This is a genomic window from Marinomonas aquimarina (genome assembly GCF_900089755.1).
GTDB lineage: Bacteria > Pseudomonadota > Gammaproteobacteria > Pseudomonadales > Marinomonadaceae > Marinomonas > Marinomonas aquimarina.
Genome location: NZ_FLOC01000024.1, coordinates 1 through 40,547, shown reverse-complemented (window position 1 = coordinate 40,547; position 40,547 = coordinate 1). Strand labels below are relative to the sequence as shown.

Annotated in this window: 38 protein-coding genes and 1 riboswitch; of the genes, 14 read left to right on the top strand and 24 right to left on the bottom strand. The window is 50.1% G+C overall.

All coding sequences use genetic code 11. The annotated features are described in order from the left end of the window. Positions 1-1,300, top strand: a 1,300-nt coding sequence (locus MAQ5080_RS16260; RefSeq protein WP_156731487.1) for a DUF3427 domain-containing protein, incomplete at its 5' end; no start/stop codon positions are given. Here the strand turns inward: MAQ5080_RS16260 and hepT are convergent. Together hepT and MAQ5080_RS17735 are read right to left on the bottom strand one after the other, a co-directional pair. Beyond that, positions 1,297-1,704, bottom strand: coding sequence for a type VII toxin-antitoxin system HepT family RNase toxin (gene hepT, locus MAQ5080_RS16255; protein WP_067205980.1), 408 nt, complete (start codon positions 1,702-1,704; stop codon positions 1,297-1,299). The genes MAQ5080_RS16260 and hepT overlap by 4 nt on opposite strands. Before the next feature lie 29 nt (positions 1,705-1,733). Then, complete coding sequence (locus MAQ5080_RS17735; RefSeq protein ID WP_368730405.1) at positions 1,734-1,871, bottom strand: nucleotidyltransferase domain-containing protein; 138 nt, start codon at positions 1,869-1,871, stop codon at positions 1,734-1,736. Between the two features lie 260 nt (positions 1,872-2,131). On the opposite strand from MAQ5080_RS17735, the gene MAQ5080_RS16250 reads away from it, so the two are divergent. From MAQ5080_RS16250 to MAQ5080_RS17635, 3 genes are read left to right on the top strand one after another with little or no spacing between them, the layout of a single operon-like run. After that, the gene (locus MAQ5080_RS16250; RefSeq protein ID WP_438501677.1) at positions 2,132-2,425 is read left to right on the top strand and encodes a helix-turn-helix domain-containing protein; all 294 of its coding nucleotides are present in this window, start codon (positions 2,132-2,134) and stop codon (positions 2,423-2,425) included. Further along, positions 2,415-3,764, top strand: coding sequence for a type II toxin-antitoxin system HipA family toxin (locus tag MAQ5080_RS16245; RefSeq protein ID WP_067205986.1), 1,350 nt, complete (start codon positions 2,415-2,417; stop codon positions 3,762-3,764). Before MAQ5080_RS16250 ends, MAQ5080_RS16245 begins: the two co-directional genes overlap by 11 nt. A gap of 18 nt (positions 3,765-3,782) precedes the next feature. Next, the gene (locus tag MAQ5080_RS17635; protein ID WP_067205989.1) at positions 3,783-4,787 is read left to right on the top strand and encodes a YecA family protein; all 1,005 of its coding nucleotides are present in this window, start codon (positions 3,783-3,785) and stop codon (positions 4,785-4,787) included. A 54-nt stretch (positions 4,788-4,841) separates the two neighbouring features. Here MAQ5080_RS17635 and MAQ5080_RS16235 read toward each other — a convergent pair whose 3' ends face one another. Beyond that, positions 4,842-5,708 carry a YicC/YloC family endoribonuclease gene (locus tag MAQ5080_RS16235; RefSeq protein ID WP_067205992.1) on the bottom strand — a complete coding sequence of 289 codons (867 nt, stop codon included), beginning with the start codon at positions 5,706-5,708 and terminating at the stop codon, positions 4,842-4,844. A 133-nt stretch (positions 5,709-5,841) separates the two neighbouring features. On the opposite strand from MAQ5080_RS16235, the gene rph reads away from it, so the two are divergent. Beyond that, complete coding sequence (gene rph / locus MAQ5080_RS16230; protein ID WP_067205996.1) at positions 5,842-6,564, top strand: ribonuclease PH; 723 nt, start codon at positions 5,842-5,844, stop codon at positions 6,562-6,564. Between the two features lie 67 nt (positions 6,565-6,631). On the opposite strand, the gene MAQ5080_RS16225 is transcribed toward rph, so the two are convergent. The 6 genes from MAQ5080_RS16225 to MAQ5080_RS16200 form a co-directional block, all read right to left on the bottom strand. Continuing rightward, the gene (locus tag MAQ5080_RS16225; RefSeq protein WP_067205999.1) at positions 6,632-6,823 is read right to left on the bottom strand and encodes a YgaP family membrane protein; all 192 of its coding nucleotides are present in this window, start codon (positions 6,821-6,823) and stop codon (positions 6,632-6,634) included. A 148-nt stretch (positions 6,824-6,971) separates the two neighbouring features. After that, positions 6,972-8,591, bottom strand: a complete 1,620-nt coding sequence (gene ushA, locus MAQ5080_RS16220; RefSeq protein WP_067206002.1) for a bifunctional UDP-sugar hydrolase/5'-nucleotidase UshA — start codon at positions 8,589-8,591, stop codon at positions 6,972-6,974. Between the two features lie 204 nt (positions 8,592-8,795). Next, entirely contained in the window at positions 8,796-9,905 is a 1,110-nt protein-coding gene (locus tag MAQ5080_RS16215) for an ABC transporter ATP-binding protein (RefSeq protein ID WP_067206006.1), read from the bottom strand. Between the two features lie 78 nt (positions 9,906-9,983). Beyond that, on the bottom strand, positions 9,984-10,865 hold the full coding sequence (locus MAQ5080_RS16210) for a carbohydrate ABC transporter permease (protein ID WP_067206009.1): 882 nt from the start codon (positions 10,863-10,865) through the stop codon (positions 9,984-9,986). Further along, positions 10,858-11,787 (bottom strand): carbohydrate ABC transporter permease, encoded by a 930-nt coding sequence (locus tag MAQ5080_RS16205; RefSeq protein WP_067206011.1) that lies wholly within the window; start codon positions 11,785-11,787, stop codon positions 10,858-10,860. Before MAQ5080_RS16205 ends, MAQ5080_RS16210 begins: the two co-directional genes overlap by 8 nt. Positions 11,788-11,856: 69 nt before the next feature. Further along, positions 11,857-13,104 carry an ABC transporter substrate-binding protein gene (locus MAQ5080_RS16200; protein ID WP_067206013.1) on the bottom strand — a complete coding sequence of 416 codons (1,248 nt, stop codon included), beginning with the start codon at positions 13,102-13,104 and terminating at the stop codon, positions 11,857-11,859. Between the two features lie 291 nt (positions 13,105-13,395). On the opposite strand from MAQ5080_RS16200, the gene MAQ5080_RS16195 reads away from it, so the two are divergent. The 3 genes from MAQ5080_RS16195 to MAQ5080_RS16185 are packed head-to-tail and all read left to right on the top strand — an operon-like array spanning position 13,396 to position 16,918. Then, complete coding sequence (locus MAQ5080_RS16195) at positions 13,396-14,781, top strand: sensor histidine kinase (RefSeq protein WP_082861011.1); 1,386 nt, start codon at positions 13,396-13,398, stop codon at positions 14,779-14,781. Then, the gene (locus tag MAQ5080_RS16190) at positions 14,768-15,199 is read left to right on the top strand and encodes a response regulator (protein ID WP_067206016.1); all 432 of its coding nucleotides are present in this window, start codon (positions 14,768-14,770) and stop codon (positions 15,197-15,199) included. The genes MAQ5080_RS16195 and MAQ5080_RS16190 overlap by 14 nt, the downstream gene beginning before the upstream one ends. 6 nt (positions 15,200-15,205) lie before the next feature. Then, positions 15,206-16,918, top strand: a complete 1,713-nt coding sequence (locus MAQ5080_RS16185; RefSeq protein WP_067206020.1) for a GGDEF domain-containing response regulator — start codon at positions 15,206-15,208, stop codon at positions 16,916-16,918. Here the strand turns inward: MAQ5080_RS16185 and MAQ5080_RS16180 are convergent. Together MAQ5080_RS16180 and MAQ5080_RS16175 are read right to left on the bottom strand one after the other, a co-directional pair. Continuing rightward, positions 16,904-18,352: an ATP-binding protein gene (locus MAQ5080_RS16180; RefSeq protein WP_067206160.1), complete on the bottom strand. Its 1,449-nt coding sequence runs from the start codon at positions 18,350-18,352 to the stop codon at positions 16,904-16,906. The genes MAQ5080_RS16185 and MAQ5080_RS16180 overlap by 15 nt on opposite strands. Then, the gene (locus MAQ5080_RS16175; RefSeq protein WP_067206023.1) at positions 18,336-19,091 is read right to left on the bottom strand and encodes a response regulator; all 756 of its coding nucleotides are present in this window, start codon (positions 19,089-19,091) and stop codon (positions 18,336-18,338) included. Before MAQ5080_RS16175 ends, MAQ5080_RS16180 begins: the two co-directional genes overlap by 17 nt. A 198-nt stretch (positions 19,092-19,289) precedes the next feature. Here MAQ5080_RS16175 and MAQ5080_RS16170 point away from each other — a divergent pair, with 198 nt between their 5' ends. Beyond that, positions 19,290-20,258, top strand: a complete 969-nt coding sequence (locus MAQ5080_RS16170; RefSeq protein WP_082861012.1) for a carbohydrate kinase family protein — start codon at positions 19,290-19,292, stop codon at positions 20,256-20,258. Positions 20,259-20,308: 50 nt separating this feature from the next. After that, positions 20,309-21,922 carry an alpha-glucosidase family protein gene (locus MAQ5080_RS16165; RefSeq protein WP_067206027.1) on the top strand — a complete coding sequence of 538 codons (1,614 nt, stop codon included), beginning with the start codon at positions 20,309-20,311 and terminating at the stop codon, positions 21,920-21,922. Between the two features lie 15 nt (positions 21,923-21,937). On the opposite strand, the gene MAQ5080_RS16160 is transcribed toward MAQ5080_RS16165, so the two are convergent. From MAQ5080_RS16160 to MAQ5080_RS16105, 12 genes are all read right to left on the bottom strand, one after another. Then, positions 21,938-22,633: a 3'-5' exonuclease gene (locus MAQ5080_RS16160; protein WP_067206167.1), complete on the bottom strand. Its 696-nt coding sequence runs from the start codon at positions 22,631-22,633 to the stop codon at positions 21,938-21,940. A 9-nt stretch (positions 22,634-22,642) separates the two neighbouring features. Continuing rightward, positions 22,643-24,496 carry a DUF294 nucleotidyltransferase-like domain-containing protein gene (locus MAQ5080_RS16155; protein ID WP_067206030.1) on the bottom strand — a complete coding sequence of 618 codons (1,854 nt, stop codon included), beginning with the start codon at positions 24,494-24,496 and terminating at the stop codon, positions 22,643-22,645. Between the two features lie 12 nt (positions 24,497-24,508). Continuing rightward, a complete protein-coding gene (locus MAQ5080_RS16150) occupies positions 24,509-25,072 on the bottom strand; it encodes a TMEM165/GDT1 family protein (RefSeq protein WP_067206033.1) in 564 nt (187 codons plus the stop codon). Between the two features lie 6 nt (positions 25,073-25,078). Continuing rightward, a riboswitch (yybP-ykoY riboswitch) is annotated at positions 25,079-25,253 on the bottom strand. Positions 25,254-25,342: 89 nt separating this feature from the next. Further along, positions 25,343-26,926 carry a BCCT family transporter gene (locus MAQ5080_RS16145; RefSeq protein ID WP_067206037.1) on the bottom strand — a complete coding sequence of 528 codons (1,584 nt, stop codon included), beginning with the start codon at positions 26,924-26,926 and terminating at the stop codon, positions 25,343-25,345. Between the two features lie 278 nt (positions 26,927-27,204). Next, positions 27,205-28,374 (bottom strand): radical SAM family heme chaperone HemW, encoded by a 1,170-nt coding sequence (gene hemW / locus MAQ5080_RS16140; RefSeq protein WP_067206040.1) that lies wholly within the window; start codon positions 28,372-28,374, stop codon positions 27,205-27,207. Continuing rightward, positions 28,371-28,976 (bottom strand): RdgB/HAM1 family non-canonical purine NTP pyrophosphatase, encoded by a 606-nt coding sequence (gene rdgB, locus MAQ5080_RS16135; protein WP_197464554.1) that lies wholly within the window; start codon positions 28,974-28,976, stop codon positions 28,371-28,373. The genes hemW and rdgB overlap by 4 nt, the downstream gene beginning before the upstream one ends. A 10-nt stretch (positions 28,977-28,986) precedes the next feature. Next, the gene (locus MAQ5080_RS16130; RefSeq protein WP_067206047.1) at positions 28,987-29,418 is read right to left on the bottom strand and encodes a DUF4426 domain-containing protein; all 432 of its coding nucleotides are present in this window, start codon (positions 29,416-29,418) and stop codon (positions 28,987-28,989) included. A gap of 15 nt (positions 29,419-29,433) precedes the next feature. Beyond that, positions 29,434-30,024, bottom strand: coding sequence for a methionine biosynthesis protein MetW (metW, locus tag MAQ5080_RS16125; protein ID WP_067206050.1), 591 nt, complete (start codon positions 30,022-30,024; stop codon positions 29,434-29,436). Next, positions 30,025-31,182 (bottom strand): homoserine O-succinyltransferase MetX, encoded by a 1,158-nt coding sequence (gene metX / locus MAQ5080_RS16120; protein ID WP_067206054.1) that lies wholly within the window; start codon positions 31,180-31,182, stop codon positions 30,025-30,027. Positions 31,183-31,344: 162 nt separating this feature from the next. Then, complete coding sequence (locus MAQ5080_RS16115) at positions 31,345-33,231, bottom strand: methyl-accepting chemotaxis protein (protein ID WP_067206057.1); 1,887 nt, start codon at positions 33,229-33,231, stop codon at positions 31,345-31,347. Between the two features lie 82 nt (positions 33,232-33,313). Next, positions 33,314-33,919 (bottom strand): 16S rRNA (guanine(966)-N(2))-methyltransferase RsmD, encoded by a 606-nt coding sequence (rsmD, locus tag MAQ5080_RS16110; RefSeq protein WP_067206058.1) that lies wholly within the window; start codon positions 33,917-33,919, stop codon positions 33,314-33,316. Then, the gene (locus MAQ5080_RS16105) at positions 33,916-35,193 is read right to left on the bottom strand and encodes a hypothetical protein (RefSeq protein ID WP_067206061.1); all 1,278 of its coding nucleotides are present in this window, start codon (positions 35,191-35,193) and stop codon (positions 33,916-33,918) included. Before MAQ5080_RS16105 ends, rsmD begins: the two co-directional genes overlap by 4 nt. Before the next feature lie 179 nt (positions 35,194-35,372). Here MAQ5080_RS16105 and ftsY point away from each other — a divergent pair, with 179 nt between their 5' ends. The 4 genes from ftsY to rpoH all read left to right on the top strand — a co-directional run bounded on the left by ftsY (position 35,373) and on the right by rpoH (position 39,412). Next, positions 35,373-36,680: a signal recognition particle-docking protein FtsY gene (ftsY, locus tag MAQ5080_RS16100; protein ID WP_082861013.1), complete on the top strand. Its 1,308-nt coding sequence runs from the start codon at positions 35,373-35,375 to the stop codon at positions 36,678-36,680. A gap of 38 nt (positions 36,681-36,718) precedes the next feature. Continuing rightward, positions 36,719-37,390 carry a cell division ATP-binding protein FtsE gene (gene ftsE / locus MAQ5080_RS16095; RefSeq protein ID WP_067206064.1) on the top strand — a complete coding sequence of 224 codons (672 nt, stop codon included), beginning with the start codon at positions 36,719-36,721 and terminating at the stop codon, positions 37,388-37,390. Further along, positions 37,391-38,416, top strand: a complete 1,026-nt coding sequence (ftsX, locus tag MAQ5080_RS16090; RefSeq protein WP_067206067.1) for a permease-like cell division protein FtsX — start codon at positions 37,391-37,393, stop codon at positions 38,414-38,416. Between the two features lie 129 nt (positions 38,417-38,545). Further along, positions 38,546-39,412: an RNA polymerase sigma factor RpoH gene (gene rpoH / locus MAQ5080_RS16085; RefSeq protein WP_067206070.1), complete on the top strand. Its 867-nt coding sequence runs from the start codon at positions 38,546-38,548 to the stop codon at positions 39,410-39,412. A 177-nt stretch (positions 39,413-39,589) separates the two neighbouring features. Here rpoH and MAQ5080_RS16080 read toward each other — a convergent pair whose 3' ends face one another. After that, positions 39,590-40,453 (bottom strand): energy transducer TonB, encoded by an 864-nt coding sequence (locus tag MAQ5080_RS16080; protein WP_067206074.1) that lies wholly within the window; start codon positions 40,451-40,453, stop codon positions 39,590-39,592. Between the last annotated feature and the right edge of the window lie 94 nt (positions 40,454-40,547).

The window sequence follows — 40,547 nt, the reverse complement described above, 5'->3', positions numbered from 1 at the left end:
CGATATCTTTAATGAAGGCGTCGATATCCCAGAGGTCGATACCTTGCTGTTTTTACGACCTACAGAAAGTCTCACGATCTTCTTGCAGCAACTCGGTCGAGGCCTACGCTTGGCGGAAGGTAAAGAGTGCTGTACGGTGTTGGATTTTGTTGGTAATTCCAAGCCAGAGTACGATTTTGCTAATAAATTCAGAGCATTAGTGGGGCGAAGCCCGAAAGCGATCAGCGATGAAATCAAGCAAGGTTTTCCTCATGCGCCACTTGGCTGTCGTATTGAGCTGACCAAACGTACCCAGGACATGGTGCTCAGTAATATTCGCCAAGCAACGCTTACTAAAAGCCGCCTGACGGCCATGATCCGTCAATTCCCACAGCATTCCACGCAGCCTTTGACGCTGGCGAACTTTATCGCACAGCATCCACACATCGACTTAAACGAACTGTACAAACGCGGCAGTTGGGCTGAGTTGGTGGCGAACGCCAAAGATGAAATCAAAGAAGATTCGCGAATAGGGGGCGCCTTTAAAATAGTGCGTAAAGCGATTCATAACCGCATCCTTACCTGTGACGATCATGGCTATTTAAACTTTCTTGGGCAGCTATGTGAGGCTGACTTCACTGATGTTCGCGTCGACGATCGCCGCGCGGTGATGTGCCATTATGACTTCTGGCAAAAGTCGGGTCCCGACGCAGGTTTTGTGTCGTTAGCGCAGAGTATTAAACAGCTCAGTCACCTAGATTTATCACAGGAGCTTGCCGATGTGATTCGCTGGCAAATTGCGCAGATCAAACACGAATTACTGGATATGATCGATCTGCCACACGTACCGCTTAAAGTGCATGCTCACTATGCCAGAGATCAGATATTGGCGGCATTTGGTGCAACAACGTTTGAGCTACAACCTCCAGCGCGAGAGGGTGTGTTTGTCATCAAAGAACAAAATATCGAGCTGCTGTTTGTTACCTTAGATAAGAACGAAAAGCAGTTTTCACCGACGACTATGTATCACGACTACGCCATCAACGAGCAGTTGTTCCACTGGCAATCACAGAATAGCGCACGACCAGACCGAGGACGGGGAAAGGACTACATACATCATCGAGAAATCGGCAAACGCCTGTTTCTATTTGTCCGAGAGCAAACCAAAGATGAATACGGCCGCACTATGGGCTTCGTGAATTATGGGGAAGTGGAATACGTCTCGCACACTGGCTCACAACCGATGAGCATCACATGGCAGTTGAACACGCCGATACCAAACTTTATGTGGCAACAAGCAGCGAAGTTGGCAGTGGGTTAAGCTTCTAATTCCTTTACAGAAGCAATGAAGTCTTCAAAATCAGACAGTTTATTTTCTACCACATGCTTCACTATTTCTAAGTTAAGCGTTTGATAGTCATGGACTGCGACATTGCGAAGGCCGACCATTTTCTGCAGATTTAGAGCAAGTGGGGAAGAGATTAGCCCTGCTTTTTTGAGTAGTTCAAAGCTGTCACGGCTACTTTGCGGAATACCTGTGTTGTGCTGCTTGTTAAGTATATTGACGGCATCTATGCTGGCTTCGCAGGCACGCTGAAGATTGAGAATAATCGAATCTTGGCTGGTGTAATCGGTATCGAACTGTTCTTTTGCGAGGTCGTAAACTTCTCGAATACGTTTCAAACAGCGATCAATGGTCGCGAGCTTATTAAGAAACCGAGTCATTCATTTCAAATGTATTCTGCCTGTTCTCACTACTGAAAGCGTGCTACTGGATCTAATTTCCTCTCCAGTAGCACGGCAACATCAATGTCGCTTGAAGGCGTAGCACTGCCATCTGCTTGAGAGCCAAACAGATAAATTAAACGAACATCTGGCATCAGGTGCTGGATTGATTGGATTAGACTCTATCGAAAAGAAACCGCTCAACATGCCTGTTTGCCCACCACTTGCCTATGGCTTTTACTAATTCTTAGTGGTTAGCAATGGAAAAACAGTGCCGTTTTTATGCCGCTGTGAGGACTCGAAAATAGCAGTTTTGAAGGGCTTTATCGAGTAATTTTTCAATACCTCATTCGTCGTTGGATACAATAGTGTCCGTTTTCTGTTTTATTTCGCTATAATAGATACAACTGTGTCCAATAGGCTGTTGATGATGAACTTTACCTTACTTGATGATACCGATGTGAGCCAAGCCTATGCGGCGTACTTACGTGAGTTACGCCAACAAGCAAAGCTGTCACGAGCCGCACTGGCAGAGCGCAGCTGCGTACCTGCGGCCACTATTAAGAAGTTTGAGTTGACTGGGCAAATTTCATTCCGCCAGTTGTTGTTGCTTTGGCAGACACTTGATTCACTAGATAGGCTCTATCAACTTACACAACCCAGCAAAGAGCATGCTGCTATGCCTACTAGCATTGATGAGGTGATAAAAGATGAGTTTTAAACCGATTCAGAAGCTTAATGTCACTCGTACGTTAAGCTCAGGTGAGCAGGTTGCTGTAGGTGTCTTGGCGCAGAATCGGCAAGGCGTTTTTTTCCAGTATGCAGACAGCTATTTGCAGCAGTTTGGCAATTTATCACCTTTTACCTTGCAAGCGAACACGCAAGTTCAAGCCGCACCTAAAGAGCCGCACCAGGGTGTACATGGCATATTTGGAGATTGTTTACCTGATGGCTGGGGTATGTTGTTACAAGATCGTATTTTCCGTCAAAAGGGAATTTTGCCAAATCAAGTAACGGCGATGGATAGATTGGCTTTTGTGGGTGATAAAGGCATGGGAGCATTGTCTTTTTCTCCGGTGTCTGGGTTTTCAGCCACGACACACGCGGATATTGAATTAGCCACCTTGGGTTTAGAGGCGCAAACGCTGTTCGATTCTTCAATGTCAGATTATATAGACGACAACCTCGATGAGTTAGATGGGCATACGCAACAGGTGTTGGCCGCATTAGTCGCTGGGGGGAGTTCGGGTGGAGCAAGACCCAAGGCGCAGATTTATATGCCTGCTGGGGAAACTCAGCATTGTCGAACCTTGGCACAACCCAACGATGAAGCGTGGCTGATTAAGTTTACCTCGAAAAATCTCGCGCTCGGGCATGAAGAAGGTTTGTGCGAGGCGGTTTATTTGCAAATGGCTGAGCAAGCGAAGTGTCAACCACCAGTCTGGCAACTCATTGAAGCACCGCATACCAGCGGTGCGCCTGCCTGGTTGGCGCTCAAGCGTTTTGATTATGTCACTGAACAGACCGATTTAGGCTGTCAGCGTAGTGCGGGTCGCTTGCATATGCACAGCGCTTGCGGGCTACTGGATGCAGACTTTCGAACGCCAAGTTTAGATTACATTGACTTGATCAAAGCCAGCCGTCAGTTGTGTAAATCGCCAGCTGCTGGACAACTGCAATTTCGCCGCGTCATTTTTAACCTGCTGTCGTCCAATCAAGACGACCACAGTAAAAACTGGGCGTTTTTGCAAGCGGATGACGGCCAATGGAATCCTGCACCTTTTTACGATGTTACCTACAGCCCACATCCATTCAACGAACACGCCACTGCGTTCGGAGGTTATGGCAAAGCGCCACCGCTTAAGGTGATGCAAAAACTAGCAACTAGTGCCGGCTATGGGAGTTGGCATGAGGCAAAGCAAGTCATTGAAGAAGTCGCAGAAGCCATCAGCCAATTTACGTATCTTACTCAGCAACAAGGGATCAGTAAAACAACAGTGGCTGCGATTGCTAAGACATTGGATCAGCGCAAACAGGAAAATGCGGCGCTTTTTCTATAACAATAAGAAGGGACAACAATGAAGCTCGGTCGTAACGATCCTTGCCATTGTGGCAGTGGTAAAAAATTTAAACGTTGTTGTATGAGTAGCGTTTCCAAGCAACATGCCCAAGTTTTCGATGATGTTGAAGCTATGTTGGCAATGAACCCAAATTTGAGCCTTGATGAAATCAACGCAGTCTTGCAGCATAAAGTGCAAGATCGCAATAATCAACCTCATCCCGACTTTTGTGGCGTGACGCCAACGCAAATGGCCAATTGGCTTTATGCGCCTTTTGATGAATTACAGTGGGTGACAATCAGCACCCCCGACTCTCTTTCTGCAAGCCCTGTGATGCGCTATTTAGCCCTCATTCTTGATGAAGCTATGGCGCAAGAAGGCTCCCTCAAAGCCACAAGTAAAGGCAACTTACCGACTAAACTAGTCAAACACGCCAGTGAGTTATTGCCTGAGTTTGCCGTTGCTCAATTCGAACGTGATATCAGCATCAGCGAGTTTACGGGCAGTAATGAAGACAAGTTTAATGCCTTGCACTACACCCGAGTGCTTGCCGAAATTAGCGGCATTATTTATCGGCACAGTGGTCGCTACCATGTTAAAAAATCAGCGCAAAAACGGTATCGGGCGTTAGGTATACAAGCATTTTTTAAACCTATGTTAGAAGCCGCCATCAGCAAATATAACTGGGGCTATTTGGACGGTTTTGAGTTTGATGTCGACTTGCGAACCTTTTGGCTGTTTATGTTGTGGCGCATTCAAAGCCACAACGGCATGGAGCAGCTTATTAAAGAGGTGATGACAGCTTTCCCAGATTTATTGCTGGTATTCCCTACGGATGATTACTTCTCGCCAGAAAGAAACTTAAGCATGCTCATCGAATCTCGATTTATTGAGCGATTTTTGCAGTTTTGGGGATTTGTGACCATTGACCCAAGACGTTATATAAACGCTGAACCCGTCGTCAGAGTAGTGCAGGTGCAGCCTTTGTTAAAGCAAACCTTCCAATTCACCATTAGCACATAGAAAGTGATGATTGCGGGTAAGTGGATAGCATCGCTACCCACTTACCAATCGAAACTATTCGATGTTTTGAATCTGCTCGCGCATTTGCTCAATCAAGACTTTCAATTCCACCGCGCTATTGGTCGTCTCAACCACAATCGATTTAGAAGATAGCGTATTCGCTTCGCGGTTGAGCTCTTGCATTAGAAAGTCTAGGCGGCGGCCGATGGGGCCTTTTTCTTTGAGCTGACGGCGCACTTCTTTGGTGTGTGTCGCTAGGCGATCCACTTCTTCGGCGACGTCGGCTTTTTGTGCCAGAATGACGATTTCCGCTTCGACGCGCATTGGGTCGAGGTCAACTTTGGCGGCTTCTAGCTTATCTTGTAGGTTTTGTTTTTGGGCAGCGATGATGGTCGGTAGCTTGTCTTTCACATCGGCGACGATGGCATCAATGCTATCAAGACGATCTTCGATGATGGCGTTAAGCTGCTCGCCCTCACGCTGACGTAGGCTGATCATGTCGTCTAAGGCTTTGTTAAACAAAGCAATCACGGCTTTTTTCATTTCGTCTGCATCGGCGCTTTCATCGCTTAGGATGCCAGGCCATTGTAGGATTTGCAGTGGTGACGGTGTTTTGATGCCATCAAACCAAGTGCCCAGCTCTTTCACCGCGTTGGCCAGTGCTTGGGCGTTTTCTGCATTGATATTGAGGCCTTTCGCGGCCGTGTCTTCTGCGTAGAAACGTAGCTGGCATTCTACTTTACCGCGGTTGAGCTTTTTACGTAGGCTGTCGCGGAAGCCGAATTCCAACTCACGGAATTGCTCCGGCAGGCGGAAGTGTGGCTCTAGGTAACGTTGGTTTACTGAGCGGATTTCCCAGCTGATGGTGCCCCAGTCGTATACGGCTTCTTGGCGCGAAAAAGCGGTCATGCTTGCAGTCATATCAATTCCTAGCAGCTAAATAAAAGATGCAGCTAGTGTAACCTAAGTCTGACTTTCCCGTCAGGATGGGCAGTCATTTTTGCTAAGGTTCGTTATAATCCCCCCTTTAGAAACGAATAACAGTGAGACTTTTATGCGTCCAAGCGGTAGAGCAGCAGATCAATTACGTTCAATGAAGTTTACGCGTAACTTTACAAAGCACGCGGAAGGTTCCGTATTAGTGGAATGCGGTGATACCAAGGTGATTTGTACCGCAACGGTTGTGCAAGGCGTACCACGTTTCTTGAAAGGTAAAGGCCAAGGTTGGATCACTGCAGAATACGGCATGTTACCACGTTCGACTCACAGCCGAGTGGACCGTGAAGCGGCACGTGGTAAGCAAACGGGTCGTACCGTGGAAATCCAACGTCTGATCGGCCGTTCACTGCGTGCTGCGGTAGACCTAAGCAAGCTGGGTGAGTACACCATCACGATTGACTGTGATGTGATTCAAGCGGACGGCGGCACCCGTACGGCGTCGATTTCTGGTGGTTTTGTGGCGCTAGCGGATGCGATGAAAACACTGGTCGCGAACAAAAAAGTCAAAGAAAACCCAATTGTATCGCAAATCGCGGCGATCTCTGTGGGCGTTTACCAAGGTACACCCGTATTGGATTTGGATTACCCAGAAGACTCTAGCGCGGAAACCGATATGAACGTGATCATGAACGATAAAGGCGGCTTTATCGAGATCCAAGGCACCGCTGAAGGCGAAGCGTTCAGTGATGAGCACATGATGGGAATGCTAGCCGTGGCACGCAAAGGCATCAACGAAATCATGGAAATGCAGCGCGAAGCCTTGTTCCAAGACGCTTAATCTATCACTCGGTAGAGACTAAAAAGGGAGCGAACGTCGCTCCCTTTTTATGCACTGGTGCTTATTGCTACTTTTTCATTTTGCAGGTATTGATGCCAAGTAGGGCGTACAAGCCACAGAAATTAAACACCCCAGTCGCCAACGGCACGATGCCGATGTAACCCCATGCGCCAATGACGCCAAAGAGTGCCAGAGCGATTAGCAGCACACCGATGACAATTCGTAAGATCTTATCTATCCCGCCTACATTTGCTTTCATAACGCCATCCTCATACAAGCTTGTTTGATAGGCTTAGTATAGAAAGGTTTTTAACATTAGAAAGTGCTAAATATATAAGAATGAGATATGGATCAACAAATGCCAAAGGGGCAGCCCCTTTGGCATGTTATTGGAGGACGCTAACGGCTTAGCGAATCACGGCGCCAGTGGGCTTGAAGTTGCTGATCAGAATAGGCGAGTAGTCTTTGATGTACTCCACTAACACGTCCGCATCCACGTAGCCGGTATTGACGTAGTTTTTATGACCGCTTACTTTCGGGTAGCCATCGCCACCGCTGGCGGTGTAGCTGTTCATAGCGATACGGTAGGTTTTGTCTGCTGCTAAGGCTTTGCCGCCCACTTTGATATGGGTGGCTTTACCATCTTGCATGACTAATGACACGCCACGGGTTTGCGCAAACGCCCCAGTGCCCGCTTCTTTTCCCACCACCGCTGACAAGTACTCAGCCAACTCAGCGCCAGTGAGATCCACGTACGACAGAGCATTGGCAAACGGTTGCACCAGCAAGACGGACTTGTAGGTGATTTGGCCTGCTGAGATGCCATCGCGAATACCGCCTGAGTTCATCACGGCCACATCCGCATGTACCTTTTTCATCATGGCCGAGGTGATCAGGTTGCCTAGGTTGGTTTCTTGGGCGCGGACCGTGTTGCGATCGCCTATAAAGGGTCCATCACTGAAGCCGATTTCGACATTGAGTTTATCTTGGCCGATGTTTTGGTAGGGTTGCAGCATGGCCAACATGCTTGGGTCTTGGGCAATTTCTTGATCGATAAAGACCCGTGTGCTGGAACCGTCCGCTTGCGTCACTTTTTTCTTCAGATTGACGGGGATGAGCGCATAGTCGGACGCGACGATTTGGCCGTCCTTGATGGTCATGTCTAAACGACCCACGTATTTACCCCACTCATCCGCCTGTAGGATCAGGGTGCCACTTTGCACATCGGGTTCAAACAAAGGGTCTTGCGAGTGCCCGCCGACAATGACATCAATGCCGGGCACGGTACGAGCAAGGGTGACGTCCCCTGGCGCATTACCGCCATGATTCGCATCGTCGTAATGGCCCATATGGGTAAGCGCGACGATCAGGTCGGCTTTCTGTTTCAGCACAGGGATCAAATCCTGCGCCACTTCAATGGGGGATTGGATGGTGAGGCCGCCTAAGAACTCAGGGTTACCGATCTTCGCCGTGTCATCCGTGGTCAAGCCGACGACCGCAATACGAAGGTCATCGACGGTGAAAATTTTGTAGGCCTCAAACAGCGGCTGACCGGTGTTATTATCGATGATGTTAGCGGATAAGAAGGGGAAGCCTGCCCACTCATGTTGCTGCCTCAATACTTCAATCGGGTTATCAAACTCGTGATTCCCTAACGCCATGGCATCGTATTGCAGCAGCTTCATGCCTTTGAAATCTGGCTCAGCATCTTGCAAATCGGACTCAGGGACGCCGGTATTGATATCGCCACCGGAGAGCAGCAGGGTATGACCCTCTTCAAGCAGCACTTGTTCACGAATATTGTCGATCAGGGTTTTACGAGCGGCCATGCCGTACTCACCATGGCGGTTTTGCCAGAAACGACCGTGGTGGTCATTGGTGTGCAAAATGGTCAGTTGATATTCCTTACCGGCTTGCCACATCGCTGTGCTTTGCGCGTTATCTGTACTGCTGACACTGGCACAGCCTGCTAAGGCGATCACTACACCCGACAGTGCACATTGGGCGATCAAGCGATTTGCGTTCATTTCGTTGTCCTTCTTTGTGAAATCGAGTGCATTCAGAGAAGCCAGGCTTCATGGCTCCAGTGTGAGACGAGTGCTCACTTGTTAAACAATGTACCCCAAGCAGAGCCTAACTTCGAGGCTAAATCTGACCTTTTGTTCAGACAATAGGCAAAAAAATGCCGACCCAAAGGCCGGCGTAAAAGCTACCGAAATAACGGCTAAACGTTAGTTGTCGATACGTTTTCCAGAGTCTTTATCAAAGGCAACGGCTTTTGACGTATCAAACATCATGGCAATGGTTTCGTCCGCTTTGGCGGGGTAAGCAGGGTTGCAGCGACAGTTCACTTCAGCCTCGGAAATGCGCGTCAGTACCATGGTGTCGGCCCCCATTGGTTCCGTCACCTCGACGTCAATATCGGCGGTCACGACGAACTCTTTGCCTTCTTTATGTGGCTGAGGTTCGGTGATCATTTCAGGACGCAGACCCAATAGAATTTCTTTACCCGCATAGGCTTTTAAGCTTTCTGGTTTCGGGAACGGTACAACCGTTGGTTTACTGGCTTGCAGTTCCAGAGCGTACGAACCATTTTGCTCCACCACTTTTGCAGGAATAAAGTTCATTGCCGGTGAGCCCATGAAACCTGCAACGAATAAGTTAGTTGGGTTGTCGTAGATTTCCTGCGGCGTGCCCAGCTGCTGTACTTCCCCGTCTTTCATCACCGCGATGCGATCGGCCAAAGTCATGGCTTCGATCTGATCGTGGGTAACGTAGACGATGGTGGTGCCCAGTTTTTGGTGTAACTTTTTGATTTCTGTACGCATTTCCACGCGAAGCTTGGCATCCAGGTTGGATAACGGCTCATCGAATAGGTACATCTTAGGACGGCGTGCTAAGGCGCGACCCATGGCCACACGCTGACGTTGACCACCAGACAGTTGCCCTGGTTTACGCTTTAGCAAATGACCGATTTGTAGCATGTCCGCTACACGCTGAACTTCCGCTTCACGCTCGGCTTTTGGCACCTTACGCATCTCCAAACCAAACGAGATGTTCTCGGCCACCGTCATGTTTGGGTACAGGGCGTAAGACTGGAACACCATGGCGATGTCACGGTCTTTTGGGCTGGCGTAGGTGACGTCGTTATCACCGATTAGGATGCGACCTTCAGACACGTCTTCAAGACCGGCAATCGAGTTCATCAGCGTCGATTTACCGCAACCTGATGGACCGACAAGGATTAGGAATTCACCGGCTTCAATCGAGATGTCGATACCTTTTAGGATTTCTGTTTGGCCGTAGCGCTTTTTTACATTATCAATCGTTAAACTTGCCATGATTCTTTCTCCAAATTCTTTCACTGGCCAGCGGATGTCGTCGCTGGCCGTCAACCTTATTAAATAAACCTTTAAGCCTTAGCCTTTCACCGCACCAGCGGTTAGGCCGCGCACGAAGTACTTGCCCGCTAAGATGTACACCACAAGCGTGGGTAGGGCGGCGATGATGGCGGCAGCCATATCGACGTTGTATTCCTTACCACCGAAGCTGGTGTTGACTAGGTTGTTAAGAGCTACCGTCACAGGTTGTGTGTCGAAGCCAGAGAATGCCACGCCAAATAGGAAATCGTTCCAAATTTGCGTGAACTGCCAAATAACCGTTACGACGATGATGGGTGTCGAGACCGGCAAGATAATACGGTAGAAGATGGTGAAGAAGCCGGCGCCGTCTAGGCGTGCTGCTTTCACTAGCTCTACAGGGATAGACTGGTAGAAGTTACGGAAGAACAGCGTGGTGAACGCCACACCGTAGACCACGTGCACCATCACCAAGCCTGTGGTGGTGTTAGCAATCCCCAACCAACCCAGTGTACGGGCCATCGGCAATAGGATGACTTGGAATGGGATGAAACAGCCCACTAGCAGTGCCGCGAAGAACACATCACTGCCCTTAAATTTCCAGTGGGAAATCACGTAACCGTTCAGTGCACCCAACAAAGTTGAGATGGCTACGGCAGGGAGAACGATCTGGAATGAGTTCAAGAAGTATGGCGCCATGCCTTCACATTGGCTACCAGTACAGGCACCGCTCCATGCTTTTGACCAAGCATCAAAATTCAATGAACCCGGTAACGATAGCAGCGTACCGGAACGGATTTCTTCCACGTCTTTTAAAGAGGTGAGCAACATTACGATAAAGGGCGCCAAGTACACGGCGGCCATAGCAAGCAGCGCTGCGTACAGCACCACGCGTAACACTTTATCTAGGGTTGAGGTTTGGCGTTTTGCTGCATTACTCATGGCGCTCACCTCGTAATTCTGAGTACAAGTAAGGGATCAAGATAGCTAATACACAGCCCAACATCACCATCGCAGACGCGGCACCTAGGCCGATCTGGCTACGCGTAAAGGCGTGTGCGTACATGAAGTTTGCGGGTAGATCGGATGAGTAACCTGGACCACCGTTGGTCAAGGCCGCTACCAAGTCGAAACTCTTGATCGCAATGTGCGATAGGATCACCAACGCACTGAAGAAAACCGGTTTTAGGGAAGGCAAAATGATGCGACGGTAAGTAGTAAAGATGCTTGCACCGTCAAGCTGAGCCGCTTTGATCATTTCGCTGTCAACGCCACGAAGACCTGCTAGGAATAATGCCATCACGAAGCCAGATGCTTGCCATACCGCCGCGATCACCAAACAGTACACCACCATATCTGGATCGGATAACCAGTTGAAACGGAAATCTTCGAAGCCCAATTCGATCATCATCTTCTCGATACCGTTGGTTGGGTTCAGTAACCACTTCCAGGCGGTACCCGTCACGATGAATGAGATCGCCATTGGGTAAAGGTAAATGGTACGAATCGCCCCTTCGGCGCGAATTTTCTGATCAAGGAAAATCGCCAGCATCACGCCCAAGAACAAACAAGTTAGGATGAATAAGCCGCCGAACACGCCCAAGTTGGAGAGGGCCACTAACCAGCGGTCGTTCATAAACAAACGCTCGTATTGATCGAGGCCAACGAAGTTATATGTCGGCAGCATACGAGAGTTGGTAAAAGAGAGTACGGCAGTCCATATCATATAGCCGTAGATACACACGATCGCTGCAACAGCGGTTGGTGCCATGACGATTTTGGGCATCCAATCGGCCAAACTTAGGCGCGCAGGACGACCAGCTTGAGTCGCTCCAGACCCAGCTTTGGCGGCATTATTATTCATATTAGAGCGCTTCTACTTTAGAGGAGAGAAGAGGCCTACCAAGAGGTAGGCCTTGCACGGTAACGGGTATTACATGCTGGCCTTAATGGCACGCGCTAGACGATCTACTGCTTCTTCAGCAGTCATCGACTCGTTGTTGTAGAAGTTCGTTACAACATCGTAGATCGCGCCTTGTACCATTGAGCTAACGGCCATGCCGTGCGCCATACTGGGTACTAGGTCACCAGTTGAAGAGCCTGCTAGGAAGGCATCCATCGAGGCGTGGGCACAGGTATCGAACTTATCGCGTGGCATGTTTAGACGAGCAGGGATCGAGCCTTTGTTTAGGTTGAAGGTTTCTTGGAACGTTGGTTCCAGCATCAACTTAGCCAGATCCTGTTGTGCGCCTTGAGCGTTTTCATCGTCCACTTGGAACATGGCGAGCGAGTCGATGTTAAAGGTGAACTGACCACTGGTGCCTGGTGCCGCGTAACAAACGTAATCGATGCCGGCTTTTTTGCCTGCTGCAGTAAACTCGCCTTTGGCCCAGTCACCCATGATTTGCATCGCCGCGTCACCGTTGATTACCATCGACGTGGCAATGTTCCAGTCACGGCCAGAGAAGCCAGAGTCTACGTAGTCACGGGTTTTCTTGAAGGTTTTGAAGACATCGATCATGTCGTCACCACGCAGTGTCGCGTCGTCTAGACCCACAAATGCTGCGCTGTAGAATTGCGAGCCTTTAGATAGGGCAATGGCTTCGAATAGAGTGGCGTCTTGCCAAGCTTGACCACCGTGTGCCAGTGGTGTGAAACCTGCGGCTTTGATTTTGTCAGCGGCTTCGAAGAACTGATCCCAAGTGGTTGGGATAGAAGCGCCGGCTTTTTTGAAGATTTCTGGGTTGGCCCACATCCAGTTGACGCGGTGAACGTTAACTGGCGCTGCGACGTAGTGACCATCGTATTTCATCACGTCGCTGACGACTTGAGGAAGTACCACGTCCCACTGGCCTTGTTCAGCCACAGCATCTAGGTTGGTTAGGAAACCTAAGTCACCCCATTCTTGAATCGTAGGGCCCTTGATTTGAGCCGCTGCTGGTGGGTTACCAGCGATGGCGCGAGATTTTAGCACGGTCATTGCAGATTCACCGCCGCCACCAGCAACAGCGAAGTCTTTCCAAGTGTGGCCTTCTTCTGTCATCAAGTCTTTTAGAACATTGATCGAAGCGGCTTCACCACCGGATGTCCACCAGTGTAGCACTTCTACTTCACCTGCGTGTGCCGTCGCTGCGGCCACAGAAATGGCAAGACTGGATAAACCTAATGCAATTTTCTTCATGGTCAGTAACCCTTTTTATTGTTATGGATCTCTGTAACTAACGTTTGTTGTTATTAATCTAGAACAAGCGCATAAAAAATGCTCAGCTAGACAAAGCAAATGTAGCAAACCTTATGCACGGCAGTGGTAAAGTAGAGCAACCAAATGTATCAAAGTCTTGCACGGAGGCTGTTTGCGCCATTCGCTCACCTACCGGAGCAAAAACTTTCAGCAAAGTTCTGCACACATAGTTAATTTTCATTAACTATACTGGGTAAGGCTTAAGGTGTATGGGATCGCCAAGGAGGCGCCATGGAGGCACATGTTTTTTCGCTACTTGATCCGCTCTTTTTGATTAGCGTAGCCATAGTGCTGCTGCTCATGGGGCTGCTGTGTTCATGGCGTGAGCGCAGTCGATCGCAGCACTTACGTGACAGCAACCAGCGTTTGCAAGATGAAATCCAGCGTCGTCAAACGGTGGAAGAAGAGTTACGCCGTTTGTCTAACTCACTCGAAAATGAAGTGCAGCAGCGTACCCGCGAATTACAGGACATTAAAACCAAGCTGGAACAAGAAATTCATGCGTCGGCCCAAGCGCAAAAGCGTATGAGCAGCATTTTTGAATCGGCTCCTAATGGCATGTTGGTGGTGAACCGTGAGGGGAAAATCACGCAAGCGAACAGCATGGTGGCGGCTATTTTCCGTTGCCAAGTGGACGAGTTAATCGGCCAGTCAGTGGAAAGTTTGGTGCCTTCGGAATTTCGTGAACGCCATGAGGTGGATCGTTCGGAATTTCAGGCACATCCGGCGAAGCGTAAAATGGGCGCCCGTCGTGATTTATATGGTGCGCGCTTTGACGGCTCGTATGTGCCGCTAGAGGTAGGGCTACATCCGGTTGAATTAGAAAGTGGCACGGAAATCGTCGCCGCCGTGGTCGATATCAGTGAGCGTAAAGCCTATGAGAAGAGTATTCATAAACGCAATGAGGCGTTAGAGCTGTCGAACCGTGAGTTACAAGAGTTTGCCTTCATCGCCTCGCACGACTTACGTGAGCCGCTGCGTAAAATCATCTCCTTTTCTACCCTGTTACAAGAGGGCGAGTACGGTGAGTTCAATGAAGAGGGGAAAGTGTTCTCGGGCTACATTGTCAACGCCGCCCAGCGTATGCGAGATTTATTATCGGATTTGCTAGCTTACAGTCGTGTCACTTCAAAAGCGAACCCGTTCAAATCGTTACGTTTGATTCCCCTGTTAGAAGAAGTCATCGAGGATTTAGAGCTGCGCATAGAAGAATCTCAAGCGGACATTCAAATCGCCGACTCCCTGCCGGATGTGAACGCTGACCCAGTGCAGATACGCCAGTTATTTCAGAACTTAATTGGCAACAGTTTGAAGTACCGTCATCCCGAGCGTACGCCAGTGATCAGCATTACGGGTAATCAAGACGAAGATTTCGTGTACCTTAAGATACAAGACAATGGTATCGGCTTTGCGCAAGAGCACGCTGAGCAAATATTCGATGTGTTTAAGCGCTTACATGACAGACAGGCCTATACAGGGACGGGGATGGGGCTGGCCATTTGCCGCAAAATCGTGGTTCGTCACGGTGGTGCGATTACTGCCCGCTCAGAGGAAGGCGTCGGTACCACTATGATTATTGAACTGCCAAAGAAGGTGCCTGTGTATGACGGAAGTTAATGCTGTCACAGCGCATTTGTTGATGCTCGATGATGATCCTGAAGATGCGTTTTTGGTTCAAACCGCCTTGAAACGCTTGGATCTAGACTGGTCCTTCCAGCATTTTCAGACCTGTCAGGCGTTTAGAGACTATCTCAACACTGACTATGCACTTCAGGTGCAGCAATCGCGTCTACTGTTGCTGCTGGATTTGAATATGCCCACTAAGACGGGTTGGGAATGGTTGCAGGAACTGCGCGCGGATCATCGCTTTGATGAGTTGGTCATCATAGTGTTGTCGACTTCGGATATGGCGGAAGAGCAAGCGAGAAGTTTAGCGCTGGGGGCAAATGCCCACATTGGTAAACCCGACAGCGTCAATGATTTGGCGCGTTGGTTGAAGAGTTTGTATGGACGTTGGATCGATAAAAAGGGTTAGGGATCAATGGATAAGACACACTTATCAGTGCTGGTGATCGAAGATGACTACGAAGATTTTATTCTTCTACGGACCTATATGGCCCATGCATCGCGTACGCACTTCGAGTTGACCCATGTTGGGCACTTTGAGGACGCCACTAAAGCCTTAGTAGAGCATTCCTTCGATGCGATTGTATGTGACTATTTCTTGAATGGTCACACGGCCACTGATTTATTTAAACATGTGAAATTGATTGGCGTGGAAACACCGATTGTGGTGCTTACTGGGGTCGCGGCGTCAGAGTTAGACGATGTGTTAATGCAGTTGGGGGCGTCAGACTTTATCCCCAAAGACGAGCTGACCACGGCCTTGCTGGAACGTAGTATCCGCCACGCCATTGAACGCAAAAAAGCCGAGCAACAGATTTCTCAACTGATTAAGCGTGATCCGCTGACGGGCTTGGGTAATCGCTTGATTTTTGAAGAGCACGCCGAGCTGGCGATTGCTCGTGCCAAGCGTAATCAGTCGTGTCTGGCGATTGCCTTCCTAGACTTGGATCGTTTTAAAAACGTTAACGATACCTTAGGTCACCATGTGGGGGATTTGTTGTTGACGCTGGTGGGGAAGCGTATTAAGGAGACCATTCGTGGCAGTGATTTTGTGGCTCGGGTGGGTGGGGATGAGTTCACCCTCTTGCTTGATAACATCCAACACATCGAAGATTTGAATCTGATTGCCAGTAAAGTACTGGCCCAAGTATCGCGTCACGCGGTGCTGGATTGTAAGCACCTAGAAGTCTCCGCCAGTATGGGGATTGCCTTGTATCCGGAGCAAGGGAGTACGGTATCGGAACTGATGCGTAAGGCGGATATGGCGCTTTATGAGTGCAAGAAACAAGAGAGCCTACGCCACTTCATGGTCTTCAGTGACAGCTTGCAGGCACGTTTGCAGAAGGAAACTCGGGTTGAAAATGGCCTCCATCGCGCCTTAGCAAACAACGAGTTCGAATTGCATTATCAGCCCATCATTGCTCTAGATAGCCATAAAATACACGGTGTGGAAGCCTTGATTCGTTGGCGCTTACCGGATGGCAGCCTGCTGATGCCAGGGGATTTTATTGAAGAAGCCAATCGCGTTGGATTGATTGGTGATCTTGGTGTGTGGGTATTAGAGACGGCCTGTCGGCAGTTACGCGATTGGTTAGATCAGGGCTTTATGCTGAGTATGTCGGTCAATGTGTCGCCGCGGCATTTGCGCCAAGCGGGGTTCGAAGAGATTGTCCACAACGTGATTCGCAAGTATCAAATTCCCGCCAATAGTCTGATGCTGGAGCTCACCGAAGAAGTGTTTGTGGACAGTGGCATTACCAGCCTGTATGCCCTTAACGAAATTCGCAAAGCGGGGGTGGGCGTGGCCATTGACGATTTTGGCACTGGCTATTCATCGATGCGCTATCTCAAGAGTTTGCCCATTGATCGTATTAAGATCGATCGCTGCTTTGTCTCGGCTCACAACGAAGGCTCTTTGTCCGATCCTATGATTACCCAAGCCATCGTATTTTTAGCGGAAGGCTTGGGCTTGGACCTGGTGGCAGAAGGCATTGAAACGCAGGAGCAGGCGGCCGAGCTGAGACAGCAGGGCTGCTATAAAGGACAAGGCTATCTGTATGCCAAAGCGCAACCGAGTGATCGTATGACAGAGTTGCTCAGACAGCAGGTCGTCCTAGTGGCGGGGTAGCCAGAGGCGCACTTCTAAGCCACCTTGCTCACGGTTTTTAAGGGTCACTTCACCGCCATGGGCGCGGGCAATGTTGCGCGCAATGCTTAAGCCCAATCCGACACTGCCGCTACGGCCACCATTGCTGCTAGGCAATTGCGTATAGGGTTGGAAAACGTCGTCCATTTTAGTGTCGGGAATGCCTGGGCCCTGATCACAAATACGAATACAAAGCTCGTCGCGGTTGTCTTCCAGAATGATCTCGGCACTGTGGCCATAGTAGAGGGCATTATCGATCAAGTTGCCGAGACAACGTCGGATCGCCAAGGGCTTGCCGATATAAGGGGCTTCGAGGGTACCTTGAATAGTCACGCTATGGGCTGTTCTATTGGCACTTTGCTGAATGTCCTTGAAAAAACGCATTAAGTCGATTTCGACGCGATTTTCATGAATATCGGTTTCTTTTACACTCTGAATCGCACCTTTTACCAACAAGTCTAAGTCTTCTAAATCACGAATCATGGCCTCACGCACGTCTTCCTCGTCGAGCATTTCGGCGCGTAAGCGTAAGCGTGTGATGGGGGTTTTTAGGTCATGGGAAATAGCGGCGAACAGCTTCTCGCGATCGTTCAGGTAACGCTGAATACGTGCTTGCATGTCGTTAAAGGCGTGCGCGGTGTGACGTACTTCCAAGGCGCCTTCTTCGCGTAGGGGTTTGAAATCCCCTTGGCCGAAGCGTTCGGCCGCGCGTGCCAAAATTGCCAAGGGGCGTGTGGTACGGCGCAGAATCAGCAAGGTCAACAAGAGCACCGTGGTCACGGAAATGACCAAGGAAAAGATGCGGTCACGACTGAGCGGCGAGGTTTCCTCAAGGAAATAAGGATCCGGCATCAAACTGGCCAGATACAACCAATTGGAGTCATTGATCGGAATCTGAATGACAATGATGGGGGGCGTCAGGGGCTTTACTAACAAACTGTGATGGCCCCAGCGCTCGGGTAAATCCACCAAGCGGGTGTGGTTGTTGATCACATGCAGATCGTCTGGGCTGGAGAAAGCAATCTTGGCATTGCTGATGCCAAGCTGATTCATCAAGGTGCCTTGCACCTCTTGTTTGACGATGTCTTTTAGCGGTGAATCAGGGATCGGGTTGATGCGGATTTCTTCGCGGTTGAGGGTCACAAAAAAGCGCGTGCCACCCATGTCCTGCAGCTGATCAATCACGATGTGGCGGTAGTTTTGTGGTAACGAGGTAAAGTAACTGACCGTGGCGGCAATGCGAAACGCCATGTGTTTTGACACTTCACGCACGTTTTCTCGAGTATCGGCTTCGACCTGATGCAGCCAAATGGAAGAGCCAATCAGCTGCATAGTCGCGACACCAAAGGTCATAATAATAATGATCTGGCCGGTGAGTGATTGCAGCCAGTGTTGCAGTCTACGCACCGTCGTCATGATCACTAGCGGCCACTTGTGCGGTGAGAATGTAGCCCTGACCACGTACGGTTTTGATCAATTGCGGCTGACGTGCGTCTTCCCGTAGTCGCTGACGCAAGCGACTGACGTGGACATCGATAAAGCGGTCCAATGGCGTCGTATCTCGGCCACGGGTGTTTTCGGCAATGTAATCGCGCGACAGCACGTTGCCAGGGTTACTGACAAACAGCATCAGCAGATTGTAATCGGCGCCGCTTAACGACTCTTTGACACCATCGACCCAGAGTTCACGGGTCAGGGTATCAAGCTTAAACTGGGCGAAGCGGTAGTAGCGATAGGTTTCTTGAGGCGCTTCAATGGCTTGCTCGGGGAGATCTTGGATTTGCTCCATGCGGCGGTGGATCGCTTTAATGCGTGCCAGCAATTCACGAGGGTTAAATGGCTTCGCAAGGTAGTCGTCAGCGCCGATCTCAAGGCCGATGATGCGGTCCATTTCATCTGAATTAGCGGTTAGCATGATCACTGGCACGTTGGATTGTGTCCGCAGAGTGCGGCATACGGAAAAACCGTCTGCGCCGGGTAAGCGGACGTCCAGAATCACCAAATCAACGCCTAAGTCGGGGCTAAATGCGGCCAAAAAGGATTCTCCAGAATCTGCGGTCAGTACCTGATACTGGTTTTTCTCTAGATAAGATTGCAGTAGAGAGCGAATCTCATTGTCGTCATCGACAACGAAGACGCATTTAGTTTTTGTCATAAAAACCTATTTGGCTAATAAATAAGCAGATAAGGAAAAGAGTCTAGCAAGAAACCGTTTGTTAACCAACGTCCTTGATAATAGAGTCGGTAACGGTCTGTAAGCACAATAGTAACATGTATTACCGCATGGCGTTTTAAGCATATTTGCCGCGCGAACCTGCTAGGCTGATAGTAACAATAACCGAGAGATAACACGATGATGACAAAAGTAATGGCGTTTGGTGAGGCCCTAATTGATTTTCTTTCAAATGGTGAAACGAGTCTGGATGGTCAGGAGTCGTTTACCAAGTTTCCAGGGGGTGCACCCGCCAATGTTGCGGTCGCGGTGGCACGTTTAGGTGGCAACAGCCATTTTGCTGGCCAGGTGGGCGATGATGCTTTTGGACATTTTTTAAAAGACTCTTTAGAAAGCTACGGCGTTAAAACCGACAGCATGTTGATGACCAAAGAAGCCAAAACCGCGTTGGCATTTGTCAGCTTGGACAGCACGGGAGAGCGCAGTTTTGAGTTTTACCGTAACCCATCTGCGGACATGCTGTTCCGTCGTGAAGACTTTAAAAGCGAGTGGTTTTATGCCCCGCAAGGCGTTTTCCATACCTGCTCAAACACGCTCACGGATGCCGACATCACGGCGGCGACCATGGCGGGCATCCTCATGGCGAAGGCGGCGGGTTGGATCGTGAGTATTGATGTCAATCTGCGCATGAATTTATGGCCCAATCATCAAGTGGACAACGCGCGTGTGCTGAATTGGATGCGTCAAGGGGATGTGATTAAAGCCAGCCTAGAAGAATTGGAAGTGCTGAGCCAAGATCCATTGGCCTTGATCGAGCAATTGTTGGCGGATGGCGTGTCCTTGTTTGTTCTTACCGATGGCGGTAATCCAGTACGTTACTTTAGTGCCAATGGCCAAGGTGAAATTGTCGCGCCAACAGTAGCAGTGAAAGATACCACGGCGGCGGGGGATGCGTTTGTCGGCGGTTTGTTGTATCAATTAGCGCAATGCGGCGGTGATCGCGAAGCCTTAAAATCCTTCAGCGACGCGGAACTGGCAGACTGCATTCGCTTCGCAGTGGCCTGTGGCGCGGAGTCGGTCACCAAAGCGGGGGCTTATCCCTCTTTGCCAAACCTTGAGCAAGCAGAGGCTCGCTTGGCAACATTTTAAACGGTAATCATGGCACAGCAGGGCTGTGTACTAAGCAAGGGAGAAGAGCGATGTCGTTGAACTGGTGGCAAGGTGGAATCATCTATCAGATTTATCCACGTAGCTTTATGGACGCCAATGGTGATGGCATTGGCGATTTGGCGGGCATTACTGATAAGCTGGACTATGTTGCGTCCCTTGGGGTAAATGCCATCTGGCTGTCGCCGATTTTCACTTCGCCAATGAAAGACTTTGGTTACGATGTCAGCGACTACCGCGACATTGATCCCATGTTTGGTAGCTTGGCCGACTTCAAGCGCTTGATTGCTCGTGCCCATGAACTGGATTTGAAGGTCATGGTCGACCAAGTCATTAGTCACTCTTCCGATCTACATCCCTGGTTTGAGGAAAGCCGCCAAGACCGGACGAATGCGAAAGCGGATTGGTACGTCTGGGCGGATCCCAAGCCGGACGGCACCCCGCCGAATAACTGGCTGTCGATTTTTGGTGGCAGTGCTTGGAAGTGGGACAGTCGTCGACTGCAGTATTATCTGCATAACTTTTTAGAGTCACAGCCTGACTTTAATTTCCATCACCCTGAGGTGCGCAAAGTGCACCTGGACAATATGCGTTTTTGGCTCGAGTTAGGTGTGGATGGCTTCCGTTTGGACACAGTGAACTTTTATTTCCATAGCCAAGGCTTGGAAGATAATCCTCCAGTGCCACCTGGTGAGCCAAAAACCAAGGGCGCACCAGAGGATAATCCCTATACTTATCAACGCCACGTGTATGATTTAAGTCGTCCGGAGAATTTGGTTTTTCTACAACAGCTACGTGCTTTGATGGACGAGTTTCCTGGTGCCACCACGGTGGGGGAAATCGGCGATGATTTTCCCCTTAAGCGGATGGCAGAGTACACCGATGGTGGTGATAAGCTGCACATGGCCTACACCTTTGAATTGCTGAATAAGCCACACTCGCCGCAGTTTTTGCGCGAGGTGATTCAAACTACCAATGACAGCGTCCGTGATGGTTGGCCTTGTTGGGCGGTATCGAATCATGATGTGGTTCGCATGCGTACTCGTTGGGGCGCAGAAGAAGACCCAGTGCAATACCCATTGGCTGTGTTGGCATTGATGGTGTCGGTACGTGGCAGTGTCTGCTTATATCAGGGTGAAGAGCTTGGCTTACCGGAAGCGGACGTTCCGTTTGAGCGTATTCAAGACCCTTATGGCATTCCACTTTGGCCGGTATTCAAAGGTCGTGATGGTTGCCGTACGCCGATGGTGTGGAGTGATCAGGCGTTTGGCGGATTCTCGACCATTGAGCCTTGGTTGCCAGTGGATGTCGCGCATTTACCGCTTAGTGTGGTACGCCAAGAGGCGCAAGCGGATTCTATGCTGCAGCATACACGTCGCTTGATCCAATGGCGTCAGCAACAGCGCGCCTTGGTATTAGGGGATATGGTGTTTGTCGACGTGCAAAACGACGACTTGCTAGCCTTTACCCGCTGCTACGCCGAGGAGCGACTGTTGGTGGTGATCAATCTCACCGCTGTGACGCAAACGGCTATCTTACCGGCAGCGGTTGAGCATGAACTGACTGGGCACGGCTTTAGCGCGACCTTAGCCGGCTTGACGCTGATCGTGCCAGCGTACCAAGCCTTTTACGGTAAGTTAGCCTAGAGCACAAAGGGCACTCTAACAGTCATAGTACGAGGTAGGGTGCTCTTTATTTAAGTGGTGCGACGCTTGAGCTTGAAACAGTTCGGCGCACGAAACGGCATCCATTAGTGCCTGATGTGCACGATAACGCGGTAAGTTATAGCGCTGGCGGCAAGCATCCAAACGCAGAGACGGTTGACGGCCAAAGCGCTGCCACCAAGGTTTATGGGTAATGGAAGCTTCAATGCCCATGGTGTCTAATACGGGAAACATCAGGGGTTCGCCGTAATGTTCCAGTGCCGCTTCGAACAGAAAAGGGCGCTCAATCGCGGCACAGTGCACCACCACGATTTTGCCGGCGATGGCATCCAATACTTCATCCAAAAAACTCGATAAACGCGGCGCGTCTTGAATCTCTGAGTGCGTAATCTCGTGAATGGTCACCGATTCCGACGTGAGTGGGCCGTGTGGTTTTGCCAACCAATAACGGGCACTGCTTAAGCGAATCAGTTCTAGGTTAAAGTCTACCAAGCCAATGCTGATGACATCGTCTTTGCTAGGGTCAAGCCCCGTGGTTTCAATGTCTAATGAAACCAGCGGTGTTTCTGCTAAGGGCTTATCTAGACCTGGCACGCCGGCTTCGTAAAAGCGGCGCAGCGCCGGCGATTGGCACTCCTGTGCCATTCGCGCGTACGCTTCTTGCCAATTTTCCGGTACATTCTTTGGAGTCATGAACTGCAATTAGCCTTTTCCAGGGTAGCGGTATTTTAGGAATTCCTGCTGACGCGAAACAATGTTGAACGCATCACGCAAGTGGCGACGTTCAAACTCAGACAGGGTTTCAGGGTCAACATTGTTGTTTGGCGTGTCACCGTTTTCGATCTGGTTCATCTGGTTTTTGATACGTACCATGCCGATCATTTCCAGTGCCAAGATCAAGTCGCGAGCACGGCCATCCGGCATCACTCCGGCCTCTTCGATGTCTTCCAGACGTTCGAAGGTATTCAGCTTACTCGAACCCAGTGCCAAGGCATGGACACGCACCAAATCGGCGATCGGTGCAATACCACGTGACTTCAAGTTAAAGGTACGCGATTGCTTACCTTCACCATCCAATACGAATTGGCGGAAGAAGCCCAATGGTGGCGTACGCTGGTTGGCGTTGCGTGCCAAGGCTGACAAGAAGCCTTTGTTGGTTTTCGCCAATTGGCGAATATGGCTGTTAAGTTGGCGAGCCAAGGTCTTATCGCCGTAGATACCCCGAAGATCAAAGAAGATCGACACATGTAGCAGGGCTTCGGCCTTCGGCTTTTCAATCCACTCAGCGAAGGTTTTCTTCCATTCGGACAGTGGGATGCGCCAACGTGGGTTCATCGCCATGATGTCGCCGGTGCACAAGGGGTAACCGCAACGATCTAGGTTTTGACAGACGTATTCACTTAACTCACGGAAGTAGTCACCGTGCAGGTTCTTGTCATAGCTGTCATGCAGAATCAAAGCGTTGTCTTGGTCGGTACTGATGGTCTGCTCTTCACGGGCTTGTGAGCCTAGGGCTAAGAAACAGTACGGAATCGGCGCCGGGCCGAATTCACGCTCAGCCAATTGCAGTAGGCGTTTCACAAAGGCCACACCAATGTGCGACATGGCGTTACCAATCATCTGTGTGTTGGCATCGGCATTGACCAGCTGGGTGAAGACGTGATCCATCTTCTTGCTGATTTGCACCAAGCCTTCGACATCTTCTTGTTTGAAAATGTCACTGATGACGTAGACCGAGCCGTGGCTTTCACGCTGTACCAAGTCACCGGTACTGATCACGCCGACCGGACGTTCATTTTTCACCACTGGTAAATGGTGAATGTTGGTGGCCATCATTTTCAGTACGGCTTCCGAGGCAAAGTCGCCCGCATCCACTGTGATCGGATCTTGGGTCATGATCATGTCGACACGTACGTCTAGCGGTAGGCCTTTGGCCACCACGCGGTTACGTAAGTCACGATCGGTCAAGATGCCTACCAAGGAATCATTTTCCGTGATCAGCAGTGATGAGACGCGCTCATTCGACATGATGTTGGCGGCGGTTTTGATGTCCACATCATGGTTCGCCGTGATCGGTGGTCGACGCAGCAGAGAATGAACCGGGCAGGTCATCAGAGATAAATCGGATGACTGGTTGTCCATCGCGGTCTTTAAGCGTACTTCTTTGGATAATTCAAAGAAGTCGGAGAAAGAGTCGAACTCGCTGTAAAATTGAATAAACCAGCGCGCAGGGATGCGATACAGCAAGGAATCTTCCAGTGCTCGCATGGTATGTGATGAGCGACCACCACGCAGCAGTGAAGACGAGCCAAACACATCGCCTTCATGCATGCGGCGCAGTAGTTTGCCACTTTTGTTTTTTGTTTCAATCGCACCAGAGCGAATAAAGAATAAGTTATCGTTACGCGCTTCTGGCGCGATGGCCCATTCCCCGACACGCAGGTATTGGATCTCGATATCTTTCACCATCTCTTGCAAGATAGGCTCATCTTTTAAGTCCGCAAATGGGGCGTACTCACACAGGGTATCCAAAATTTCTGAGAGTTCGACGTCCATAAGTGTCCTCGCTTAAACGGCTGGGTAAAGAATGGCTGCTATCCCCATTACAACAAATAAAACACATGCCGCGATACGTGTTTTCTTGGGGTCAATTCGTTGCATAAGCCATTGTCCAGCGTATACAACAGGTACGTTAGCGATCAGCATACCAATCGTCGAACCGACGGTTACCCATAGCACCGAATGATAGTTAGCACCTAATAATACGGTAGCAATCTGGGTCTTGTCGCCCACTTCCGCAATGAAAAATAATATAAATGTGGCGATAAAAGCACCAGACTTCATGAATTGGCTGTCTTCACTGTCATCCTTATCTGGAATCAGGATCCACAAGCCCACAGCAATAAAGCTAGCACCAATCAACCAGTTTACCCAAGCGTCGGGTACCCAGTTGGCAATCTGCACGCCAAGCCAAGCAGAGATTAAATGGTTAATGATGGTGGCGGCAATGATGCCAAGCACGATTTGGAACTTTGAGGCGAAACGGGCCGCAAGAAAAAGCGCCAAAAGTTGGGTTTTATCGCCCATTTCAGCAAGCGCAACAGTAGAGATAGAAGTAAGGACGGCTTCCATAAGTCGAATCCAACGGTGGGCGATTAAACATAAGACGAACGGCCTGTGCCCACCTGAGACAAGCGTACGTCTTAAGTCTCATCAATCCAGAGTTGGTAACAATGGACTCCTTTGCCATGAGCGTGAGGCTCAATTATGTTGACAAAGGATCTTCGTCAAAGAAGAAGATTACTCCCTTAAGAGGAGCGCCAGTATAAAACAGGTGGTAGGCCAAAAACAACAAAGGCGAGCATGAGCTCGCCTTTGTTTAGTGATGGTTTGTCCAGCGTGTTACTGGACAAACTTAAGATCAGACTTAAGACCTTTGTACAGGCCAAGACACATAATCAGCATCAATAAGGTGAACGGTAGACCGATGGTAATCGCTGCGGCTTGAATGGCCGTTAGGGCTTCAGAGCCACCACCAACCAGCAGGGCCACGGCAATGATACCTTCCAAGACCGCCCAGAAAATACGTTGTGTCACTGGCGCGTCGGTTTTACCACCTGCGGTGATACCATCGATGACCAATGAACCTGAGTCCGCTGATGTGACAAAGAATACCAACACCAAAATGATAGAGATCAGTGAGATAATGGATGTCAGTGGCAGTTGCTCGAACATTTGGAACATGGCCAGAGACACTTCACCGATACCATCGGATAATGCACCAGTACCTTGCTGTACTTGCTCAATGGCAGACCCACCAAAGATCGACATCCAGAAAATCGAGATCACGGTTGGCACTAGTAGTACGGCAATCACGAATTCACGTACCGTACGGCCACGCGAAACGCGGGCGATAAACATGCCGACGAATGGTGACCAGCTGATCCACCAAGCCCAGTAGAACACTGTCCAGCCGTGGTAGAAGGTTTGGTCATCACGGCCTACCATGTTACTCAACGGAATAATGTTCTCAACGTAACCTACAATTGTCGTCGCCATGACGCCAAAGAGTGCGCCCGTGTGGCCCACGATCAATACAAAGGCTGCCAATAGCGCAGCAATGATCATATTCAGGTTTGATAGAATTTTGACGCCGCCTTCAAGGCCGCGGGCCACCGAAATCATAGTGACGCCTGTTACTACGGCAATGACTACGATCTGACTGATCAATGTGTTGGGTACGCCAAACAAAAAGTTCAAGCCACTGGTGGCTTGCTGAGCACCAAAGCCCAGTGAAGTGGCCAGACCAAAGATGGTCGCGATCACGGCAAGAATATCAACGAAATGTCCTAAAACGCCCCAAACTCGTTCACCAAACAGTGGGTAAAAAGCCGAGCGCATGGTCAAAGGTAAGCCTTTATTGTAAGAGAAGAAGGCTAGCGCTAAGGCCACCACGGCATAAATCGCCCAAGGGTGTAGTCCCCAGTGGAACATGGTCGCGCCCATGGCCAAAGATTCGGCTTCGGGGGTGCGTGCTTCGACATTTAATGGGGTGCCATACCAGCCAGTGTAATAAGCCACTGGCTCTGCCACACTCCAGAACATCAAACCGATGCCCATGCCGGCGGCGAACAGCATACAGAACCAAGCGTAAGTAGAGTGTTCAGGTCGAGCATTGGTACCGCCTAAGCGGATTTTACCCATTGGCAAGAAGATAAATGCCAAACAGAACAAGACAAAGATGTTGCCGGAGATCATGAAGAACCAATCGAAGTTATCGATGGACCAGCCGCGCGCGGTCATGAGTATGTCTCTAGCATTTTCAGGGAAGGCAATGGAGCCGATCACGAATGCAAAAATAATGAAAGCGGTGATGCCAAACACAGGGTTATGCACATCTAATCCGAGAAATTGTACGTTGTCTTGGCCTACTTTATAGTCCGTCGCGTACACTTCTCGGCCCATTGACGAGGGGCCTTTATTCATATTGTTTCTCCCAAGAGGTCTTTCAGGTAACAATTGGAATGAAGACCGAAGGCCAGCTAAGGTGAAAAACACAACTTCGTAAGCAGCCATTCCAATTGTCGCACTACGATTTGCGAAACCGTGATCTGTGCAAATCGCATTTTTTATAATCAGCCCAAATGCCTGGACTGGCGGCTTTGGAGTGTGCCATGACGCATGTCAAAAGAAATGCAGATGCCACAGCGAGCGCGAGAATGGCAGTTCATTAATTAGAAGTCAAACAATTGTAAGGGCCGTGCTTACTCGTCCAAGAAGAGCTCTAGCAGCTCATTAAGAAACAGTTTCCCTTTGTCACTGGTGCTTACAACGCCATTCAGCCAGCGCGCATTGTCCAGTAAACCGAGCTTAACTGCTTGCTCACAAGCGTCATAAAGCTCTACCGGAATAGCACGATAGGCGTAGGTTTCGTAGTCTTTTAAGGCAAAGTCTTCAAACAGTCGCAAACGGTTCATCATAAACTCAAGCGGCAGATCTTTGCTGGCGATCGCTTCCTTTATCGACAGTGCTTCGGGCAGGTTACTGAGGTAGTGATTGGGGTGACGAGTCTTTCGTGTACGAAATATTTCCCCATTTCTGAGGGTGATTTTACCATGGGCACCAGCGCCAATACCGAGGTAATCACCAAAGCGCCAGTAGTTTAAATTATGTTGGGCTTGGCGACCTTGTTTGGCATTGGCGGAGATTTCGTATTGCTGATAACCGCTTTGTTCCAATAGCGCGAGACCCTCGTCTTGGATTTTCCAAAGGGTGTTATCTTCTGGCAGTGGTGGCGGGCGACGGTAGAATTCCGTGTTCGGTTCAATCGTAAGTTGATACCAAGACAAGTGTTCAGGGTTCAATGCGATGGCCAGTTTTAGGTCTTCTAAGGCCATTTCGACGCTTTGCTCAGGTAGGCCATGCATCAAATCTAAGTTGATATTGTCGAAGCCTGCCAGACGAGACTTATCCACAGCGGCGATCGCTTCTTCGCGATTGTGGATTCTTCCTAGGGTTTTCAACAGGTTTGGCTGAAAACTTTGGATGCCAATCGAGAGTCGGTTAATGCCCGCTTGGCGAAAATGAGCGAATTTGTCTTGCTCAAAGGTACCAGGGTTGGCTTCCATGGTGATTTCAGCGTTCTCGACCCAGTTCAGTTTGTCGCGTAGGCGATCAAACAGTTGGTAGTAGAAGTCCGCACTCATCAAGCTCGGGGTGCCGCCGCCAATAAAGGCCGTTTCAATGGGACGGCCTGCGACATAGGGCAAATCCACTTCCAAGTCCGCCATCAGCTGATCAAGGTAGGCTTGCTCTGGCAGCTTACCGTGCTCTTCAAAACGGTCCGCTTGGTGTGAGTTAAAGTCACAATAAGGGCATTTACGCACACACCAAGGCACATGAATGTAGAGGCTTAACGGCGGTAATTGGCTCATAGTATTTGACGGGCTTTAAACGCCTCAACCAGTTCTGTGAGGGCTTGAGCGCGATGGCTCAGCTGATTCTTGACTTCTTTTGGCAAGCTGGCCGAGCTGCAGCCTTTTTCTGGCACATAGAAAATCGGGTCGTAACCAAAGCCTTCTACGCCTTCCGCTGACTCTAAAATACGGCCTTCCCAAGTGCCATGGGCAATGATTGGCGTTGGGTCGTCTTTGTGGCGCATAAACGCGAGTACGCAGTGAAAACGCGCACTACGTTGCGCTTCTGGTACCCCAGCAAGTTTTTCTAACAGTAGAGCGTTGTTGGCTTCATTATCACCGTGCTCACCGGCAAAGCGTGCCGAGTAAATGCCAGGGGCGCCATTTAAATAATCCACTTCGATGCCCGAGTCGTCCGCTAGGGCAGGTAAGCCAGTCTCTGCGCAGGCGTGACGCGCTTTGAGAATGGCGTTTTCAACAAACGTCAGACCGGTTTCATCGGCGTCAGCGACTTGGAAGTCGCCTTGTGGCTTCACTTCGAAATTAAATTGGCTTAATAGGGCGTTAAATTCTTTGATCTTGCCAGCATTGTTGCTAGCGAGCACGATGGTTTGGCTCATGGTCATACCTTTAGTCCACGTAAAAGTGGCGTTGGAAATTCACTGTCATCGGCGTGCTGTCGGCACTGGTCTTGGCTTCTACAGTGAATTTTAAGATTTCATCATCGGTTTTGGTGAAAGGCGCAAGATAGTAGATCGAGTCCCCTTCTTCGATGGTAATAAAGGAAAGCGTAACGATCTGCCCCAATAGGTTAGTGACCTGAGCAGAGACGATGGCACGCTGGGGTTGGGGCAGCTCGCCTGCGGCTTGCGTGGTAACGGCCACGTTTAACAAGGCCTGACCCTTGGTGCGGGTCAGGCCATATTGGTGTGCGATCTCAGGGGTTAAGAAGGTCGACTCAAAGGTATTGTAGTGCAGTTGATACTGACCAAATTGCGTGACTTGGTCGGCCTGTACCGCTGACATCAGCAACGCACTCACGATTGCGCATAACCATTTCATAACCTGACTCCTAATTTAGCGACTAACTTTGAAAATGGCCGTCTCGCTAAATAGGTTTGGCATTAAACGAGTCCACCAGTGATCATGTAATTGTCCGTCAACTGCCGCCCAACGTTGTACTTTTAAGCCTTTTGACTGACATAAGTCGCGAAAATCTTTAAAAGTACAGAAATGGATGTTTGGCGTGTCGTACCAGTTATACGGCAAGAACTCGGACACCGGCATATGACCCTTGATGCCTAGATGGACACGGTTGCGCCAATGGCCGAAGTTCGGAAAGGTAATAATGGCTTCTTTACCGATGCGCAGCATTTCGTCTAGTAGTAGGTCAGGGCGGCGGAATTGCTGTAATGCGTGCGCCATCACCACTACATCAAAACCTTGCTCATCGAAATTCGTTAGACCCTGGTCGATGTCTTGTTCCAGTACCGGAATACCTTTCTCAATACATTGGGTAATGTTGTCGGCATCGATCTCGAGACCGTAGCCGGTTACCTGTTTGTGTTCTTGTAAATGCTCCAGTAAGGCACCGTTTCCACAGCCAAGGTCGAGCACACGAGAGTTGGGGGCGACCCAGTCGCTGATTAATTCAAGATCCGCGCGCATTTAGGCATTCTCCTTTGGCAAATGTTTACTCACTCGGCCAAGGAAACCACGTAGGGCGGCCATGTAGCGTGGCAGTGGGAATAGGAAGGCGTCGTGGCCTTCAATCGCTTCAATCTTGGTGTAGCTGACATGTTTACCGGAACGCACCAGGGCATCGACGATTTCTTCACTGCGCTCAGGCGAAAAGCGCCAGTCGGTGGTAAAGGACACCACGAGGAATTCACATTGTGCCTTGCTCAAGACTTTTGCCAAGTCGCCGCCTTCGCGGGCTGCTGGGTCAAAGTAATCCAAGGCTTTGGTCATCAGCATATAGGTGTTGGCATCAAAACGCTTGGTAAAGGCTTCGCCCTGATAGCGCAGGTAGCTCTCCACTTCGAATTCGACTTCGTAGTTGTATTGGTAGGTGTCATGACGCATCTGGCGGCCAAACTTATTGCCCATGGAATCATCGGACAGGTAAGTGATGTGTCCGAGCATGCGCGCTAAGCCTAGACCATTGCGCGGAATCGTGTCTTGGGCTTGGTAGTTGCCATCGAAGAACTCTGGATCGCGACGAATCGACTGTCGCGCCACTTCGTTAAAGGCAATGTTCTGAGTCGACAGTTTCGGTGCTGAAGCGATGATGGCTGCCGCGGATAGGCGTTCAGGGAAGCGCACACTCCATTCTAGGACCTGCATTCCGCCTAAACTGCCACCGATCACCGCAGCGAACGTTTGAATACCGAAGCGGTCGGCTAGGCGAGCTTGCGTTTCAACCCAGTCTTCCACCGTCACCATTGGGAACTCAGCGCCCCATACCTTACCCGTTTCTGGGTTAACGGTGGTCGGCCCCGTACTGCCGCCACAACCCCCTAGGTTATTTAAGCTAATTACGAAGAAGGTATTGGTATCAATCGGTTTACCCGGTCCAATCGCCGTGTCCCACCAACCAGGCTTGCGGTCCTCCATGCTGTGGTATCCGGCAGCATGATGGTCACCACTGAGCGCATGACAAATTAAGATGGCATTGCTCGCATCAGCGTTCAGTTGACCATAGGTTTCATAGACCAGCTGATAGGTCGGCAGTGTCTGCCCACAAGCAAGCACTAATGGTGTATCGAATTGTGCTACCTGTGGCGTGACAAGCCCCACAGAATCGACAGGAATGGTATCCGGCATAGGTTGTGCGTTTCCTGATGAAAGTAAGCGAAATACCGCGAAATCGGCGGCCTATAGAATTCTTTTAAATGGAAGCACAGTCTAGCGGTTGCGCCAAAGCGCATCAAGAGAATGGAGGAAAACCCGACCACAACAGGTGTTGGTCGGGTTGTTTTAGGCATATTAGGCCAAAGTAAACACGCGTGTCTTATCGGCCAGGGTGTCGGCCATACCATGAATTTGCTGGGCACTGTTGACGATACGCTCGATGGAGTCGCTGTCTTCACTCAGCTGTCGTGCGATTTGATCCATCTCGGTGCTCATCTGGATCGCAGTGCTGGCCACGTCTTGAATTGAGGCGGCCATATGATCAGAGGCTTGCGAGCTGGTTTGCGCATTGTTTTCGATGATGCGAATGGCTTCTTCCGCTTCGCCACCATTGTGCTCGATCACGCGCAGACGTTCTTGGCCTTGTTCCATGGTGCTGATGGCCGTTTGTGTGGAGTTTTGAATGGTGCCAACGATGTCGGTGATTTTTGACGTGGCATCAACGGTTTTCTCTGCGAGAGAGCGCACCTCATCGGCCACCACGGAGAAGCCTCGACCCGCTTCACCAGCGCGGGCCGCTTCGATGGCGGCGTTGAGCGCCAATAAGTTGGTTTGGTTGGCGAGGTCATTGATCATGCCAATGACGTTATCGATGTCCGATGACAGACGGCCTAATTCATCTAGCTGTTGGCCGGTTAAGTTGACCGCATCCACCGTACCTTTTAGGTTATCGAGCACTACGCGAATGGTTTTCGCGCCGGCCTTAGCAGACTGGTAAGTTTCATTCGAATGCTCGCGCAGCTCGTCAGTGGTGGACGACAAGCTGGTAATACGTCCAGAAATATCATCTGTTGCCACCGCCAAAGAGCTGGTGCGTTGCGTCACGGAGCGGTTGTTGTCAGCGATATTAGAAATGGCACCGTTTAGGTCGTTGATCATATGGCTGACATTTGACGTGGTGCTGACCACTTCAGATAGGACATTGCCTAGGCCACCAGTCATTTCGTTCAAAGACTTGCTCAAGGCATCAAATTCATCATTACGCTTGCTGTTAATCGAAGCTTTGGCGGTCATATCGCCGTCTTTGACTTTAACCAAGTCATTGATCACCTGCATCAGGGTGTTACGGGCGCTGCGGCCAATGCTCATCATTAACAGGATAGATGCAATGGCGACGGCGATGCTGACGGCGATCAGAGTGTAAAGTGACTGGTTGGACTGTCGGTCGGCAGCCACTTCCGCTTGTTGGACTAGGGCTTCGATTTGGTTGGCCAACTGCAACTGACCGTTGGCAAATGCCAGTTTTTGGCTATCAAAGCCGCTTTCGGCTTGTTGCAAAGCAGTAAACGCTGGCCCGTAAGCCTGCAGACTATTGTAGTAGTCGTTCGCGATCGGTCCTAGGCTGTCTTTAAAGCCAAAGTCGTTGACCTTCGAGTTGAAGCGTTCAAAGCTATTCTCCAGCTCGGCCATCACTTCAGGGCTTGGGTTACTTAGATAAGTGGCTTCGAACTTGCGCACGTTAACAAAGTCACGGCGCAACAGGCTTAAGCGTTCGACACTGGTGGCGATTTCATTACCAAGCTGAGTGATTTTACCTTTTAGGCCGGAGTCATTATCAAAACCAATGGTGCTGCGTTGACTGGCCAGTGCCAGTAAGGCATCGGCATAGCGTACTAAGGTATCTTTAGCGTTCTCTAGGCTGTCTTTTAGTTCCGCACGCTGAGTCGCATTGATGTTCGTTTGGAGGATTTCAATATCCGCCTCTTTGCGTTGCGTCAGTTCACTTTGGTAAGCGCTGTAGTTTGACTCATTGAGATTACGCAATTGGTCTGCGGCTTCAAGAATGCCAAGACTGATCTTGTCGACGCTTGAGCCAATATCACCATAGGTTCGTAGTTGTTGGTTGGCATTTTGTTGGGCACTCATGCCATGGATCGCCACCCAAGTCACTAAAACAAAACCAACAATGGCGCAGGCCAACAACAGTATCAGCTTGGCCCGGAAGGACAGGTTATTTAACATACAGCACCCTTAACCATTTTATTTACAAGTTTGTGCAAAAATAGAGCATTTAAGGGATAATATGCAAGTATCGTGCACGATTTTATGTTGGGTTTTTGTACATCGCTTGGTAAAGGGTGAAGGTCAGCTGGCCAGCGCGCTTTTCTTTTACCAGTTGCCAGTGCTCTGGCAGGCCATCTAAAGCCGCTTCAGTTTCCCGTTCAATGTAGATGTAGCCGCCTGGTTTGAGCCAATGATCCGAGAGCTTAGGCATGACCTGCTCTAGCAAGCCTTTGCGAAATGGCGGATCGAGAAAGATGACATCAAAGCTGTGCGGCGCTGTATTCAGATAAGTCAAAGCATCGCTGTTGACCACTGTGCCATCATTCGATTGCAGCGTGGCAAGGTTCTGTTTGATTTGCTGTGCCACATTGCGATTGAGTTCTACAAAGGTGCAGTCTTTTGCACCACGAGAGAGCGCTTCGAACCCTAATGCCCCAGAACCGCTAAACAAATCCAAACAGCTGGCCCCAGGGATATCGAAGTTGAGCCAGTTAAAGACGGTTTCTCGAACTCGGTCAGTCGTAGGGCGCAAGCCTTCAATGTCTAGGATTGGCAACTGACGCGAACGCCACTCACCGCCAATAATGCGTAATTTTGAAGAGGATTTGCCGCCAGACTTAGGCGTACGCGGATGGGTCTTTCTCATAGTTTTATCAATACTTCTTGGCGAGAGGATGGGATCAGCAGCTGATCGATTCGTTGTTGGTACTGTTCCATTGTAAAAGAGTTCGCGGCCTCACTGTAGGTATTTGCAAAATCTTCTAGGGGCAATGGTGCGTTTGGCAAGGCGACACTGCTAGCAATGGCACGCCACCAGCTAGGGTTTTGGCTTAAGCCTTGCAGTTGCGTTAAGAGTTGCTGTTTGAGTGCCTTGAAGGCCGCTTGGTCTTGATAACTTGGCAGAGTGGACGGAACGATCCAGCCAGTGCGTGCCGCGGCCGTTATCGCGTCACTTTGCAGAACTGCTTGTGGGACTTGCAGCTGCCACGTGACAAAGGCTTGCGGCGGCGCTAAGTGCAGCTGCCATTGGCCTGTTTGACTGGCCAGTTGGCGCTTCTGTGCTTCCAAGGTGTCTTTGGCCCAAATCTGCAAGGCCAGCCAATCTTCTGTCGACGTTAGGGGGTGCAGGCCGATGGCACCATATAGGGCCTGTAGCGACTGTTTGCCCAATTCTGACACGCCCACTTGGTGCGCCAACATGGGTCGTTCGCTTGGTGTGGCAGTTTGCATCGTTTGGGTTAGGACGTCTAAGCCTTGTGTCAGTTGCTGTTGTGCCGTGTCATCGAGTGCCCCGCTAATGACGATGTGTGACACCTTCTGTTTCAGGCGCTTGAGGTGCGTGCTGAGCTGGTCAATGCTGACGGCAGACAAGTCGCTCGGAGGGCTTGAGAACAGTTGCAACATTAACTGTGTTTGCCCGAGGTCCGGTTTGGCTGTTTGCTGGTAACGCTGCAAGGCATTGCGTTTGAATTGTGTGTCATTCAACCAAGTGTCCAGCAGCGCTAGGGTGGCACTGAGAAACTGCGGACGATTACTAAAGGTGACATTGATCTGTTGCTGCTGCGCTGAGTAATGGGTGTTGACCTGAGCGGCGATCGGGGTCAAACGCTGATTGATGGTCGCGGTACTTAATGGCAACGTAGGGCCAGTTAATAAAGCCAAAGTCGTTTGTGTCAGCGGCGCGTCGGCATATGGTGTGTTCAGCACGATGGCCAGCTCCACTTTGTCACTGCCTTGCCAAGCATCTTGTGACAGCCAATATACGGGAATGCCCGAGTTGGTTCTCCACGCTTCAATATTCGGTGTCTCGAGCTCGATGTTGGGGCTGGTGAGGTTGAGCAGCCACACGGCCAACGTGGACAATACAATAATGACCGCGAGCGTAGGACGGCTAAATAACGGCTTATCGCGTTTAAACATAGTAAATGTCGCTTAATGAATGAGATAAGGTGCATTTTTCCACGAAAGTGGGGCTTTTTGCCAATAGGAATGATGCTAAAATCACCGTTTTTAACGCACCTACGCCCAGCATGGCTTCGCCGAATTGGCGCGTCGCGACTCAGTTAGCCCTCCATTGGGATCAATTCAGAGAGATGTGAATGGAATTTGTAGATCAGATTATTGCCTATTTAACGCCGTACTTCGGTGAATACGCCCGCTTTGCTCCAATTGGCTTGGGGCTTTTGTTGGCCATTCTTGCCTTCTTCATCAAGCGTGCCTTTATGAAGAGTATGGATGCCGACATTGAGGCGGCAAAACAAAAGTCTGTCGAGTCTGAACAGGACGAGCCAGAGCCGCAGGATGAGTCGGCACCACAGCCGGAGGCTGCAGACGCCGAGGAGCAGGCTGAAAAGCCCGCTGCGGACGCGGTATCTAAATCTGAGGCTAACGCTGAAGCGGCACCGGCTGCAAAAGAAGTTGCGCCAGCAGAACCTGTGGCACAGCCGAAAGAGAAAGCGCCAGCGCAACCTGAGCCAGCCCCTGCGCCGACATTGTCTTGGTCACAGCGTATCAAAGCGGGCCTCGCTCGTACTCGTGGTGGATTCGGTCTATCGTCACTGCTCATGGGTGGCAAGAAGATCGATGATGATCTGCTAGAAGAGCTGGAAACGCAGCTATTGATGGCCGATGTAGGCGTGGATGCGACCCAGTCTTTGATTGATTCGTTGACGGAAAAGCTGAACCGCAAAGAGCTGAAAGACACCGATGCGCTAATGAAAACGCTCAAAGGTGAGCTAAAAGACATCTTGGTGAACTCGGAAGAGCCGCTTGATCCGGTTGTGAAGCCTGGCCCATTCGTGATTTTAATGGTGGGTGTAAACGGTGTTGGTAAAACCACCACCATTGGTAAGCTAGCGAAGAAATACCAAGCCGAAGGCAAGAGCGTCATGTTGGCGGCAGGGGATACCTTCCGTGCGGCCGCGGTTGAGCAGCTGCAAGTTTGGGGCGAGCGTAACAATGTACCCGTAGTGGCACAGCACACCGGCGCGGATTCTGCGTCAGTCATTTACGATGCCATTGAGTCGGCCAAATCTCGTGGTGTTGATATCGTCATCGCCGATACCGCAGGGCGCCTGCAGAACAAAGCTAATCTGATGGCCGAGCTTGAAAAAGTCGTGCGCGTGATGAAAAAACTAGACGTCGAAGCGCCCCATGAGGTGATGTTGGTGTTGGATGCGGCCACGGGGCAAAACGCCTTGAGCCAAGCCAAGCTGTTTACCGAGGCGGTCGGCGTATCGGGTATTACACTGACCAAGCTAGATGGTACGGCGAAAGGCGGTATCATCTTTGCGATTGCGAAACAGTTCGGTTTACCGATCCGCTACATCGGGGTCGGTGAGCAAGCAGACGACTTACGCCCATTCAAATCGCAAGAGTTTGTTGACGCTTTATTTGATAGTGAGTAACAGGTAGATTTAACCAGTCAACAACAGAGGATGTCGGCGTGGAAATTGAGTTTCAGCGAGTTGGTAAGAAATACGAGAGCGGTCACGATGCCCTATCTCAGGTGAGCTTTCACCTGCGTCAGGGGGAAATGGCGTTTCTGACAGGCCACTCAGGGGCTGGTAAAAGTACCCTGATGAAACTCATTATGATGATTGAACGTCAAACCACTGGCCAGATCCTCGTGGATGGCGTGGACTTACGTACTCTGGGTAAGCACGCCATCCCTTATCATCGCCGCCGCGTCGGTGTGGTATTTCAGAACCACCAATTGCTGTTTGATCGCAGTGTCTTTCATAATGTGGCATTACCGTTACAAGTGAGTGGCGCGGACGATGATCAAACCGGCAAACGGGTGCGTGCGGCCTTAGATAAAGTAGGTTTGCTTGGCAAAGAAAAGCTCAACCCGATGGCGCTTTCCGGCGGTGAGCAGCAGCGTATCGGTATCGCTCGGGCCGTGGTCAATAAACCACAGTTATTATTGGCGGATGAGCCAACCGGTAACCTCGATCCGCGCCTATCTTCGGAAATCATGAACTTATTCCAAGAGTTTAATCGTGTTGGCGTCACCGTCTTGGTCGCCAGTCACGATTTGGCTCTAGTCGCGCGCATGCGTCACCGTGTCTTGACCCTGAATCAAGGTCGCATGGTGAATGATGGAGGGTTTGCTTAAATGGCAAGACCTCCACAACCCCCGCCACGTCCAGCGCAACGCGGTGCGACGCGACAATCCCAAAATGGTCCCAAAAAACCAGCATGGCGTACGCAAGGGTTTGATTTCAAACTTTACCTACGCCAGCACCAAGCCTTCTTGGTTGAGAGCTTTACACGCTTAATCGGCCACCCGCTGGCCAGCATCATGACCATTATGGTGATCGCCATTTCGCTGTCACTGCCAGGTGGTTTGTTTGTATTGCTGAAAAATGTGCAATCGGTCACGGACCAATGGGAACAGCAATCGATTATTAGCCTGTACTTATTCCCCAACCTAGAAGACACCGAAGCCTTATCCTTGTCCCATCAGCTCGCCAGTCGTGCCGATGTGGCCTCGGTGGAGTACATCTCCAAAGAAGAAGGTCTGCGTTACTTCGAGCAATCCAGTGGCTATGAGCAAATCATGTCCACCTTGCCGGAAAACCCGCTGCCGATTGTTCTGAAAGTGATCCCCAAAGCCATTGTCGATTTAAATACCTTGCCAGAACTGCAGGGGCTACGAGATCAATTGCAAGGTTTGCCACAGGTGGAGCACGCGCAGCTTGATGCGGAGTGGTTGCAGCGCTTGGCAACCATGATCAGTTTCGGCCAACGCTTTGTTTATGCGATCTCTGCGCTGTTGGTGATCGCGGTGTTATTGATTGTCGGCAACACCATTCGTATGGCGGTAGAAAGTCGTCGTGATGAAGTCTTGGTGATGAAGCTGGTAGGCGCGACCAATAGCTATATTCGACGCCCATTTTTGTACATGGGCTTCTGGTTTGGTGTGCTTGGGGGGTTGTGCGCCTGTTTGTGCATCCTGCTGTTGTCTTGGTGGGTGAGCTCACCGGCGGCACGTTTAATCGAGCTTTACCATGCAGGATTTGAGCTACAAAGTTTTAATGCAGTCGAAATTATTTTATGTTTAACTATCAGCGCAATGATTGGTGTGATCGGCTCTTGGGTAGCCGTTAGCCGTCATATTCGCGATATAGAATTACAGTAACTGGGGAAGAAAAGGCGCGTCAGAGTTGACGATTTTAGGCAAATTCTCCTCATTTACCGCACACACAGTGTGAACTTTGTTGCTAGTATTTGCTCATACTCAGTATGAACACGAAGAGGTGAAATAGAAATGGGAAAAGCTCTCCAGCCAATTGACATGATGACTCCGGGACAAAATCTTGAGTCGTATGTTCAGGCCGTTAGTACCATTCCGATTTTGTCAGCGGAAGAGGAACACGAGTTAGCAGAACGTCTTTACTACCAAGGCGATCTTGAAGCTGCGCGCTCGTTGGTTATGTCTCATCTGCGTTTTGTCGTACATATTGCAAAAAGCTACTCCGGCTACGGCTTGAACCAAGGTGATCTGATCCAAGAGGGTAACGTTGGCCTGATGAAGGCGGTTAAGCGTTTTAACCCTGAAGTCGGTGTGCGCCTAGTGTCTTTTGCTGTGCACTGGATCAAAGCGGAAATCCACGAGTTCATTCTAAAAAACTGGCGTATCGTCAAAGTAGCGACCACTAAAGCTCAGCGTAAAATGTTCTTTAACCTACGCAGTGCTAAGAAAAGCCTAACCTGGTTGAGTAACTCGGAAGTGGAATCTGTGGCAAGCGATCTTGGTGTGACCCCTGAAGTGGTACGTCAAATGGAAGGTCGTATGAGTTCTACTGATATGGCATTTGATGCCGGCAGTGACGATGACGATGACAATGCCTACCAAGCACCAGCGAACTTCCTTGAAGATTCCAGCTACGACCCTGCACTAGTGCTTGAGCACGGTAACTGGGAAGCCGATTCTAACCGTCGCCTAGAAAGCGCGATGATGGACCTAGATGACCGTAGCCGTGATATTCTGATTAAGCGTTGGTTGAACGAAGACAAAGCGACTTTGCATGACCTAGCCGATGAATACGGTGTTTCTGCAGAGCGTATTCGCCAGCTTGAGAAAAACGCCATGAAGAAGATTCGCTTGGCCATGGGCGAAGCGGAATTCCACTAAGCGCCCAACACCCCAAATACTGAGAAAGCCCTCCAATGTGAGGGCTTTTTTGTTGGTATCCACCACAAGAGCTTTTAGAACGATACACAGCGTCCGATGAGCGCTGACGCGTCGGTGTCGAAGAATGAGACGAGACAAGCGCAAGCGAATGGGATTGCTGTGTTGAGATCAGCTAAATCACTGGCTACGCAGCTGGTTGCCCGGTACAAACTGCCAAGTGCGGATGATTTCCAGCTTGTCGACTTCTTTCTTTAGTTCAGCAGGAAAGGCATCGAATGGCTCGGCAAGACGCACGATGCGCATGGCGGCATCGTCTAATACGCGAATGCCAGAGGAGTGCAGTACTTCAATACTGTCCACATAGCCATTAGGCATAATGGAAACGGCGAGGCGCAGCTGGCCATATAGATGGTTTTGCTTCGCTTCAGAAGGGTAATGGATATTACCGATACGCTCGATTTTACGGCGCCAATCATCAAGGTATTTCGCATCGATGGCGGATTTTGCCGAGACTGATGTGAGGCGACGAATACGCGGGCGCTTGGCGTAGGATTGGCGCTGCTGATCGAGTAAGGCCTCAAGTGTGGCAATATCACTGGACAGGCGGCTTGGTACTTGGGTTTTACCGAGGAATTGCTCTTCTAGGGTTTTGTTTTGTTGTTCGGGATCGTCAAGTACTCGGAATACATCGCTTTGATTGCGGCTAGCAATCAGCTCGGGGTCTTTGACGGGTTCGGCCGACGCCAATTCTGGTTGAACTGGCGGGGTAATGTCCTGGATCTCATCGGCACGAAACTGCGCCGTTTCTGTGGTGGTAAGCTTTTGCTTGCGCAGCTCAGTGCCACTGGCCTGTTGGTTGGCTTGGGCAATAAAGTCGGCTTCCTTGGGGGCTTGCGATTTATGCTGAACCAAGGTCACTTCGAGCGCCTTCCTAGGTGCGGCTTGTCCCATGGAAAAGTCAAAATTGACCAAGGTGATTGCCATCAGGTGCAAGCTGATGGCAATAAACAAGGTGATAGAAAAGCGGTCGATCGTGCGCATGAACAGAGATTAGCGAGCGTTTAGGCGAGCTTCAATCGAATCCATCAAGGTCATGCCAATATTTAAGCCAAATTGATCGTCCAGCTGTCGGATG

Excerpts from the sequence above, each read along its gene's own strand:
- MAQ5080_RS16170 (WP_082861012.1), top strand. The coding sequence starts at position 19,290 with ATGATGACAAAAGTAATGGCGTTTGGTGAGGCCCTAATTGATTTTCTT.
- MAQ5080_RS16165 (WP_067206027.1), top strand. The coding sequence starts at position 20,309 with ATGTCGTTGAACTGGTGGCAAGGTGGAATCATCTATCAGATTTATCCA.
- MAQ5080_RS16080 (WP_067206074.1), bottom strand. The coding sequence starts at position 40,453 with ATGCGCACGATCGACCGCTTTTCTATCACCTTGTTTATTGCCATCAGC.
- MAQ5080_RS16235 (WP_067205992.1), bottom strand. The coding sequence starts at position 5,708 with ATGACTGCAAGCATGACCGCTTTTTCGCGCCAAGAAGCCGTATACGAC.
- MAQ5080_RS16185 (WP_067206020.1), top strand. The coding sequence starts at position 15,206 with ATGGATAAGACACACTTATCAGTGCTGGTGATCGAAGATGACTACGAA.
- MAQ5080_RS16200 (WP_067206013.1), bottom strand. The coding sequence starts at position 13,104 with ATGAAGAAAATTGCATTAGGTTTATCCAGTCTTGCCATTTCTGTGGCC.
- ftsX (WP_067206067.1), top strand. The coding sequence starts at position 37,391 with ATGGCAAGACCTCCACAACCCCCGCCACGTCCAGCGCAACGCGGTGCG.
- MAQ5080_RS16160 (WP_067206167.1), bottom strand. The coding sequence starts at position 22,633 with ATGACTCCAAAGAATGTACCGGAAAATTGGCAAGAAGCGTACGCGCGA.
- MAQ5080_RS16205 (WP_067206011.1), bottom strand. The coding sequence starts at position 11,787 with ATGAATAATAATGCCGCCAAAGCTGGGTCTGGAGCGACTCAAGCTGGT.
- ftsY (WP_082861013.1), top strand. The coding sequence starts at position 35,373 with ATGGAATTTGTAGATCAGATTATTGCCTATTTAACGCCGTACTTCGGT.
- hepT (WP_067205980.1), bottom strand. The coding sequence starts at position 1,704 with ATGACTCGGTTTCTTAATAAGCTCGCGACCATTGATCGCTGTTTGAAA.
- metX (WP_067206054.1), bottom strand. The coding sequence starts at position 31,182 with ATGCCGGATACCATTCCTGTCGATTCTGTGGGGCTTGTCACGCCACAG.
- metW (WP_067206050.1), bottom strand. The coding sequence starts at position 30,024 with ATGCGCGCGGATCTTGAATTAATCAGCGACTGGGTCGCCCCCAACTCT.
- MAQ5080_RS16175 (WP_067206023.1), bottom strand. The coding sequence starts at position 19,091 with ATGACAAAAACTAAATGCGTCTTCGTTGTCGATGACGACAATGAGATT.
- ushA (WP_067206002.1), bottom strand. The coding sequence starts at position 8,591 with ATGAACGCAAATCGCTTGATCGCCCAATGTGCACTGTCGGGTGTAGTG.
- MAQ5080_RS16210 (WP_067206009.1), bottom strand. The coding sequence starts at position 10,865 with ATGAGTAATGCAGCAAAACGCCAAACCTCAACCCTAGATAAAGTGTTA.
- hemW (WP_067206040.1), bottom strand. The coding sequence starts at position 28,374 with ATGAGCCAATTACCGCCGTTAAGCCTCTACATTCATGTGCCTTGGTGT.
- rpoH (WP_067206070.1), top strand. The coding sequence starts at position 38,546 with ATGGGAAAAGCTCTCCAGCCAATTGACATGATGACTCCGGGACAAAAT.
- rsmD (WP_067206058.1), bottom strand. The coding sequence starts at position 33,919 with ATGAGAAAGACCCATCCGCGTACGCCTAAGTCTGGCGGCAAATCCTCT.
- MAQ5080_RS16155 (WP_067206030.1), bottom strand. The coding sequence starts at position 24,496 with ATGGACGTCGAACTCTCAGAAATTTTGGATACCCTGTGTGAGTACGCC.
- MAQ5080_RS16105 (WP_067206061.1), bottom strand. The coding sequence starts at position 35,193 with ATGTTTAAACGCGATAAGCCGTTATTTAGCCGTCCTACGCTCGCGGTC.
- MAQ5080_RS16150 (WP_067206033.1), bottom strand. The coding sequence starts at position 25,072 with ATGGAAGCCGTCCTTACTTCTATCTCTACTGTTGCGCTTGCTGAAATG.
- MAQ5080_RS16130 (WP_067206047.1), bottom strand. The coding sequence starts at position 29,418 with ATGAAATGGTTATGCGCAATCGTGAGTGCGTTGCTGATGTCAGCGGTA.
- MAQ5080_RS16250 (WP_438501677.1), top strand. The coding sequence starts at position 2,132 with ATGATGAACTTTACCTTACTTGATGATACCGATGTGAGCCAAGCCTAT.
- MAQ5080_RS16215 (WP_067206006.1), bottom strand. The coding sequence starts at position 9,905 with ATGGCAAGTTTAACGATTGATAATGTAAAAAAGCGCTACGGCCAAACA.
- MAQ5080_RS16180 (WP_067206160.1), bottom strand. The coding sequence starts at position 18,352 with ATGACGACGGTGCGTAGACTGCAACACTGGCTGCAATCACTCACCGGC.
- MAQ5080_RS16195 (WP_082861011.1), top strand. The coding sequence starts at position 13,396 with ATGGAGGCACATGTTTTTTCGCTACTTGATCCGCTCTTTTTGATTAGC.
- MAQ5080_RS16190 (WP_067206016.1), top strand. The coding sequence starts at position 14,768 with ATGACGGAAGTTAATGCTGTCACAGCGCATTTGTTGATGCTCGATGAT.
- MAQ5080_RS16145 (WP_067206037.1), bottom strand. The coding sequence starts at position 26,926 with ATGAATAAAGGCCCCTCGTCAATGGGCCGAGAAGTGTACGCGACGGAC.
- MAQ5080_RS16115 (WP_067206057.1), bottom strand. The coding sequence starts at position 33,231 with ATGTTAAATAACCTGTCCTTCCGGGCCAAGCTGATACTGTTGTTGGCC.
- MAQ5080_RS16245 (WP_067205986.1), top strand. The coding sequence starts at position 2,415 with ATGAGTTTTAAACCGATTCAGAAGCTTAATGTCACTCGTACGTTAAGC.
- MAQ5080_RS17635 (WP_067205989.1), top strand. The coding sequence starts at position 3,783 with ATGAAGCTCGGTCGTAACGATCCTTGCCATTGTGGCAGTGGTAAAAAA.
- rdgB (WP_197464554.1), bottom strand. The coding sequence starts at position 28,976 with ATGAGCCAAACCATCGTGCTCGCTAGCAACAATGCTGGCAAGATCAAA.
- rph (WP_067205996.1), top strand. The coding sequence starts at position 5,842 with ATGCGTCCAAGCGGTAGAGCAGCAGATCAATTACGTTCAATGAAGTTT.
- MAQ5080_RS16225 (WP_067205999.1), bottom strand. The coding sequence starts at position 6,823 with ATGAAAGCAAATGTAGGCGGGATAGATAAGATCTTACGAATTGTCATC.